At 66.4% G+C, this 56,262-nt stretch carries 54 protein-coding genes and 1 pseudogene; 19 read left to right on the top strand and 36 right to left on the bottom strand.

Going from position 1 to position 56,262, the window contains the following annotated elements:
* The first annotated feature begins 257 nt into the window (after positions 1-257).
* A complete protein-coding gene (locus NMQ14_RS00280) occupies positions 258-620 on the top strand; it encodes a putative quinol monooxygenase (RefSeq protein ID WP_257092447.1) in 363 nt (120 codons plus the stop codon).
* Between the two features lie 65 nt (positions 621-685).
* Positions 686-1,273 (top strand): lipocalin family protein, encoded by a 588-nt coding sequence (locus NMQ14_RS00275; RefSeq protein ID WP_257092445.1) that lies wholly within the window; start codon positions 686-688, stop codon positions 1,271-1,273.
* Here NMQ14_RS00275 and arsA read toward each other — a convergent pair.
* The 3 genes from arsA to NMQ14_RS00260 are packed head-to-tail and all read right to left on the bottom strand — an operon-like array spanning position 1,260 to position 4,287.
* Positions 1,260-3,041 (bottom strand): arsenical pump-driving ATPase, encoded by a 1,782-nt coding sequence (gene arsA, locus NMQ14_RS00270; RefSeq protein ID WP_373457160.1) that lies wholly within the window; start codon positions 3,039-3,041, stop codon positions 1,260-1,262. The two genes, NMQ14_RS00275 and arsA, sit on opposite strands and share 14 nt — an antisense overlap.
* A gap of 10 nt (positions 3,042-3,051) precedes the next feature.
* Complete coding sequence (locus tag NMQ14_RS00265; RefSeq protein ID WP_257092443.1) at positions 3,052-3,360, bottom strand: chaperone modulator CbpM; 309 nt, start codon at positions 3,358-3,360, stop codon at positions 3,052-3,054.
* A gap of 3 nt (positions 3,361-3,363) precedes the next feature.
* The gene (locus NMQ14_RS00260; RefSeq protein ID WP_257092441.1) at positions 3,364-4,287 is read right to left on the bottom strand and encodes a DnaJ C-terminal domain-containing protein; all 924 of its coding nucleotides are present in this window, start codon (positions 4,285-4,287) and stop codon (positions 3,364-3,366) included.
* 426 nt (positions 4,288-4,713) lie between these two features.
* Between NMQ14_RS00260 and NMQ14_RS00255 the strand changes: the two genes are divergently transcribed.
* Together NMQ14_RS00255 and NMQ14_RS00250 are read left to right on the top strand one after the other, a co-directional pair.
* Positions 4,714-5,364, top strand: coding sequence for an OmpA family protein (locus NMQ14_RS00255; protein WP_257092439.1), 651 nt, complete (start codon positions 4,714-4,716; stop codon positions 5,362-5,364).
* 165 nt (positions 5,365-5,529) lie between these two features.
* Positions 5,530-6,066, top strand: a complete 537-nt coding sequence (locus tag NMQ14_RS00250) for an LEA type 2 family protein (protein WP_257092438.1) — start codon at positions 5,530-5,532, stop codon at positions 6,064-6,066.
* Positions 6,067-6,083: 17 nt separating this feature from the next.
* Here NMQ14_RS00250 and NMQ14_RS00245 read toward each other — a convergent pair whose 3' ends face one another.
* The 15 genes from NMQ14_RS00245 to NMQ14_RS00175 form a co-directional block, all read right to left on the bottom strand.
* Positions 6,084-6,959 (bottom strand): Rossmann-like domain-containing protein, encoded by an 876-nt coding sequence (locus tag NMQ14_RS00245; RefSeq protein WP_257092436.1) that lies wholly within the window; start codon positions 6,957-6,959, stop codon positions 6,084-6,086.
* The gene (locus tag NMQ14_RS00240; RefSeq protein ID WP_257092434.1) at positions 6,956-8,566 is read right to left on the bottom strand and encodes a VWA domain-containing protein; all 1,611 of its coding nucleotides are present in this window, start codon (positions 8,564-8,566) and stop codon (positions 6,956-6,958) included. Before NMQ14_RS00240 ends, NMQ14_RS00245 begins: the two co-directional genes overlap by 4 nt.
* Positions 8,563-10,068, bottom strand: a complete 1,506-nt coding sequence (locus tag NMQ14_RS00235) for an AAA family ATPase (protein ID WP_257092432.1) — start codon at positions 10,066-10,068, stop codon at positions 8,563-8,565. The genes NMQ14_RS00240 and NMQ14_RS00235 overlap by 4 nt, the downstream gene beginning before the upstream one ends.
* A 16-nt stretch (positions 10,069-10,084) precedes the next feature.
* Positions 10,085-10,738 (bottom strand): 5-formyltetrahydrofolate cyclo-ligase, encoded by a 654-nt coding sequence (locus NMQ14_RS00230; protein ID WP_257092430.1) that lies wholly within the window; start codon positions 10,736-10,738, stop codon positions 10,085-10,087.
* A gap of 25 nt (positions 10,739-10,763) precedes the next feature.
* Positions 10,764-11,168, bottom strand: coding sequence for a SirB2 family protein (locus NMQ14_RS00225; RefSeq protein ID WP_257092428.1), 405 nt, complete (start codon positions 11,166-11,168; stop codon positions 10,764-10,766).
* 24 nt (positions 11,169-11,192) lie between these two features.
* The gene (locus NMQ14_RS00220; protein ID WP_257092426.1) at positions 11,193-11,594 is read right to left on the bottom strand and encodes a ribonucleotide reductase subunit alpha; all 402 of its coding nucleotides are present in this window, start codon (positions 11,592-11,594) and stop codon (positions 11,193-11,195) included.
* Positions 11,595-11,655: 61 nt separating this feature from the next.
* On the bottom strand, positions 11,656-12,723 hold the full coding sequence (locus NMQ14_RS00215) for a hypothetical protein (RefSeq protein ID WP_257092424.1): 1,068 nt from the start codon (positions 12,721-12,723) through the stop codon (positions 11,656-11,658).
* 2 nt (positions 12,724-12,725) lie between these two features.
* Positions 12,726-13,025: a metal-sulfur cluster assembly factor gene (locus NMQ14_RS00210; protein ID WP_257092422.1), complete on the bottom strand. Its 300-nt coding sequence runs from the start codon at positions 13,023-13,025 to the stop codon at positions 12,726-12,728.
* Positions 13,025-13,477: an Rrf2 family transcriptional regulator gene (locus NMQ14_RS00205; protein ID WP_257092420.1), complete on the bottom strand. Its 453-nt coding sequence runs from the start codon at positions 13,475-13,477 to the stop codon at positions 13,025-13,027. Before NMQ14_RS00205 ends, NMQ14_RS00210 begins: the two co-directional genes overlap by 1 nt.
* Positions 13,478-13,480: 3 nt before the next feature.
* Positions 13,481-14,728 (bottom strand): NnrS family protein, encoded by a 1,248-nt coding sequence (locus tag NMQ14_RS00200; RefSeq protein WP_257092418.1) that lies wholly within the window; start codon positions 14,726-14,728, stop codon positions 13,481-13,483.
* 93 nt (positions 14,729-14,821) lie between these two features.
* On the bottom strand, positions 14,822-15,919 hold the full coding sequence (locus tag NMQ14_RS00195) for a mechanosensitive ion channel family protein (RefSeq protein ID WP_257092416.1): 1,098 nt from the start codon (positions 15,917-15,919) through the stop codon (positions 14,822-14,824).
* Between the two features lie 71 nt (positions 15,920-15,990).
* Complete coding sequence (locus NMQ14_RS00190) at positions 15,991-16,332, bottom strand: hypothetical protein (protein ID WP_257092414.1); 342 nt, start codon at positions 16,330-16,332, stop codon at positions 15,991-15,993.
* Positions 16,333-16,445: 113 nt separating this feature from the next.
* Complete coding sequence (locus NMQ14_RS00185; protein ID WP_257092412.1) at positions 16,446-17,165, bottom strand: flagellar brake protein; 720 nt, start codon at positions 17,163-17,165, stop codon at positions 16,446-16,448.
* A 402-nt stretch (positions 17,166-17,567) separates the two neighbouring features.
* Positions 17,568-18,377, bottom strand: coding sequence for an enoyl-CoA hydratase-related protein (locus NMQ14_RS00180; RefSeq protein WP_257092410.1), 810 nt, complete (start codon positions 18,375-18,377; stop codon positions 17,568-17,570).
* 25 nt (positions 18,378-18,402) lie between these two features.
* Positions 18,403-19,698, bottom strand: coding sequence for a murein transglycosylase A (locus NMQ14_RS00175; protein WP_257092408.1), 1,296 nt, complete (start codon positions 19,696-19,698; stop codon positions 18,403-18,405).
* A gap of 112 nt (positions 19,699-19,810) precedes the next feature.
* On the opposite strand from NMQ14_RS00175, the gene NMQ14_RS00170 reads away from it, so the two are divergent.
* The 12 genes from NMQ14_RS00170 (at position 19,811) to NMQ14_RS00115 (ending at position 32,770) form a co-directional block, all read left to right on the top strand.
* The gene (locus tag NMQ14_RS00170; RefSeq protein ID WP_190295063.1) at positions 19,811-19,960 is read left to right on the top strand and encodes a hypothetical protein; all 150 of its coding nucleotides are present in this window, start codon (positions 19,811-19,813) and stop codon (positions 19,958-19,960) included.
* Complete coding sequence (locus tag NMQ14_RS00165) at positions 19,947-20,819, top strand: ATP-binding protein (protein ID WP_257092405.1); 873 nt, start codon at positions 19,947-19,949, stop codon at positions 20,817-20,819. The genes NMQ14_RS00170 and NMQ14_RS00165 overlap by 14 nt, the downstream gene beginning before the upstream one ends.
* Positions 20,820-20,838: 19 nt before the next feature.
* Positions 20,839-21,789: a Nudix family hydrolase gene (locus tag NMQ14_RS00160; RefSeq protein ID WP_257092403.1), complete on the top strand. Its 951-nt coding sequence runs from the start codon at positions 20,839-20,841 to the stop codon at positions 21,787-21,789.
* A complete protein-coding gene (locus tag NMQ14_RS00155; protein ID WP_257092401.1) occupies positions 21,786-22,679 on the top strand; it encodes a TraB/GumN family protein in 894 nt (297 codons plus the stop codon). The genes NMQ14_RS00160 and NMQ14_RS00155 overlap by 4 nt, the downstream gene beginning before the upstream one ends.
* A gap of 91 nt (positions 22,680-22,770) precedes the next feature.
* The gene (locus NMQ14_RS00150) at positions 22,771-24,807 is read left to right on the top strand and encodes a methyl-accepting chemotaxis protein (RefSeq protein ID WP_257092399.1); all 2,037 of its coding nucleotides are present in this window, start codon (positions 22,771-22,773) and stop codon (positions 24,805-24,807) included.
* A 511-nt stretch (positions 24,808-25,318) separates the two neighbouring features.
* Positions 25,319-26,164, top strand: a complete 846-nt coding sequence (locus NMQ14_RS00145; RefSeq protein WP_257092397.1) for a 23S rRNA (adenine(2030)-N(6))-methyltransferase RlmJ — start codon at positions 25,319-25,321, stop codon at positions 26,162-26,164.
* Positions 26,165-26,173: 9 nt separating this feature from the next.
* The gene (locus NMQ14_RS00140; RefSeq protein WP_069038415.1) at positions 26,174-26,614 is read left to right on the top strand and encodes a DUF2721 domain-containing protein; all 441 of its coding nucleotides are present in this window, start codon (positions 26,174-26,176) and stop codon (positions 26,612-26,614) included.
* 80 nt (positions 26,615-26,694) lie between these two features.
* Positions 26,695-27,810, top strand: a complete 1,116-nt coding sequence (locus NMQ14_RS00135; protein ID WP_257092394.1) for an FIST N-terminal domain-containing protein — start codon at positions 26,695-26,697, stop codon at positions 27,808-27,810.
* A 2-nt stretch (positions 27,811-27,812) separates the two neighbouring features.
* Positions 27,813-28,943, top strand: coding sequence for a sensor histidine kinase (locus NMQ14_RS00130; RefSeq protein WP_257092393.1), 1,131 nt, complete (start codon positions 27,813-27,815; stop codon positions 28,941-28,943).
* Complete coding sequence (locus NMQ14_RS00125) at positions 28,934-30,010, top strand: response regulator (protein WP_257092391.1); 1,077 nt, start codon at positions 28,934-28,936, stop codon at positions 30,008-30,010. The genes NMQ14_RS00130 and NMQ14_RS00125 overlap by 10 nt, the downstream gene beginning before the upstream one ends.
* Positions 30,011-30,036: 26 nt before the next feature.
* A complete protein-coding gene (locus NMQ14_RS00120) occupies positions 30,037-31,164 on the top strand; it encodes a response regulator (RefSeq protein ID WP_257092388.1) in 1,128 nt (375 codons plus the stop codon).
* A 172-nt stretch (positions 31,165-31,336) separates the two neighbouring features.
* Complete coding sequence (locus NMQ14_RS00115) at positions 31,337-32,770, top strand: alkaline phosphatase PhoX (protein ID WP_257092386.1); 1,434 nt, start codon at positions 31,337-31,339, stop codon at positions 32,768-32,770.
* 87 nt (positions 32,771-32,857) lie between these two features.
* Here NMQ14_RS00115 and NMQ14_RS00110 read toward each other — a convergent pair whose 3' ends face one another.
* The 7 genes from NMQ14_RS00110 to NMQ14_RS00075 form a co-directional block, all read right to left on the bottom strand.
* Positions 32,858-34,819: an ATP-binding protein gene (locus tag NMQ14_RS00110; RefSeq protein ID WP_257092384.1), complete on the bottom strand. Its 1,962-nt coding sequence runs from the start codon at positions 34,817-34,819 to the stop codon at positions 32,858-32,860.
* A 13-nt stretch (positions 34,820-34,832) separates the two neighbouring features.
* Positions 34,833-35,945, bottom strand: a complete 1,113-nt coding sequence (locus tag NMQ14_RS00105) for an FIST signal transduction protein (RefSeq protein ID WP_257092382.1) — start codon at positions 35,943-35,945, stop codon at positions 34,833-34,835.
* Between the two features lie 66 nt (positions 35,946-36,011).
* Entirely contained in the window at positions 36,012-38,036 is a 2,025-nt protein-coding gene (gene recG / locus NMQ14_RS00100) for an ATP-dependent DNA helicase RecG (RefSeq protein WP_257092381.1), read from the bottom strand.
* Between the two features lie 28 nt (positions 38,037-38,064).
* Positions 38,065-38,445, bottom strand: coding sequence for a RidA family protein (locus tag NMQ14_RS00095; RefSeq protein ID WP_069038424.1), 381 nt, complete (start codon positions 38,443-38,445; stop codon positions 38,065-38,067).
* Positions 38,446-38,572: 127 nt separating this feature from the next.
* Complete coding sequence (locus tag NMQ14_RS19665; protein ID WP_306441008.1) at positions 38,573-39,625, bottom strand: methyl-accepting chemotaxis protein; 1,053 nt, start codon at positions 39,623-39,625, stop codon at positions 38,573-38,575.
* A gap of 157 nt (positions 39,626-39,782) precedes the next feature.
* Positions 39,783-40,583 (bottom strand): SPOR domain-containing protein, encoded by an 801-nt coding sequence (locus NMQ14_RS00080; RefSeq protein WP_257092379.1) that lies wholly within the window; start codon positions 40,581-40,583, stop codon positions 39,783-39,785.
* Positions 40,580-41,065, bottom strand: a complete 486-nt coding sequence (locus NMQ14_RS00075; protein WP_257092377.1) for a DUF2802 domain-containing protein — start codon at positions 41,063-41,065, stop codon at positions 40,580-40,582. The genes NMQ14_RS00080 and NMQ14_RS00075 overlap by 4 nt, the downstream gene beginning before the upstream one ends.
* 109 nt (positions 41,066-41,174) lie before the next feature.
* On the opposite strand from NMQ14_RS00075, the gene NMQ14_RS00070 reads away from it, so the two are divergent.
* A complete protein-coding gene (locus tag NMQ14_RS00070; RefSeq protein WP_257092375.1) occupies positions 41,175-41,927 on the top strand; it encodes a YdcF family protein in 753 nt (250 codons plus the stop codon).
* A gap of 20 nt (positions 41,928-41,947) precedes the next feature.
* On the opposite strand, the gene NMQ14_RS00065 is transcribed toward NMQ14_RS00070, so the two are convergent.
* The 8 genes from NMQ14_RS00065 to NMQ14_RS00030 all read right to left on the bottom strand — a co-directional run bounded on the left by NMQ14_RS00065 (position 41,948) and on the right by NMQ14_RS00030 (position 49,218).
* Entirely contained in the window at positions 41,948-42,688 is a 741-nt protein-coding gene (locus tag NMQ14_RS00065) for an SDR family NAD(P)-dependent oxidoreductase (protein WP_257092373.1), read from the bottom strand.
* A gap of 43 nt (positions 42,689-42,731) precedes the next feature.
* The gene (locus NMQ14_RS00060; RefSeq protein WP_373457159.1) at positions 42,732-43,553 is read right to left on the bottom strand and encodes a thiazole synthase; all 822 of its coding nucleotides are present in this window, start codon (positions 43,551-43,553) and stop codon (positions 42,732-42,734) included.
* Between the two features lies 1 nt (position 43,554).
* Complete coding sequence (gene thiS / locus NMQ14_RS00055) at positions 43,555-43,773, bottom strand: sulfur carrier protein ThiS (RefSeq protein WP_257092371.1); 219 nt, start codon at positions 43,771-43,773, stop codon at positions 43,555-43,557.
* Entirely contained in the window at positions 43,766-44,716 is a 951-nt protein-coding gene (gene lipA, locus NMQ14_RS00050; RefSeq protein WP_257092369.1) for a lipoyl synthase, read from the bottom strand. Before lipA ends, thiS begins: the two co-directional genes overlap by 8 nt.
* A 152-nt stretch (positions 44,717-44,868) precedes the next feature.
* Positions 44,869-45,978: an acetoin dehydrogenase dihydrolipoyllysine-residue acetyltransferase subunit gene (locus tag NMQ14_RS00045; RefSeq protein ID WP_257092367.1), complete on the bottom strand. Its 1,110-nt coding sequence runs from the start codon at positions 45,976-45,978 to the stop codon at positions 44,869-44,871.
* On the bottom strand, positions 45,978-46,988 hold the full coding sequence (locus NMQ14_RS00040; RefSeq protein ID WP_257080142.1) for an alpha-ketoacid dehydrogenase subunit beta: 1,011 nt from the start codon (positions 46,986-46,988) through the stop codon (positions 45,978-45,980). Before NMQ14_RS00040 ends, NMQ14_RS00045 begins: the two co-directional genes overlap by 1 nt.
* 33 nt (positions 46,989-47,021) lie before the next feature.
* On the bottom strand, positions 47,022-47,996 hold the full coding sequence (locus NMQ14_RS00035; RefSeq protein ID WP_306441007.1) for a thiamine pyrophosphate-dependent dehydrogenase E1 component subunit alpha: 975 nt from the start codon (positions 47,994-47,996) through the stop codon (positions 47,022-47,024).
* Between the two features lie 142 nt (positions 47,997-48,138).
* A complete protein-coding gene (locus NMQ14_RS00030) occupies positions 48,139-49,218 on the bottom strand; it encodes an ATP-NAD kinase family protein (RefSeq protein ID WP_257092364.1) in 1,080 nt (359 codons plus the stop codon).
* A gap of 296 nt (positions 49,219-49,514) precedes the next feature.
* On the opposite strand from NMQ14_RS00030, the gene NMQ14_RS00025 reads away from it, so the two are divergent.
* Positions 49,515-51,566 (top strand): sigma-54-dependent Fis family transcriptional regulator, encoded by a 2,052-nt coding sequence (locus NMQ14_RS00025; protein WP_257092362.1) that lies wholly within the window; start codon positions 49,515-49,517, stop codon positions 51,564-51,566.
* 68 nt (positions 51,567-51,634) lie between these two features.
* Here NMQ14_RS00025 and NMQ14_RS00020 read toward each other — a convergent pair whose 3' ends face one another.
* The 3 genes from NMQ14_RS00020 to NMQ14_RS00010 all read right to left on the bottom strand — a co-directional run bounded on the left by NMQ14_RS00020 (position 51,635) and on the right by NMQ14_RS00010 (position 55,151).
* Positions 51,635-52,030 (bottom strand): cytochrome c, encoded by a 396-nt coding sequence (locus NMQ14_RS00020; RefSeq protein WP_257092360.1) that lies wholly within the window; start codon positions 52,028-52,030, stop codon positions 51,635-51,637.
* Between the two features lie 186 nt (positions 52,031-52,216).
* On the bottom strand, positions 52,217-53,899 hold the full coding sequence (locus NMQ14_RS00015; protein WP_257092358.1) for a PQQ-binding-like beta-propeller repeat protein: 1,683 nt from the start codon (positions 53,897-53,899) through the stop codon (positions 52,217-52,219).
* A 70-nt stretch (positions 53,900-53,969) separates the two neighbouring features.
* Positions 53,970-55,151, bottom strand: coding sequence for a porin (locus NMQ14_RS00010; RefSeq protein ID WP_257080137.1), 1,182 nt, complete (start codon positions 55,149-55,151; stop codon positions 53,970-53,972).
* Between the two features lie 468 nt (positions 55,152-55,619).
* Between NMQ14_RS00010 and NMQ14_RS00005 the strand changes: the two are divergent.
* Positions 55,620-56,262: pseudogene (locus tag NMQ14_RS00005) on the top strand (phosphomethylpyrimidine synthase ThiC); the annotation flags it as partial.

Raw genomic sequence — 56,262 nt, 5'->3', positions numbered from 1 at the left:
TCGGTGAGTGACGGGCAGCAAAATCGGGACCATCCGAACATATCGTTGTTTTTCCTTGGAAATGACACGCAGGCGCAGCGGCGGTGTCAAAAATCCCGACAGGCTTTACCGGCCTCAGCGGTCGTCGCGCACGCGCGGCTGAATGCCGCGACCGTCCGGCTGAGGCATACTCCGGCCACTCCGCAATGCAGCAGCTTGATTGCGGCAGCGAGCATGAGCCATATCGTGCAGATTTCGAACCCAAGGAGGCAACAGACATGAATCAAGACACCGTATGCACCCTCGTTCCGTACTTCGACGTGCCGGCCGACAAGGTCGATGAATTCAAGGCCCTCGGCAAACGCTTCGTCGAGCGCACGCGCAGCGAACCGGGTTGCGTGCATTACGCCTTTTCGTTCAGCGGCTGCACGGCGCATTGCCGCGAAGGCTATGACAATGCAGAGGCCATCCTGCATCACCTTGACAACGTCGGCGCGCTGCTGCAGGAAGCGCTCGCGATCGCCTACCTGATCAAGCTCGAAGTCCATGCACCGGAAGCCGAAATCGCAAAGCTGCGCGATCCGCTGACGGCCATGAAGCCGCAGTACTTCGTGCTGGAAGAAGGCGGCATCCGCCGCTGATGCAGCCGACGCGGTCGCCTCGCCGGACGATGGCGGCCGCCGTGCGGACAGCAGGAAGCCACCTCATGCATGCACGCCTGCTGTCCGTGCTCGCCGTGTCCGCCTGTCTCGCATGCGGCGGAGCCGGCGCGCAGGATCGCCCGTCCGCCACTCCGGACTCACAACACCGAACAACATCCACCGCCCCGCTGACCGCCGTCGACGCGCTGGACGTAAAGCGCTACCTCGGCACCTGGCACGAAATCGCGCGCTATCCCAACGGGTTCCAGCGCAAGTGCGTCGGCCAGGTGACGGCCGACTACGCGCTCGACAGCGACGGCAGCCTCAAGGTGCTGAACCGCTGCCGGCAGGCCAACGACGAATTCGACGAAGCGAAGGGCACGGCGCTGCAGCAGGGCGGCACGACCTCGGCCCGGCTCAAGGTGAGTTTCGCGCCGGCCTGGCTGTCCTTCATTCCCTTTCTGTGGGGCGACTACTGGGTGATCGACATCGACGCCGACTATCAGCTCGCGGCCGTCAGCGAACCCGGCCGCGACTACCTGTGGGTGCTGTCGCGCACGCAGTCCGTCGATGCACAACGCTACCAGTCGCTGCTTGAGCGACTGGCTGCAAAGGGCTTCGATGTTCCGAAGATCGAGCTCACGCCGCAGTAGGCCGGGTCGGTGCGCCGAGCAACTCGGACAACGCAGCCACCCCGACCGGCGCTTCGGTCACCCACGGCACCACGTACGTGCGCCGCGCCAGACCGTCGGCAATGCGCGTCATCTGCGCGCGTTCTCCGTCGAGGCGGGCGGACAGCAGCGGATCCCGGGTGCCCGCCGCGAGTATCGACTTGTTGACGACCCACGCATGCGGTTCGATCTGCGCGCGGCGCAGGTCGTCCTGCAACGCGGCGGCCTGCGATACCGGCGTCACCTCGGCCAGCGTGACCAGGATGATGCGGGTGTAGTTCGCATCCTGCAGGCGCATCAGCGGCGTCACGAAGTGCGCGGTTGTGCGGCCTTCGTATTCGCGCAGGGTCTGCCGGTGGTAGGCGCCGGTGGCATCCATCAGCAGCAGCGAGTGCCCGTTCGGCGCGGTGTCCAGCACCACGAAGGCGCTGCGCGCCTCGCCGACGATGCGCGAGAACGCATGAAAGACGGCCACTTCCTCGGTGCATGGCGAACGCAGGTCTTCAAGCAGCAGCGCACGTTCCTGTTCATCCAGCCCGGGTGAGCGCGCCGCCATGATCTTGTCGACATAGCGCCGCGTCTCCGCCGCAGGATCGATGCGATCCACCTTCAGCCCCGGCACCCCGGTGCCCAGCGTTTCGGTCAGGTGGGCGGCCGGATCGGTCGTGCTCAGATGCACCGACTTGCCGCGCTGCACCAGGCCCAGCGCCAGCGCCGCGGCAATCGTGGTTTTGCCGACGCCGCCCTTGCCCATCACCATGATCAGCCCGCGATCGCCGGCGGCCAGTTCATCGACGAGCGTTGCCAGACAGTCGGCGGGCGGCGCTCGATCGGCGCCCGACCGCGGCGGCTGCACCGGAAGTGCCGGCGCGTCGGACAGCAAAGCGCGCAGTGCCGGCAGACCGACCGTGTCGAATGCGCGCAGCGGCACCATGTCCTGCGCGAGCGCGCGCAGGCTGTCCGGCATATCGCGCAGCGCCTGGCGCCCCAGCGCTTCGATGGCGGCTGCCACCGGGTCACCCGGATCGGTCGCGCGGAACAGGCCGTTGACCACCAGTCGCTGGTTGCCAAGGCCGAGCGTGCGCAATTCGTCCGAAGTGCGCGCCGCCTCGCCGATGGCGCCGTGGTCGGGCCGCGTCACCAGCACCACAGTGGTCTGGCCGGCATCGCTCAGCGTGCTCAGGGCAGTGTTGAAGCGCGCTTCCTGCATCTTCAATCCGGAATGCGGGCCGAGGCACGACGCACCGCGGTCGTTGCCGTGCAGGAAGCCGCTCCACGCCTTGGGCAGGCTCAGCAGGCGCAAGGTGTGGCCGGTGGGCGCGGTGTCGAACACGACGTGATCGAAGCCGTCGGCGGTACCGGCGAGCAGGCCGGAGAACTCGTCGAACGCGGCGATTTCCGTCGTGCACGCACCCGACAACTGTTCGCGCACGGTGGCGCGTTCGGCATCGGTCGTGTCCGGCGCCATCCGGTCCTGCACCCGCTGCCGATACGATTCGGCCGCCGCGTCCGGATCGATGTTGAGCACCGACAGGCCGGGCACGCCGGGTACCGGCGTGGGCTCATTGCTCAGCGGCACGCCGAGCATTTCATCGAGATTGGACGCCGCGTCGGTGCTGACCAGCAGCACGCGCCGGCCGGCGTCGGCCAGGGCGATCGCGGTCGCGGTGGACAGCGAAGTCTTGCCCACGCCGCCCTTGCCGGTGAAGAAGAGGTAGCGCGTCGCGCCGGACAGCAGTGTCATCGTCATCGCACGGCCCTCACCGCCTTGCCCGGGAAATCTGTTGCCTGAGCAGCCTCACCTCTTCGATCAGGTCCACCACCAGCGCGGCCAGTTCCGGGTTGGCATCGAAATCGCGCTCCATCGCGCGCAACTGTCGGGCTCGCACCAGCTCCGCGCTGGCGAAGCGCCACGTCTCGGGTTGCCCGGCGTCCATGCGGCACAGGTAACCCGCTTCGACCCGCTCGATGATCCAGCCGGGTTCCGTCGCGCAGGCCCGCGCCAGTTCGTCGAGGGTGAGGCGCGCGTCATCGAGCAGCTCGCCGGTCAGGATGTCGTCGTGTGTCATCGCTCAGGCTCCCGCTGTGCGGCGCGGATCGAAGTGCAGGTCGCGCGCCATGGTTTCGTAGAGGCGGCGTGCGATGTCATTGTCGGCCGGCGGCAGCACCACTTCGAGCACGACGTACAGATCGCCGGGTGGATCACCCGGAATGCCGCGCGTCCTCAGCCGCAGTTTGCGTCCGGTCTGCGAGCCGGCCGGCACCGTCAGGGTCACAAGACCCGACGGTGTCGGTACATCGATCGGCCCGCCCAGTGCGGCTTCCCACGGCGTGACCGGTACGGTTTCATGCACGTCCCGGCCATCGATGCGATAGCGGGCGTCCGGTGTGAAGTGTATTTCGAGGTAAAGATCGCCTGCCGGCGCGCCGCCTTCGCCGGGCGCACCCTGCCCGCTCAGGCGGATGTGCTGGCCTTCCTTCACGCCCTTCGGGATGCGCACTTCAAGCGTGTGGTCATCGAGCACGACCTGACCGTGTTCATTCACACGCGGCCGGCGCAGGCTGATCGTTCTGCTCGCGCCCTGATACGCGTCCTGCAGGTCGATGTCGACCTTCGCGTGGTGATCCTCGCCGCGCATGCGGTAAGCCCCCGCCCGGCGCGCACCACCCGCGCGCCCGAACAGGCTGGCGAAGAAATCGCTGTTGTCTGCCGCATCGGCACCGGAGAACTCGAAGTTGCTGTCCCAGCCCTGCGCAGGCTGGAAGGGCTGGCCCGGCTGATGGCCGCTGCCCATCTGATCGTAGAGCGCACGCTTTTCCGGGTCGGACAGCACCGCATTGGCCTCGTTGATCTCCTTCATGCGTGCTTCCGCACCCGGTTCCTTGCTCACATCCGGGTGGTACTTGCGCGCCAGCTTGCGGAAAGCCTTCTTGATGTCCTCCGCGCTTGCCTCGCGCGCGACGCCCAGTGTCTGGTAGTAATCCTTGAAGTCCACGTATGCGCTCCCTGTTCACGACTGCGCCGGCCCACGTTTCAACTACCTTCTGCAAATCGTGGCAGACCGATGATGGTCCGTCAGTACGCCCGGATACATGACGCGGATCAATGAGGCCATGCACTGTCCGATGGCCACAGACGAAGGACAGCAGCCGGATCACCCGCGTGAACGACCTGACCGCGAAGCAGGCGCGCGGAGCGGCATCGACCGCGCCTGAGCCATTCTCCGCGCACACGCACAGCGTCCCATTTGTTACTGCGTGTGCTGGCGCACCGTCGCAGGGAGCCGTGTCTGCCACACTGGCTCGTCGCACGCGGCTGTACGCATGCAGTCGAGGCAGACCCTGAACGCATCAGGCAGGTGTTCGAATGATCGTCACCCCGACGATCCTGAGAGCACGGCGGACCACCCGGAAACAACATCATGAAGAAAACCCTTGTACTCATCTCGATCGGTGCCCTTGTGGCCACCGGTTGCGCAAACCTGTCGGAAACACAGCAGCGTACGGCCATCGGTACCGGCGTCGGCGCCGCAGCCGGCGCAGCACTGGGCAGCTCACTCGGCGGGAGCGGCGGCGCGACTCGCACCGGCGCCTTGCTCGGCGCAGCAGTCGGCGGCATCGGCACCTACATCTGGTCGAACCGGATGGAAGAACAGAAACGCACCATGGAACAGGCCACCGCCGGCACCGGCGTTGCCGTCGTGCAGACCGCCGACAACCAGCTGAAGCTGGAAATCCCGAGCGACATTTCGTTCGACGTCGGCCGTGCCGACATCAAGTCGAACTTCCGCCCGGTGCTCGAGCGTTTCGCACAGACGCTGAACGCGAACCCGAACACGGAAGTGCGCATCATCGGCCACACCGACAGCACCGGCAGCGACGCGGTGAACAATCCGCTGTCGGTCAATCGCGCGAGCAGCACCCGTCAGTACCTGACCGATCGCGGCGTCGCGCCGAACCGCATCGTCATCGATGGTCGCGGCTCGCACGAACCGGTGGCCGACAACGGCAGCGAACAGGGCCGCGCGCAGAACCGCCGGGTCGAAATTTTCGTCGCCGAACCGCGCACCTGAACGTCGCAAGCGGGTGGCTGACCTGCTCGCGCCTGTGGCGTGAATAAGCGACCGCAAGATCGCCCGGGGCCTGTGGATGCTTAATCGTGTAGACAATGATTGAGCATCTACAGGCCCTGGTCCGTTTACGCCCCACCCCCATCGATCAACACCGAGGTGACCCGCGTGCCTGCCTTCCTTTCCCCATCCATGGTGCTCGGCCTTGCACCGGCCATCACGCCGCGCCTGCTCCTCGTCACGCTCGGCCTTGCGCTGCTGTGCGCACTGACCGGCTGCGCCGGTCTGGCCGCACGCGATCCGGTCCGGGTCAATCTGGTCGGCGTCGAGCCGCTGCAGGGCGAAGGCTTCGAACTGCGCTTTGCCGTCAAGCTGCGGGTGCAGAACCCGAACGACAGCGTGATCGACTACGACGGCCTCGCACTCGAACTCGACGTGAACAACCGCTCATTCGCCACCGGCGTCAGCGATGCCAGAGGCAGCGTGCCGCGCTTCGGCGAAACGGTCATCAGCGTACCGGTCACCGTATCGGCCCTGTCGGCCCTGCGCCAGGCACTCGGCATGACCGAAGGCAGCACGCTGGAAAACCTGCCCTTCGCACTGCGCGGCAAACTCGCCGGCGGCACCTTCGGCACTGTCCGCTTCAGCGAAGAGGGCCGACTGAGTCTGCCGGGCATGTCGCAGGGTGCTGGCAGCGCGCGCTGAAACCGACGGCTGATCATTCAGCCGACTGCGCGGTCCAGCAGCATGTCGAACCCGGGATATCCCTCCGCCGTGAGCGCGAACTTGCTGGTCGCCTTGCATCCCTTCCGGTTGTCCTTGTCGCCCGACGTGAGCCCTTCGATGAAGGCCGCCCGATCCTCGACCCAGCTGCCGCCGAGCAGGGTGACGCCGCGCGCGAACAGGGCGTCGGGCAGGCAGCCGGCACTGGGGCCGACCATGGCGAACCAGCGGGCGGCGTGGCAGTGGGCGAGCATGCGGTCGAGGGTGTCGTTGAGCAGCAGCGTGCTGGTGGACAGCACCTTGCCGCAGGTTTCCAGCGCCGTGGCGTCGGTGGTGACGCGCCAGCCTTCGCGCTCGCCGACGGCGCTCTCGTCCAGCTCGATCACGGTGAGCCGGGCGCCGGCGGCGACGATGCGCTCCACCAGCGGGCCGAACAGGCCGATCATGCCGATGGCTTCACCGGGCTGCGGGTCCATCCGGCCGATGGAATCGCTGCTGCCGTCGGGCCGGTAGCCGGCGCGGTCGTACAGGCAGCGCGTGATGGCGTTGGCGCAGACGAAGCCCAGGGTGCGGTCCACGCCCTGCCCGCTCACGTAGCGACGCGCCAGCGCGAGTGCGTCGGCGCCTTTCAGGTCGGTGAGTCCGGAGCCGTTGCGCAGGCGCTCCAGCGTATCGTCGAGCAGTACATACGACAGTCCGATGCTGCCGTCGTCCAGTTCGAGCGCGCAGAACTCGCCGCGGGCATGACCACTTGCGCCATCGCGACACGGTTCGTCGGGACGCGCCGGCGGAAGGTGCAGCGCGCGCACGCGCGGCAGTCGCAGGCGTGCGGCGATGGCTTCGATCTGCGCGAGGTAGTCGGTGGCGAAGCTCATGGTGTGTCGGCCGGGTCGGGTTTCGGGAAGAAGCCGGGCTGCACCTGATCGCGGCGCAGCCCGGCGCGCACCGCGGACGATGCCGCTTCGCCGCTGACCGTGGCGTTGCGGTTTTCCGGCGTGCGCAGGGCGCCCGGGAAATACAGTGCGGTCAGGCGGTGGGTGTGCAGCGGCGAGTCGCCACTGCCGTGGGCGTGAGCATCGTCGCCGTAGCGGCGCCAGTCGCGTACCGGATGGATGTCGTCGGCCAGTTCGAGAAAGCCGATGGTTTCGCGGTCGCCGATCAGCATGCCCTGCGCGCGCAGGCCGAGCGCCGCCTTCATCGCATCGAGCCGGGCCACCAGTCCGGGCGTGGCGCCGAATTCGCCGTCGGACGCGATCAACAGGTCGGCCCGTTGCCAGGCCTGCTGTTCCAGCCGGGCGATGGCGCGCTCGAGCGGGCCACAGATGTCGGTGCCACCGCGAAAGCCCTGGCCGAGAAAATGGATCAGCCGCTCGATGCCCGACGCATCGACGGCGACGTCCAGTTCCACCACCTCGTCCGGACCGCCGAAGGCAAACACATGGCAGGCACGACCCTGGTCATGCGCGGTGCGCACGGCTTCGAGCACCACTGCCTTGGCAACCTGACCGGCGCCGCCCTGCATCGAACCGGAGGTGTCGACGCACACCAGCAGCGGGCCCATTTCCAGCCGGCGATCGGCTTGCAGGTCGGGGCGCGGCTGCAGTGCCGGCGCATCGAGCTGGCGCACCTCGTGCAGCCGGTCGTCGTCTTCGTAACAAAGCAGCGTACGCTCGGCGCGACGCGCGTGCCACACGAGGCGCAGCACCGGGTGGCCAAGCAGCACGGCTTCGGCCGGCAGCATTCGGGCGATGCGATCGGCGCGATGAATGCCGCGCGTTTCGCCCGGCATGTCGGGCACCCGCACGCTGCGTGATTCGGTGCGACGCGCGACGGCGTCCTCGAGCACCGTCACCGGGTCACGCTGCGCGGCGTCGGTCTCGTCCGCCGGGCGGGCCCGACCGAGCCGGCGGATGCAGCGCGCCAGTTCAGGCAGCCGTTCCAGCAGGCGGCGGATGCGCACCACCTCGCGCCAGCCCTCGCTGCGCAACAGACCGGGAATGAGGTCCCAGCGCGCGTTCTTGCCATCGTCCGGCAATTTGCCGAAGACATCGATCAGTTCGTCCATCTGACCGCGCCTGTCCTGCCAGTCGGATTCGAAAGCCTCGACGGCCATCCGGATGGCGCGCGTTGGCGTGGCGCCACGATCGCGATAGTCGTCGATGAAATCGAGATGGAACAGCAGGCTCAGCACGACGGTGTCGGTCAGCTCCCGGCGCGCGCTGCAGTACGCCGCAAGATCCAGCGTGCAGAACGTATCGCACAGCGCGGCGACGATGTCGGGCGACGGCCAGCCCCAGGCATCGGCCGGCGGCACACGGCCGTCGAACAGTGCGTCGCGCAGCGCGACCAGGGCGGCCAGTCGCGGTTCGAGCGTGCCCTGCGCATGTGTCAGGCCGGACAGCCACAGCGTGCGCGGCAGCGCGTCGAGTGCGGCCAGCCGTGCTTCGCGCGCTGCGAACAGGCGCTGCGGATCAGCGCTCACGTCAGCGGCTCGTGCAGCACCGGCTCCGGGACTGCGTCGCCGACAGCGTTCGCCACATCAGCCGGCAGACGCGGCAGGTTCTCAAAACCACGCCGCGCATCGCGGGCGCGGGCCGCGAGATCGGCGATGGCGGACGCGGTCACGGCGAGATGCCGCTCGACCTGCGCCAGCTGCGAGTCGTCCAGCCACAGCGTGTCGCGCCGGCAGGCGGCCAGGCTGGCGCATTCGGCGTCCAGCTCTGCCCGGTAGCCGGCGATGCGGCCGAGCAGGTCATCGATCTGCGCCGTGCGCGCGCCGATGTGCGCAGGGCCGTAACGACGCTGCCGGCTGTAGCTCATGCGCAACGCACCGGCTCCGCCCTTGGCGTCGCCGATCTTTTCCGCAAGGTCGGTGGCACGATTGGCGGCACGTTCGGTGGCAACATCGGTGGCAACATCGGTGACAAACTCGTCGGCCATGCCCGCCGACACGTCCGACGCGGAAAAGCGCAGCCGGCCGGCCTCGTCGTAGTCGAGATCATTGGCTTTCTGTTCCGCTTCCAGTTGCGCTTCGAAAGCCTGCACGACACGCGCGAGGCGGGTCGGCGCATAGGCCCCGCGCACCCCGAGGTGCGTGGTCAGCCAATCGGCCACAGCGGCCTGGCGCGCCGCGTCCGGGGCGACGCAGGCGGGCAGCAGCAGCAGATCCCACACGCAGACGGCAGTGCGGCTTTCGCTCGCAACGGCCACGCGCAGCAGCCACAGCGTCTTGACCCAGCGCCGGTCCGACACGTAGCCGCCTTCCGTCGCGAGATGGGTGCGCAGCGCAGACAGCACCGCCACGACGCCGGCCGGCAGCGCCACCTGGCGCGCCGCGGCCGCCAGCGCAGCGAGATCTGTGTCGGCCAGCGCCAGCGCGTCATCCGCCAGCGACCACGGATCGGTGCAACCGGTGTCGAGCAGGGCGGCGAACCCTTCTGCACTGACCGGCGCGACCGGCAAGCGGGTCAGGAAGCGGTCGAAGAAGGCTTCGCCCACCTCGTCTTCCGGCACGTCATTGGTGGCGCCGATGACGCTGACCAGCGGGCAGTGCTGGCGGCCGGCACCGTTGTCGAATTCGCGTTCGTTCAGCAGCGTCAGCAGTGCGTTGAGAATGGCGCTGTTCGCCTTGAACACCTCGTCGATGAAGGCAATCGACGCGTCGGGCAGAAAGCCGGCGGTATGCCGCTCGTAACGATCCTCTTCCAGCGCGCGGATCGACAGCGGGCCGAACAGCTCCTCGGGCACGGTGAAGCGGGTCAGCAGGCGCTCGAAATAGCGCGCATCGCGAAACGCCGCACGCAGACGGCGCGCCAGTTCGCTCTTGGCCGTGCCGGGCGGACCGATCAACAAGGTGTGTTCGCCCGCCAGCGCGGTCAGCAGGCAGCGACGAACGACCACACGCCGTTCGACGAGCCCGCATTCGAGTTGTCCGGCGAGCGCACGCAGACGGTCGGACAGCAGCGGGGATATCAGAGGGTTCATGACAGTCAATCGCAAATCAGGGAAAACGTTCTTCGATGAGGGTCTGCGCACGGCGCGCACTTTCGCTCGCGTCGATGCGCTGCAATGCGCCGGCACCGACGACATGAATGCCGGCTTCGGTGACGATGAGATCCATGGCCACATCGTGCGGCTGCGGATGGATGGTCGACATGCGCGACGACTCGAAGCCGACACCGATCCTCAGCGGCGGCACCGGCTGCGCGGCCAGCGTGCGGTCAAAATAACCGCCGCCATAGCCGAGCCGATAGCCGCATGCGTCGAACCCGACCAGCGGAATCAGCAGCGCCTGCGGCTGCACGACGGCGGAGTCGGTCGGCACCGGCAGGTCGAACACCCGCTTCGTCATGGTCACACCGGGCCACCATTCGCGGAACACCAGCGGCGTGGCGCGTGCCACCACGTCGGGCAGCGCAGCGCGAGCGCCGGCGTCACGCAAGGCACGGATCGCGAAGCGCGCGTCGAACTCGCCGCGGTAGGGCCAGCAGAAGCCGACGATCAGCCGGCGCAGTGCCGGGAAGCCGTGTTCAAGCAAGGCGGTGATCACCACGTTGCGCGCGGCACGCTGCACGGCCGGCACGCTTTCGCGCGCAGCGATCAGTCGCTGCCGTTCGGTGCGCCGCCAGTCCGGCAGATCGGTCAGTACGTCCACATTCAGCTCCCTGGCAGGCCCGGTTTCACAACACGCCGTGCAACAGGCCGAGCGGATGGTGAGCGCGTGCCACGCCCAGCATGAAGGCGAAGGTCAGCAGCGCCGCGATGAAACACACGAAGCGGGCCCGCGCGCTGCGCGCGCGCTTCAGCGCAAGGCTGCCCAGCACGATATAGACCACCAGCAATACGAGTTTGGTCGCCAGCCAGGGCACGACGAACGGATTCAGCTGCAGCATGGCGAGCAGCGACAGCGCGGCCATCAGCAGGCCGGCATCGATGATCTGGCTGGCGATGCGCACGCTGCGCCGCATGCTCCAGCGCGCCCCCGACAGCACGCCGATACCGCGCAGCGCGAACAGCGATCCACTCGCAATGACCAGTCCGATGTGGACCTGTCGCGCCAGCGGATACAGGTCGATCAGGTTCATGCGTCCGGCGTGTCGGCATGTCGCTCAGCCGACATCGACGGCTTCACCCGTGCGGTCGAAGGCGATCAGCTTGTCAAGCCGCCCGGTGCGGATCGCGCTGATCATGCTTTCCAGCGGAGCGTCCGCATCCGCACTGGCGGGCGCCTGGCCGTCGCGTCCTGCCAGGGCAGCCACGAACACGATGGCCCACTGCGTATCGAAGGTGGCCGTCTCTTCGAGCAGGGCCGCGAAGCCTTGCAACTCGTCGAGCGTCTTGTCCACACACACGTAGGGCACCAGCGCACCGCCCTGCCCGGCTTCGAAGCGCGCGCGCTCTTCGGCCGAGGCGTCGTCGGGCAGTTCGGCCACGGTGAATACCATCAGCAGCCGCTGCGGTTCGGTTTCTTCGCGCATGGCCGCGATCAGGCCGTCGAAAGTTGCTGTCAAGGCAGGTCTCCGCAAGATGGAATGAGAACGAGAGGAACAAGGCGGCGTTGCACAGAATGCATCATGACAGTTTGCCCCGCACGGCTGCGACCATGACAGCGCCGAACAGCACGATGGCCAGCGCATGACCGATGCCGGCCAGGGCCAGCGCAGACAGGTCGCCGGACGGGCTGGCGCCCAGGCGCAGCAACAGGCTGGCCGCCAGCAGCCACAGCGGCACCCGCGCCCAGGCCGAATACACCGGTCGCAGGCGCAGCAGTGCCGGCAGCATGATGGGCGCGTGGCCGAACACCATCGCCAGCACGAAGCCGAGCAGCACGGCGTGCAACCCGGCCGCGGGCAGCGGGCCCGGTGACAGCACGCCGTACAGCCCGAGCAGCGCACCGACCAGCAGCCACACATAGCCGACCGTCAGGCACTGCGCGACATGGCCGGGCCAGCCGGGCGCCGACCATTTGCGCGGCGCCATGTCCCAGCGCAGCAGCCACAGCGCGAGCAGCGCGCAGGCCAGCCAGAGCAGCAGTGCTGCCAGCGCCGCCCACACCGGTGACAGGACGACCGACAGCAGCACCATCGCCACCGCCAGCACGAACAGCACGCGGGCGATGCGCGGCAGGCGGATCATCTGCATCAGTTCGCGACGTTCGCCGGCGATGGTCAGCACGAGAAAGGCGACCCAGCTCATGACGGCTGCCGCCAGGTCTCCGGCCGCCCAGACGAGCACGCCGATCAGCCAGCACACCGCGCCGGCCATTTCGACCACGAGGTGCAGCGACCACGCGCGGCTGCGTCCGGCATGGAGGTAGAGCAGCACCAGCGCCGCGGCCGCGAATGCCCAGAGCATCTGCGCCGCGGCCACGGAGCCGATCGCCCACGCGGCGAGCCCGCCGAGCCCTGCCGCCAGCGGTGACAACAGGCCGGGCAGACGCTGCAGCGCCACCGCGCGCTCGAGCGAAATGACGGTGCCGAACACGGCGCAGATCATCACCGCCCCGTGCAGCGCGACCGGCACCGCCGGTATCGGCACACCGAAACGAACCAGACCGGCGGCGATGCCGGCCAGCATGGCGGACACCGCCAGCAGCGCACACACCGCGATGCCGGTGCGCCACAGCGCGGGCGTCGTCATGCTCACCATCCGAACCGCTCGCGCAGGGCCGGGCTCATGCGGCCGGGGTGCCATGCGCAATCCCAGTCGAATTCGACCTGGACGATCCAGCCCGGCGGGCAGACGGCACGCAGCGCCGACGTGGCATCCTCGATGATCAGCTCGCCCATCGGGCAGGTCGCGCTGGTCGGTATCAGCACCACGTCGACGCGCGCCTCACCAATGAGAATCGACTTGACCAGTCCCAGTTCGACGATGCTTTCGACCAGTTCCGGGTCCGCAACGGTGTGCAGCGCGGCCCGCAGTTCGTCTTCGGTGGGCATCACGACACCTTCTGCCGGGTCGGGAAAGCTATCCCGCTCGCCCCGGGAGGCGCGGCCGGCGGCAGGATGTCGGCCAGCGTATGGCGGTCCAGACGGGCGAGAAAATCCTGCAGCGCGTCTTCGAATATCCCGGCCAGACGGCAACCGCCCAGCAGCCGGCACTGACCGCCGCCATCGAGGCATTCGACCAGTCTGAAGTCGGGTTCGACGCTGCGCACCACGGCACCCAGGCCGATCGCCTCCGGCGCGTGCGCGAGCCGCATGCCGCCCCCGTTGCCGCGCACGGTTTCGATCCAGCCGGCCAGACCGAGCTGGTGGGTCACCTTCATCAGGTGCGCCACGGACACCTGATGCGCGTGCGCGACCTCGGCAATCGTGCACAGGCGGTCCGGATGCTGGCCAACGTGCATCAGCAGGCGCAGCGCGTAATCGGTCATCGTGGTCAGACGCATGGTTCAGCGCCCCGGGCGGACGATGGTCACAGGCGTGGCCACCGCCACAGCGGCCGGCGCCGGGCGATCGGCACGCGGCCGGATCATCATCGGCAGGAAGCGCCACAGATAGAGCGCGAAGGCCGTCACCCACAGCAACGCGGCAACATGCAGCAGGTGGATGGCGGCGGCGGAGGGTTGCAGCGCGAGCAGCCTGAGTACCGTGGCCACGATCACCAGCACGTAGCTGGCGACCATGCTGCGATCGGTTTCCAGCGGCCGCCCGAGGTGCCCCAGTGCGGTGCGTGTGATCATGCCGATGATGAGCAGCGAAAAGCCGCCCATCGCAATCACGTGGATGTGCAGCGCCGGCCGCGCGCCGAAGTCCGCGACGGATGCTGCGGCAAGCAGCAGGCCGATGCCGAGCGAGGCGTAGCCCAGATACAATATCCACAGCAGCGGCTTGTGCAGCACGGCCTGCGGTTTCCAGCTGAGCCAGTGCTGCAGCGAAAGGGCGCCGGCCACCGCCAGCGCCAGTGCCTGCGCGATCGGCAGATCGGCCAGCAGGCACAACACGGCGATGCCGCTGGCACCGAGCTGGATGTGGCCGCTGCGCAGCTGCATCGGAATCTGCAGGCCCGGGACGGCGCGCATGGCAAAGAACGGAATGACCCGGCGCGCCACCAGTAGCGCGATCAGCGTCATGATCAGCAGGCCGGCGTTGAACTGGCGCATCAGCAGTGCGTAGTCGCCGTCATGCGCGGCCAGCAGGAACAGGGCATCGGACACGCCCAGTGCCAGCAGCAGAAGCGGGACGGCGTAGTTGCGCACATTGCGCGACACCACGACGGCGCGCAGCAGTGCCGCGGCAGCCAGGGTGAAGAACAGCAGTTCGGCAAGGGTGCCGATCAGGAAAGGCGCCCCGTCACCGGCGAGAAAGCCCAGCCGCGCCACCAGCCACAGTGCGCACAGGATGGCCAGCGCGCGGCCCTGCACCGGATTGATGCCGGTCCAGGCGGCGCCCGCCGTCATCAGGAAGCCGACCGCGATGGTGGCCACGAAGCCCCACAGCATTTCATGCGCGTGCCAGGCCACGCCGGCAAGCGGGCCGTTCAGCCAGTGCGGCGCGAATATCCACAGCCCGACCGCGATCAGCGCCCACAGCGCGCCGGCCAGATAGACCGGGCGAAAACCGAGTTCAAGAAAGGCGGACCACGAAGGCGCATGCGGCAGGGGCGGTTCCGCTTCCTGTATGGACAGCAGGGTGGCCATGATCGGGCTCCGGAGGTTGGATGTTGAAGACCGGATTGAACATATATTTTATATGTATCTTAAACCCCGTCTTCACACATCGCTTGATCCGGATCAAGCCCGCGCAGCGTCCGGCGGCGGCTCCAGATCGACATGCAGCGTCTGCGTCGGGAAAGCGATCTGCGCGCCGTGCCGCGCAACGATGTCGGCAATCTTCAGCAGTACATCCTGCTTGACCATGTGGTACTCGACCCAAATGATGGTGCGGGTGAAGGTGTAGATCAGGATGTCGAGCGACGACGCGGCGAAGGCGTTGAAATTGACGATCAGCGTCTGTTCGGTGTCGATGTCGGGATGCGCTTGCAGCATGGCCCGGATGTCGTTCACGATGGCTGCCACTTGCGGCAGGTCGTCGTAGCGCAGGCCGACGACCTCGCGGATGCGCCGGTTGGTCATGCGCGAAGGATTTTCCACCACGATGGTGGTAAATAGCGCGTTCGGCACATAGATCGGGTTCTTGTTGAAGGCGCGTACGCGCGTGTGGCGCCAGCTGATGTACTCCACGGTGCCTTCGATCGCCTTGTCGGGCGAGCGTATCCATTCGCCGACGCTGAACGGCCGATCGAGATAGATGGTGAGCCCGCCGAAGAAATTGGCGAGCAGATCCTTTGCGGCAAAACCCACCGCGATGCCGCCGATACCGCCCAGCGTCAACACCCCCGCGATGCTCACCCCGAGCGTCTGCAGGCACAGCAGCAGCGCCGACACCACCACCACCAGCCGGCCGAGCTTGCTCAGCGCGTCGACCGTGGTGCGATCGATCTCGTCACCGCGCACGAGTCGCGCGGCGACGATGTTTTCGCTGACGCGTCCGATGAAGCGCAGCAGGAACCAGGCAAGGCAGATGACGATGCCGATGTTGCGCAACGGCACCACGTATTCGAGGAAGGGTTCGTCGACGTGGCGTCGCAGGATGTCAACGGCCAGTGACAGCCCGATGAGCCAGATGACGACCAGCATGGGCCGGCTTGCGCAGCCCACCAGCGCGTCGTCCCATACGGTGACCGTACGTACCGTGACACGGCGGACGTGACGCAGCAGGAATTCAGCCAGCAGATTGGCCGCAGCCGTGACCGCCAGGATGATGATGATGCGGGTGATCCAGGGCTCGGCAAGAAAACCCAGGCCGACGCGATGGACGAACTCTGTCATGGACATTTCCGGACGGACATTGAAGAAAAAAGAGCGCCGGGGCGGGCACTCCATGTTGACAGGGTGTGCAGTCAGCGCTCCGGCGGCGGGGGATCGTCGGCGCGGATGACCTCACCTTCGATCACGCGTCCGCTCGATTGCGGTCCTTCACCGTCGGAATACGGCGCCGACGCGCCCTCGCCGGCCGCCATGCGTGCTTCCATCTGTTCGCGCATCTGCTGGCGCAACGCACGCGTCTTCCACCACATCCAGCCCCATATGATCAGACCGAAGGCGATCGCGACAGCGATGATCACCACGGAAAACATCAGACCGAGCACCAGCAGGACCACGCCGGCCAGCGCGGCGAACAGCTTTGCAAAAGGCCCGGCCGGCGCTGCGCGCATGTGGGTGGTGTGCCTGTTACGTTCCATGACTGCGATTCCTGTTGTCTGCAACAGACAGGACAGTACATCGCAAGCGCGGTTCTCGCCTATCGGCGCCCGCTGACGCCGGCCGTCATGCGCCCGGCACCGGGCCATGCGGGTCAAAGGCGCTTGTGCGGCTGCTCCACGAGATTCTGGTAAACGAAGCTCTTCAGGAAAATGTTGGTCTGCGCATTGACGTCGGAAAACTCGACGCCGTAAGCCCCCTCGCCGGTATCGACGATGTCGTGGGTGTTGCGGATGGTTGCGCTGACCACCACACGGGTCCGCACCTTGTGGATGTCGAGAATCAATTCCAGGGAGATTGTTTCCCCGATGGCACGCGGCGGATCCCAGGCGCGCACTTCGGCACCGGTGGCACTGAGGTTGGTCACCGTGGTCGATACCGGCTCGGCGCCGTCGAGAACACGTGCGCTGATGGTCGTGGCAATCCGCTCCGCATTGCGGATCTGGCGCATCGTGATGCGGCGGGGGAATTGCAGATGCAGGTATTCAAAGGGATTGACCGAGCGCTTGCACACCGCGGTCGAGAAGCCATAAGCGTGACGGCCCGAAAACGCGCGCACCGCGAATTCATCGCCTTCGATCGGCGGGCCGGCCCAGGCGCGGGTATCTGGCATCGTGACCAGCACGCTCACATCGTTGACATAGCCGATCAGCTTGACCATACCAAGCTGTTCGCCGAGCTTGGGCGGCGGTTCAAGAATGAGCCGGTCGCCGATCTTGAGACCGATGTCCTTGAACAGCACTTCCTTGACGACACCGGGCGCATTGACGCCCTGCGCCACCGCCTCGATCATGCTCGCTTCGCTGTTGTTCATCGTCTCGCCGGAATCAGTGGTCGATGCTGCACGGCATCGTAGGTTCGGAACCCGGGCGCGCTTCGCGCTGCGCCCGCTCAGGTCAGCACAACAAATTCTTTATCGATAACGGTCAGAATCGACCATTTCTTTGGGAACTGTTTCTCGGAATGCAGGCGGACCGGGCAAAAACCCGCCCGCAGGCTCGTCGGCAAACGTCACCACGCCGTCGACAAGGCGGAGCATCGATGGCGGCACGTCATTGATATCGACTGGAGCCGAATCAGCTTGAATCCATTGCAGGGCCGGATGCCACAACGGAAGCCGCCGCGGTGGACCGGCTCCACGGCCGGACGGCGATCCGGCGAATGCCGGCCCGTGCCTCGGCATGAAGGCGCTGCAGCGTCGTGAACGACTGAACGTTCAGCGCCCGCGAAACACCGGTACGCGCTTGTCGGAGAACGCCGTCACCCCTTCGACGAAGTCCATCGTCGCCGCGCAGCGCGCGAAAGCCAGCGCCTCGGCCGCGAGCTGCGCTTCGAGTGACGGACCGGCAGCCACCAGCAGGCGCTTGATTTCCGCCAGTGCGTGACGCGGTCCGTTGGCGAAGTGCGCGATGCGCGCCTGCGCAGCGCCATCCAGCCCGGCAACCGGCACCACCTGTTCGACCAGCCCGAGCGCCAGCGCTTCCGGCGCCGCGACACGCCGCGCCGACCACATCAGTTCGCGCGCGCGCCGCTCGCCCAGCGCCTGCATCAGGAACACCGACTGACCGCCGTCGCACGGCAGTGCCAGCCCGGTATAGGCGGTACTGAACACCGCATCGTCGGCGGCGATCACGCAGTCGGACGCCAGCGCGAGCGACAGACCGTAGCCGGCGCAGGCGCCCTGCACCACCGACAGCACCGGCTGGTGCGCACGGCGCAGCGCGAGAATGACAGGATTGACCCAGTTTTCGATCAGCGCCCGGAAGGCATCAAGCCGCGCCGGCGCCTCCAGATACAGGGTGGCGCGAAAATCGTTGATGTCGCCGCCGGCGCTGAAACTGCCACCGGCGCCACGCAGCACCAGCACGCGGCAGTCCGGGTCGGCCAGGCTCGCCTCGACCGCCTTGCGCATGGCCTGCAGCATGGCCACCGAAAACGCATTGCGTCGCGCCGGGTTCGCAATGGTGATCGTCGCGACGCCGTGTTCGCACGCGCTGAGAATGTGGCCGTCCGCCTGATCGTTCATCCAACCCTCCCTGTCATCCCGCCGCTTACGGCGGCGTGACGCCGACCGGCAGCAGCACCCACATGCGGCCCTGCTGGCGCATGCGGCCCGCCAGCGCACCGGCCTCCGGACCGAAGCCCCAGAAGAAATCGGCGCGTACGCCTCCCTTGATCGCGCCACCGGTGTCCTGCGCCATCATCAGGCGACGCAGCGGGTCGGCACTGTTCGGACGTGTCGTGTCCAGCCACACCGGCGCGCCCAGCGGCACGCTGCGCGGATCGACGGCGATCACCCGTTCTCCGGCGATCGGCACGCCGAGCGCACCGAGCGGCCCTTCCGGCAGCCCCGGGGCCTGCTTGCCGATCGGCAGTTCGCGAAAGAACACATAGCTCGGATTGGCCGCCATCATAGTCGCCACCCGCGACGGGTTGGCGCGCGCCCACTGCCGGATGCCCTGCATCGACGCCTGTTCGAGCTTCAACTCGCCCTGATCGACCAGCCAGCGGCCGATCGACTGATAGCTGTGGCCGTTCTGGTCAGCGTAGCCCACACGTACCCGGCTGCCGTCCGGCAGCTCCACCTGGCCGGAACCCTGAACCTGCAGGAAGAACACATCCAGCGCGTCGGCCGCCCAGAACAGCGCCTTGCGGTCGAGCTCGGCTGCACGTGCATCCAGTTCGCTGCGCGACCAGTAAGGCACCACCTTGCGCCCCTCGACGCGGCCGCGCAGTCGCAGATGCTTCAGATCCGGATGCAGGCCGGCGACGTCGATCACCAGCAGATCGTCCGGCACGGCATGTATCGGGTGCATATATATACCGCCGCGCGAGCGGCTCGCGCGCAGCAGCGGTTCGTAATAGCCGGTCACCAGCCCCTGGTCGGTGCCGTCGCCATTGAGCAACTGCCACGGGCGAAAGGCGGATTCGAAGAACGCCCTCACCGCAACGCTGTCTTCCTGGGCGAGCGACGCGAGCGCGGCGCACGGCGCGCGCCAATCGGCGCGACTGGCCAGTGCGCTGCAGCTGGCGCGCAGTGCCGGCAAGGCCTCGCGCAGATCGTCGTCGGCCCAGCCTTCGAGCGAAGACCACTCGGCGGCCACCAGACGTGGTGGCAGCTTTGCTTCGGGCACCGGTGCAGCCGGCGGGCAGACCGGGCAGGCGACGCACGCCGGGCAGGTCGGGCAGACCTGCGGCGTCGCGGCGGCAGGCTGCACATCCGGGCAGGACTGCGCGGCAACCGGGCTCGCCGGCCCGGGCCTCGGGGCCGAGGCGCAGGCGGCGAGCAATGCGCTGGCCGAAGCGAGCAAGGCAAGCCGGACGCCGCGGCGGATTTGCTGGAACATCGTGATGTGCTTTAGATTGGCGCGCCCGCAGACGCTGAGGGTGCAATGATAACGAGCAGCGGTCCTGCCGGACCGCCGCATTCAAGACGGACGTTTCGCAGACACTTCACCCATGTGGATATTCCTCCTCGAAGCCGGCGTTGCGCTGGCCCTGCTGCTGTTCATCCTGTGGTGGACGCTGCCGCGCAAGGAAAAGGACGCCTCCGACACCGAGCCGCCGAAGGCGCTCACCGACAAGAAGGATGACCATGACAGACCGTGACGGTTTCGAAAGCCTGATCGCCCGCGCGCATGCGCTGTTCGATCGCCTCGAACACATGATCCCGGCGCCGCCGGCGCCACCCGACTGGGAGGCGACCGCCTACCGCTGGCGGCGCAGCAACGGTCGCGGCCGGCTGGAACCGGTCGCCCACCCGCACAAGCTGCGCCTGTCCGACCTGAAGGACATCGACGTGCAGAAGGCGCGCATCACCACCAACACCAAGCAGTTCGTCGAAGGCAAGCCGGCCAACAACGTGCTGCTGACCGGCGCGCGTGGCACCGGCAAGAGTTCGCTGGTGAAGGCGCTGCTGAATGATTTTTCGAAGAAAGGCCTGCGCCTGATCGAGGTCGACCGCGACGATCTGGTCGACCTGCCCGACATCACCGACCTGATCGCCAACCGGCCCGAGCGCTTCATCATCTATTGCGACGACCTGTCGTTCGAATCCGGCGAGCCTGGCTACAAGGCACTGAAGAGCATTCTCGACGGCTCGGTGTCTGCAGTGCTCGACAACGTGCTCATCTACGCGACGTCGAACCGGCGTCACCTGATGCCGGAATACTTCTCCGAGAACAACGAAGCGAAGCATGTCGACGGCGAAGTTCATCCGGGCGAAGCGACCGAGGAAAAGATTTCGCTGTCCGAGCGCTTCGGCCTGTGGCTGTCGTTCTACCCCTTCGATCAGGAGGCGTATCTGGACATCGTGCGCCACTGGCTGAAGAAACTCGGCGTGCCGCCGGAACAGATCGAAGCCTGCCGCGCCGATGCGCTGCGCTGGACGCTGGAACGCGGCTCGCGCAGCGGCCGCGTCGCCTGGCAGTTCGCGCGCGACTGGGCGGGGCAGCATGCGGCAAAGTGAGCGCTTGAAGGGCTGACGCATGACCGAACGCAAGCAGGTCGCCGTCGCGGCGGCCGTCATTATCCGGGACAGCGCACGCGGGCGGGAATTCTTGCTCGGCCAGCGCGCGCCGGGCACCTTCTACCCCGGCTACTGGGAGTTTCCCGGCGGCAAGGTGGAAGCGGGCGAAGCGCCGGTCGATGCGCTCAAGCGCGAGCTGGACGAGGAACTGGGCATCCGCGTGCTCGAATGTTCGCCCTGGCTGACGCTGTCGCACGCGTATGAACACGCGCATGTGAGGCTGCACTTCTTCCGCGTCGAATCGTGGAGCGGCGAGTTGCACGATCATGTGCACAGCGCGCTGAGCTGGCAACAGGCAGATGTGCTGACCGTCGGGCCGATGCTGCCGGCCAACGGTCCGGTGCTCAAATCGCTGCGCCTGCCCGGTTTCATGGCCGTCACCCACGCCTGGCAGATAGGTCATGCAGCGCAGCTCGACGCCATCCGCCGCGCCTGCGCGCGGCAGAGGCTGATGCTGCAGATCCGCGAACCGGTCATGGATGACGCGACGCAGGCCTTCGCCGCCGAGGCGATCCGGCTGGCGCACGCCGGCGGCTCGCCGGCCGTTCTCAACGGCGAGCTGGCGCTCGCGCGCGCATTCGGGGCCGATGGCGTGCATCTGAAGTCGGCGCAGCTTGCCGCGCTGGCGGCCCGCCCCGACTTCGAATGGGTCGGTGCGTCCTGCCACACGGCCGACGAACTCGCGCAGGCTGCGCGGCTCGGACTCGACTACGCGGTGGTCGGCCCGGTTTTGCCGACCGCCACCCATCCCGACGCAGCGGGCATGGGCTGGGCCACGCTGACATCACTGGTTGCGACATGCGGCATTCCGGTGTTTGCCATCGGCGGACTCGATACATCGCACAGGCAGGCCGCGCACGCCAGCGGTGCGCACGGCATCGCCGCGATCCGCGGCGCCTGGACGACATGACAGCGCGCCGCCTGTTCCTGCGTCAGTGCGGTGCCGTGGCTCTGGCAAGCACGCTGCCGACAGCACTGCGCGCCGCGCCGACCGGTCCGTACGATCAGGGCCTGCTGTGGAAGATCACGCTCGGTGACGCGCCGGTCAGTCATCTGTTCGGAACGCTGCACAGCGGTGAGCCACGCGTGATCGACCGTGCGGCTCCGCTGTATACATACATAGACGCGGCACGCGTATTCATGCCGGAACTGGTGGCCGACGCCGATGCCGTGAATGCCTTCATGGCCGCCAGCACTTCGGACACCGACGACCTGCCGAAAAAGGTCGGCAGGAAGCACTGGCCGCAGGTGTCGCAGAGGCTGGCGCTGCACGGCGTCGACGAACGCGTGCAGACGCGATTGCGGCCGTGGGCGGCGCTGGTGACGCTGCTGCAGCCCGTCGGCGGCGCGCAGCCCACGCTCGACGAGGTGCTGGTGCGCCGCGCCCGTGCCGCCGGCCGGAAGATCCTGCCGATCGAAAACGTGCAGGAACAGATCGATGCGATCGCGCGCCTGCCCGAGGCGACAGTCATGGCGCTGCTGATCGACAGCGCGCGCCGGCATGACGAAATCCAGGCCGGTGTGGCACCGATGACCGACGCCTGGCTGGCCGGCGACACCGGCGAACTGGCGCGCATCAACAGCCGGTTGATCGGCAATGACCCGGCGCTGCGGCGTCATGCCGACGTGTTCATGCAGTCGCTGCTCGGCCAGCGCAATCAGCGGTTCGTGGAACGCCTGCTTCCGCAGATGCGCGAGGGCGGCGTATTTGCCGCTTTCGGCGCCTCCCACCTGACCGGACCGGAAGGCGTGCTCGCACGCCTTCTCCAGGCCGGCTGCACAACCGACCGGATCGCCTGACTCCAGTTTTCCGCGCCCGTGCCGTGAATCTCTTGGCAAATCGCCTCGCGCGGCCACTCAAGGCACTGCAGGGACCTACAGGAGACCCCTCATGAACGCATTCAACCGCCTTTCGGTGGTACATCAGCTTTCGATTTCGATCGGTCTGCTCTGCGCAGTCATCTTTGCGTCGCTGATCCTCATCGTATCGATGTCCACCCAGCGTGCCACGCTGCAGCAGACAGAAGCCCATCTTGGTGAGCAGGCCGATGCCACGGTGAAGCTGCTCGACCTGAGCTATCAGAATGCAATGGCCAGTGCCGAAAAAGGCATGAGCGCACTGAAACGCGGGCTCGGCGGTGACGTGGTGATCGGCGAGGACACGATGGCAATGGGCAGCTACGGCGCGGTACGCATCGCACGCGTCAATGGCGCGGTACTCAATGGAGACACCGACCGGGTCAGCGGGCTGCGCGACCTGATCGGTGCCGATCCGGCCATCATGGTGCGCGTCGGTGACGAGTTCGTCCGTGTGGCAACGCTGCTCAAGGACAAGGACGGCAAGTCGATGGCCGGCAAGGCCATCAACAAGAGCAAGGAAACCGACACGCTACTGGCCGGCAAGCCTTATTCGGGCGTCGTGGTCCGCAACGGCCGCTTCTACATCTCCTCGCTGGAACCGATCAAGGATGCCTCGGGCAACGTGGTCGGCGCGCTGTCGGCACGGGTTGACGTTCAACAGGGCATCGACCAGCTGTTCGCGTCGCTGAAAACCCTGCGCATCGGCGACACCGGCTATCTGTACATCGTGAAGCCGGGTGAGTCGGCGGACAACAGCCAAATGATCCTGCACCCGGAACACGCCGGAAAGTCGATCGCCGACATCGGCAACCCGGCACTGACCGGCGTCATCGCACAGCAGCTCGACCTGAAGAATGGTCAGCTGGTGCACGACTGGCCGCTCGCAAACGGCAGCCTGGCACCCAAGCTCGCCACCTTCCGCACGTCGGAGACCTGGGGCTGGGTCGTGTCGTCCGGCGCGCATGTAACTGAATTCACGGCCGCCGGTGTGCAACTGCGCAACCAGTTGATCATGATCTGCATCGGTGCAGCGCTGCTTCTGGCAGCGCTTACGTGGTGGCTGGCACACAGCCGGCTGGTGCGGCTGAAGGATGTTTCGGCGGCGATGACCCGGCTGGGCAATGGCGATTTCAGCCAGCGCCTCGCCGTGAAGTCCGGCGAAAGCCGCAATGAACTTGACCAGATCACCGTGCAGATCAACGAAGCGACGCGCAAGACGGCCGCGCTGATCACCGCCACGGCAGACGCTGCCCGCGCGGTGGGCGCAGCGGCGCGTTCGCTGCGTGCCGGCTCGAGCGAAGTGGTCGAAGGTTCGACCGAACAGAGCAGCGCCGCTGCCGGCCTTGCCGCCGCAATCGAAGAACTGTCGGTCAGTATCACCCACGTGGCCGACAGCGCCGGCGTGGCCGATGCGGTCAGCCGCGAGGCGCGCAGCGCCGCGATGGACGGCGAGCGGCAGTTGCACGCCGTGGTCGATGGCATGCAGCACATCGCCCGCGACATCAATGACGCCTCGACCGCCGTGACCGATCTGGCCGGTCGCACACGCGAAATCTCGAACGTCGGCCGCATCATCCAGGAGATCGCCGAACAGACCAATCTGCTGGCGCTCAACGCGGCCATCGAAGCGGCGCGTGCCGGCGAGTCCGGCCGCGGCTTCGCCGTGGTGGCCGACGAAGTGCGCAAGCTGGCCGAACGCACGGCCGCCTCGACGAAGGAGATCGCCAGCATGGTCAGCAGCGTGCAGGCCGACGCCGACATGGTCGTGCAGCGCATCTCCGAAGTCAGCGGTCAGGTCGCCACCGGCGTCAGCCGGGCAACCGAAGCCGGTGCCGTGCTGCGCGTCATCAGCGAGCAGAGCGAACGCACCGCTGCGGCGATGAAGGAAATCGCCGCCGCCACACGCGAACAGAGCAGCGCCAGCCAGAGTGTGGCGCAGGGCGTGGAACGCATCGCCGGCATGGCGGAACAGAATGCCGATGTCACCCGGCGCGCCGACGGCGAAACACTCGGTCTGGAAAAGCTGGCGGGCCAGCTGCAGGATAACGTCGGCCGCTTCGTGGTCTGAGTATCAAGGACCGGAGGGGTCGCCGCCGGTCTTTCGTGTGACGCTGGACATCGCTGCGCTCACCCCAACCTGCGGGTGTGGCACCGGTTTGGGTGTGTCGCGCGTTTTCCGGGGGACGTTGGGCATCGCTGCGCTCACCCCAACCTACGGGCGTGGCGCCGGGCTCGGGCGTGTCGCGTCGGCCGGGTGGTGTTGGTGTGGCACCGGGTTCGGGTGTGTCGCGCGTTTTTTTCGGGGTGACGTTGGGCATCGCTGCGCTCACCCCAACCTACGGGGGTGGAACTGCGTCTCGCGCATGCTCGCCGCCTTCCCGGGGATGCCGGGCAACACTGTGCCCACCGCAACAGGGTGACGCACTTCGTAGGTTGGGGTGAGCGCAGCGATGCCCAACAACTGCGGCCGACCACCGGACCGAACACCACACAAGGCTTCGAAGCCAGCCCGTGCCGCGAAGCCCGCTGAAGGCGGTGGCGGCCGGCGTATACTCGGCGGCCACAATCCCCGCCCCGCCATGCTCAGCTACCGCCACGCCTTCCATGCAGGCAACCCGGCCGACGTGCTCAAGCACTTCGTACTCGTTGAACTGCTTCAGCACCTGAACCAGAAGGACAAACCCTACTGGTACATCGACACGCACGCCGGAGCCGGCGGCTACGCGCTCGACAGCGGTTTCGCGGCCAAGAACGCCGAGTACGCCGGCGGGATCGCAAAGCTGTGGTCGGCACCCGACCTGCCGCCGCAGCTCGCGACCTATGTCGATCTGGTGCGCGCGTTCAACAGCGGCGCGAAGCTGCGCGCCTATCCGGGTTCGCCGATGATTGCGCGCGCGCTGCTGCGCGACGACGACCGGATGCGCCTGTTCGAGCTGCACACCGCCGACAACAAGTTGCTGAACGCCGCCTTCGCCGAAGCCGGCCGCAGCGTGAAAGTCGAGAAAGCAGACGGCTTTTCCGGCCTGCGCACCTTGCTGCCACCGCCGCCGCGCCGCGCGCTGGTGCTGATCGACCCACCGTACGAAATCCGCGAAGATTACCGGCTGGCCTTCGAAACGCTGCGCGACGCCAACACGCGCTTTCCGGGCGGCACCTACTGCCTGTGGTACCCGCAGCTGCACCGCATGGAATCGCGCGACCTGCCAGCCAAGCTCAAGCGCCTGCCGGTACCTGCCTGGCTGCATGTGACGCTGACCACGCGCAAGCCGTCGCCGGACGGCTTCGGCATGCACGGCAGCGGCCTGTTCATCGTCAATCCGCCGTGGACGCTGCCGGCCACGCTGAAGACCGTCATGCCCTGGCTGACCCGCACGCTGGCGCTCGACGACGGCGCAAAGTTCGAACTCGATTTCAAGATTCCGTAAGGCACGACCATGGTTCTGCAGACCACCATCGACACCATCACGCACGCCATCGGCCTGGCCGTGGCGCCGGTTTTCCTGCTGACCGCGATCGCCACGCTGATCGGTACGCTGAACAACCGGCTCGGTCGCATCATCGACCGTCGCCGTGTGGTGCTGGCGCGTGGCGGCAAGCAGTGCGAAGACGAAACGATGAGCAATGCGACCGAACTTGCGCTGCTGTCGCAGCGTGCGCGCCTGGTCTATCTGGCGGTGCTGTTCGCCGTGCTGTCGGCGCTGATGGTCTGTCTGGTGGTGTCGTGCGCCTTCTTCGGCGTGCTGTTCACCGTCGTGCTGTCCGACCTGCTGGCCGGCTTCTTCGTGCTGGCGATGCTGTCGCTGATCCTGTCGCTGAGCCTGTTCCTGCGCGAAGTATTCGTGGCGGTGTTCACCGCCACCCACGCCAACCGCTAGCCCGCCGACGAACGGCAGCCTCCCTGCTTCAGGCGGGCCGGCGGGTGTCGTTAACCGATGCTCACAGGAGGAGAGCATCAATGACCATCAACACCCGGTTTGGCGCCAGTGAATCGACGGACCCGGCGCAGGCCGTGGCGGAACTGGCCGCGCTGATCGATGGACCTGACATCGACGCCGTCCTTTTCTTCTGCTCCCCGGATTTCGACCTGCAGGCGCTGGGGCGGGCTCTGCAGGACACCTTCACCTGCCCGACGATAGGCTGCACCTCGTGCGGCCACTTCGGTCCCGACGGTTTCCACCCTTCGGGCATCCTGGGCGTGGCCTTCGCCGGAGGCGGCATCCACCTGCGCCCGTACCTCATCACACCGCTGGTCACCTACGCCGAACAGGTGGCCGTCATCGCAAACGACATCCGCGCGACGCGCGAAAACGACCGCCAACTGCACCGCTTCGGCATGCTGCTGGTCGATGGCCTGTCGATGGTCGAAGAACGGCTGGTCGCCGAGCTGTACCGGATGGTCGGCAACCTGCCGATCATTGGCGGTTCGGCTGGCGACAACCTGAACTTCAAGCACACCCACGTCTATGCCGGAGACGGCCGCTTCCTGTCGGACGCCGCGGTATTTGCGCTGTTCGCCAGCGAACAGCCGGTGACCGCCTTCAAGACGCAGCACTTCGCCCCCGGTCCGGTCGAACTGGTGATCACTGCGGCCGACCCGGAAAACCGCATCATCCTCGAAATGGACGGCGAGCCGGCGGCGCTCGCCTATGCCGACGCGCTCGGCCTGTCGCTGGCCGACCTGACTCCCTGTGTGTTCTCGCGCCACCCGCTGGTGCTGACCATTGGCGGGAATGCCTATGTGCGGTCCATCCAGAAGGTGAACGAAGACCTGTCGCTGCCCTGTTACTGCGCGATCGACGAGGGGCTGATCGTCACCATCGGCAAGGCGCTCGACCCGCTGCAGACGATCACCGCCGCCTTCGCCGAACTGCACCGCACGATGCCGGAGCCGGCGCTGGTGATCGGTTGCGACTGCATCCTGCGCCGGCTGGAATTCGAGCAAACGCTGATCGACCAGGACATGAGCAAGTTGATGGTGCAGAACCGCGTGTTCGGATTCTTCACCTATGGTGAACAGTACAACGGCGTGCATGTGAACCAGACGCTGACCGCGATCGCTATCGGAGGCTGACCATGTCCATGTCCATTTCCATTTCCCCCGCACCCGACGCACTGGCCGCCGACGCGCTCGCTGCCGCCGATTTCGAACGCAAGCTGCGCGCGCGCGACAAGACCATCGAAGTACTGAAAAAGCGCATCCAGCAACAGGCCGACGGCAGTACCACGTCGTCCTTCGCCCTGCTCGAACAGAACCTCAGCCTGGGCAAGGTGATCGCCCTCAAGACCGAAGAAGTCGAACGCGAGCGCCAGGAACTGCAGAAGGCGCTGACCGACCTGCGGCAGGCGCAGTCGCAACTGCTGCAGGCGCAGAAAATGGAATCCATCGGCCAGCTGGCGGCCGGCATCGCCCATGAAATCAACACGCCGACCCAGTATGTCGCCGACAACATCGGCTTCATCGACCTGGCGAGCTCAAGCCTGATGACGCTGCTCGACAAGACGCTGAAGGTGGTTGAGGCGGCTCGCGCGAGCCAACCCACCGACGGCTTGGTCGCCGAGGTGGATGCTGCGGTGAAGAAGACCAAGCTCGACTACCTGCGGCGGCAGATTCCGGAAGCGCTCGCCCAGTCGAAAGAAGGGCTGGAGCATGTCGCGCGCATCGTCAGCGCGATGAAGGAATTCTCGCACCCATCCAACGGCGGCAAGGAGTTGCTCGACATCCGCGACGTGATCAACACGACCGTCACCGTGGCGCGCAGCGAATGGAAGTACGTCGCCGAACTCGAAACCCGCTATGCCGACGACCTGCCCCAGGTGTCCTGCATGCGCGACATGATCGGCCAGGTCATCCTCAATCTCGTGGTCAACGCCGCGCATGCGGTGGCCGACACGCTGCAGAGCGGCGTGCGCGAAAAGGGCAAGATCCGCATCATGGTCAAACGGGCCGGCGAGCAGCACATCGCCATCAGCGTCGCCGACGACGGCGGCGGCATTCCTGAAGGCATCCGCGGCCGCATCTTCGATCCGTTCTTCACCACCAAGCCGGTGGGCAAGGGCACCGGTCAGGGCCTGGCCATCGTCTATTCGACGGTGGTCGACAAGCACGGCGGTGAAATCCGCTGCGACTCCGAAGTCGGCCGGGGCACCTGCTTCACGATTCGCCTGCCGCTGTCCGCCGACAATGGCGAAGCGCCATGCAAGTAGTCTTCGTAGACGACGAGAGCCGGGTGCTCGCCGGCATCGAACGCACGCTGGCGATGAGCGATGCGGACTGGGAATGCCGCTTTTTCACCAGTGGTCAGGAAGCGCTCGCGGCGCTCGCCGACTGCCCGGCCGACGTGGTCGTGTCCGACATGCGCATGCCCTTCATGGACGGCGCTGCTTTGCTGGGCAAGGTGCGCGAGCAATGGCCCGGCACGCTGCGCATCATTCTGTCGGGTTACTCGGACACCGAGTGCACGCTGCGCATGCTCGACGTGGCGCACCAGTTCGTGTCCAAGCCCTGCGACAACGCGGTGCTGCTCGCCACGCTGGAAGGCGCGCTATCGCTGCGCGCCCTGTTCACGGATCCGTCGGTGCTCGACGTCATCGGCCGGGTGAACCGCCTGCCGTCAGCACCGCGCGTGTTCGCCGAACTGACCCGATTGCTGGCCGACCCGGCCAGCGACGCCCGCCAGGTGTCGCGCCTGCTCGGTAGCGATCCGGCGCTGAGTGCGCGCATCATGCAACTGGCCAATTCCGCCTATTTCACCGGCGGCGGCGGCGGCACGATCAAGAGCGTCGGCGACGCGATCAACCGGCTGGGCATCGACCAGGTACGCCTGCTCGTACTCGCCTCGCAGGTGTTCGCCGATGCGGTAGAAGACCCTTTCGTCGACCAGTTGCAGCGCAGCTCGCTGCATGCCTCGAAGCTGGCCGCACAGATCATCGACGGGCGCAACGCCCAGGCGGCGACTGCGGCGCTTCTCGCCCGCATTGGCCTGCTGGTGCCCGACCTGCGCGACGATGCCTGGCTGGAAGTGAAGACCGGCTGCGACACGCCGCTGCACGCGGCAATCGGCGCCTATCTGCTGGGCCTGTGGGGCCTGCCCATGGACATCGTCGACGCTGTGGCCCGCCACACCCACCCGGGCCGTGCCGCTGCCAGCGGTTTCGGTCTGACCGGCGCTGTGCACGTGGCTGTCGCGCTGGCCAACGGACAGACACCGGACCTGGGCTATCTCGAACGCACCGGCATGCTTGAACAGTGGCCACACTGGCAGCGCCTGTAATGGCGCACTCACCCCGGAACCCGAAAATGACTGAAGACACCCTGCCGCGCGTGCTCTGCGTGGACGACGAACCGAACCTGCTGTCGGCCATGGAACGCGCGCTGCACGGCCGCTTCGACGTGGTGATCGCCAATGGCGGTGTAGCCGCGCTGGACGCAATACAGTGGGGCGAACCCTTCGCCGTCATCGTGTCCGACATGCGCATGCCGGGCATGGACGGCGCCACCTTCCTCGCCCACGCGCGCGAACAGGCGCCCGATGCGGTACGCCTTCTGCTGACCGGTCAGGCCGACGTCGAATCGTCGATCGCCGCAATCAACCGCGGCGCCATCTTCCGCTACCTGTGCAAGCCCTGCCCCACCGAAACGCTGATCGCCACGCTCGATGAAGCGGTGCGCCAGTACGACCGGACGCGCGCCGAGAGGGCACTGCTCGAAACCACGCTCACCGCGGCGGTCAATACGCTGACCGAAGTGCTCGCCATGGTCGCACCCTGGGCCTTCCAGCGCGCCACCTTCGCCCACTCCGCGGTGCAGCATGCGCTGTCCCGACTGGAGTGGTCAGACGGCTGGATCTACAGCATCGCAGCGGCGCTGAGCCAGCTCGGGTGCGTCGGCATACCGCCCGAACTGATGCAGGCCGACGCCGCGCAGCGCCCGCTCAACACCGACGAGAAAAAGTTGCTGCGCGAACATCCGGAGGTGGCCAGCCGGCTGGTGGCCGCCATCCCCCGACTGGAACTGGCGGCCGAAATCATCCGCTATCAGTCGAGCAATCCGCCACCCGAGGCGCCGCTCGAGGTGATACGCGGCGCGCCGCTGCTGCGCGCCGCGCTCGAACTGGAACGCGAGTGGTCCCACACCAAGGCCATGCGCAGTCCGCGCGAGGTGCTGCGCACCGTGCGCCCCCCCATACCCGACTACATCGTCACGGCGCTGGCCGATTTCCGCAGCGAGGTGAACCACCACCGTGCGGCGCGCGTGCGTGATCTGGTGCCGGGCTGGGTAGTGGACGAGGACGTGCGCTGTACCAACGGGTTGATGGTGCTGTCGCGCGGCCATGAACTGACCGACACGGCGATCGCCGCGCTGAGCCGCCTGCTCGCCGCACAGGCCATCCGCGAACCAATACGGGTGCGCAGCCGCACCGACTGACGTGCGCAAGCCGGGTTTTCATACATCAGACCCCGAACATTAAGCCGGGTTAACAAACGATGCGCCGATCGGACCAGTGGCCTCATCGATCTGCATCACGGCAACATCACGCGTGCTGACTACCCTGCGACCACCTTGTCGTTCGCAAGGCATTCAATCAGGGAGTTCAATAATGCAGTTCCGCAAACTCGCCATAGCCGCCGCAATTGGCCTGATGGGCGCAACCGCCCAGCAGGCGTTTGCCGCTGACAACACATATTTCGACAATTTCACGCCGGGCGCTGCCACCACGACCGTCCTGCCGGTGGGCTCGCCCGCCGAACTGACCGGACCTTTCGTCCTGTCGTCGCCGAACTTCAGCCAGACCCTGATTGCCAACCGTGCCAACCAGCTCGCACTGGGCCAGAGCAACAGCGGCAACTGGGACATGATCGACACCAATCGTACCGGCCCGGACGCCGGCCGCTACCTGTTCATGCCGTTCGAAACCGGCACGGGCGGCGTGCAGCGCGTTGACCTGTGGGACACCAACTTCAACACGCGCACCGTCACCATCGTCGAATCGGGCACCCAGGGCTTCGTGGCGGGTGACGCATCGCGCTGGACGCCGTGGGGCACCTACCTCACCGCCGAAGAGTCGTGGAGCGAGCCCAACCAGGTTGCCAGCTCCAAGGGTCGCCTGTTCGAAGTGATCAACCCGACGACCGCCGGAACCAACGGCGCGATCTTCGAACACCGCAAGATCGGCCCGGCCGACATCCGCGTGTCGCACGAAGGCCTGGCGTTCGACAGCAACAACAATTTCTACTTCATCGACGAGCGCAACGACAGCCACATCTTCAAGTTCACGTCGGCCAACCCGAACGCCACGAACGGTGCCGATTTCTTCGGTGCCGGTCAGACCTCGGTGCTGCGCGTCGGCGACGGCATGACGCAGGAAGCCACCGGCGCCTACACCTGGGTCGCGCTCACCAACGCCACTGGCGCTGCGCTGGCGAACACCATCGTAAAGACGGACGGCAGCGGCCTGCCGATTCTCGACGGTCGCGCCACACCGAACGTGGTCGATTTCGTCGGCACCAACTTCGATCGTCCGGAAGACCTGGAAATCCAGACCCTGGCCGACGGCAGCCAGCGCCTGTATGTCGCCACCACGACCAACAGCAAGGTGTTCTCGCTCGACCTCGCGAACGATTCCATCAGCCTGTTCGCCAGCCGCGACACCTTCGACGCCGCCACCGGCGCCGCCGTGGGCAGCGCCTTCACCAGCCCGGACAATCTGGCCATCGATGCGAACGGCAACATCTACATCATCGAAGATCAGGGCTCCGGTCGCGCCAACATCTGGATGGGTACCGACGCCGACCGTGACGGCATCGCCGAGAACCTCGCCGTGTGGGCCACTCTGGGCACCACGGGAGCGGAGCCGACGGGTCTTTACTTCGACCTGTTCGATCCGAACGTCGCCTACGTAAACGTTCAGCATCCGTCCAGCGGCAACGATGCACTGTTCCGCATCGCCGCCGTGCCGGAACCTGAAACCTACGTCATGTTCCTCGCCGGACTCGGTCTGATGGGTCTGATGGCGCGTCGCCGCGTCGGCTGATCCTTAGCCAGCACCGCTGCAACGGGAGGGGGCTTCGGCCCCCTCTTTTTTTTCGTCCGGCATGTGCAGTCCCTGCGCGCGCGGCCTTCATCCGGACGTGCCTTCTGCCAGCGCCGCGATCTTCTCGCGCAGCACGCGCGGCAGCAGCGGTTTGGTCAGGAAATCGTTCATGCCCGCTTCGATGCAGGCTACGCGGTCCTCTTCCAGCGCGTTTGCGGTCATCGCGAAAATGGGAACCGCCGGGCGCCGGAGTTCGCGCTCCATTTCACGAATGAGCCGCGTCGCCTCGACGCCGCCCATCACCGGCATCTGCATGTCCATCAGCACCAGGTCGAATCCACCATCGACCATCATCTCCAGCGCCTGCATGCCGTTTTCCGCCAGCGTGACCCGGTGACCGCTGCGCGTCAGCACCGCTTCGGCAACTTTCTGATTCACCGGATGGTCCTCCACCAGCAGGATGCTGAGTGCAGGAACCGGCAGTTCCGACCCGGCGGCCATCGCTTCGACCCGCACCGAATTGCCGCGCACGAGCGGAAGATCGAGGCAGAACACGCTGCCCTCTCCGGGTGTACTGCTGAGGGCGATGTGACCGCTCATCAGCGAGGCGAGGCGGCTGGAAATCGACAGCCCCAGACCGGTGCCGCCGTAACTTCGCGTGGTCGAACTGTCCTGCTGTGCAAACGCTTCGAATACGTGACCCTGCTTGTCCGGTGCAATACCGATGCCGGTATCGATCACCGAGATGGACAGCCGCTCCTGCGCAGCGGATTCGACGCGCACGCCAGCCCGGATCGTGACGCTGCCCCGGGAGGTGAACTTGATGGCGTTGCTGACCAGATTGATCAGCACCTGACGCACGCGTACCGGGTCGCCGCAGATCAGCCGGGGCAGACCGGGATCGCACTCGAGCTTGAGCGGCAGGGATTTCTGCCCTGCCTGCGCGGCCATCATGCGCACCACTTCACCCAGCAGGTCGCCCAGGTCGTACGGTACGGATTCGATCTCGACCTTCCCCGCTTCGATCTTGGAAAAATCCAGGATGTCGTTGATGATGGTCAGCAGCGACTCAGCGGAACTGCGCGCCACCGCGACGTACTCGCGCAACTCCGTCTCGCTTGCCGCGTCCTGCGCAAGGTCGAGCATGCCGAGCACGCCATTCATCGGCGTCCGGATTTCATGGCTCATGTTGGCCAGAAATTCACTCTTGGCGCGGCTGGCCGCCTCGGCTGCGTCGCGCGCCCGGCGCAGGGCATCATTCGTTTCCCGCCGGGTGGTGACGTCGAGTGCCACCCCTGCGATCTGGTGCGCGGTTGCACGTCCGAGCACGCGTACGACCCTCACACTGCCGTCTGGCTGTCGCAACTCCAGATCCTCGTCCAGGGCACGACTGCCCGCCAGCGCATCATCCAGCCCGGCGCGAAGCCGTTTGATGCCAGCGGGGCAAAGATATTCGAACCAGATGTCGATTCGGCGCGAGAACGTATCCGGTTCGATACGGTGCATCCAGCACATGCGCTCATCCCATTCGAGCACACCGTTCGACGGGTTCCAGCTCCACACCCCCAATGATGCAGCCGACGTAGCCAGTTCGAGTCGTTGTCTCTGGTGCGAGAGCTCCTGTTCGTTGATGCAGGCGCGACAGGCGTTGGCCAGCTTGCGAGCCAGGGCAAGAAAGCTGTCGAGGAAGCTGCTTTCCAGTACCGGGCCGCTGCGCTCGATCACCAGCAATCCGAACTCGGGCAGCTCGACCAGGTGGTGGACGACGCCATCCAGAGCCACGTTCATCCACCCCTGAGCGGCCACATCGGCCGGCGAGGGCCAGCAGGCCCGCAGCGGTGGAAAGCGCGCACTGCGCTCAAGCGTACGCGGCAGCATGCAGACCGGTTCGAGCACATCGCCGCTGCGCGCATACACGGCAGCACCACTGGCGTTGAGCAGACGCAGCGTCTCCGACAGCACGCGTCGCGTCATCGGCTCAAGCTGCGTGCTGTCGCCGATCGACAGCGAAATGCGAAACAGGATTTCGGTCTCGAGGGCGAGATTCATGTCATTGCGCGCATCAGCCCTCGATCAGGGCCATGACGGAGGTCTTGTTGTAGAACTCGAGAAACTCGCGTCCACTGTTCGCGATCTCGCCCAGCGTCAGGGCGCCGAACAGCGGCTCGCCGCGATCCACCGCATCCAGCTCGCGTCCGAAGTCGTCGCCGAGGTAGAGCACGCGCGAAATGCAGTCGATGAACATGCGCGTCGCGCACGCCGGCGGCTCGCCGTCAAAAGCATCGGCCGCCTTGCGCACGGTCTGGGCGGCGGCGGCGAGCAGGTTTTCCGGCGCACCACGCAGCACATGTACGAAGGCGCCTTCCGGCACCTCGCCGACACACACCAGCGCACCCTTCTCACCCACCATCAGCGGGTCGCGGACGACCACCTCGCTGTCCAGCCGGCGTATGCCGAAGGGGAAGCCCTTCGCAATGTCGAAGAAGCCGGCGGCATCCAGCGTGGCGCCCGCCAGCGGCTCGACATGTTCCCGATAGACGTCGAAGGCCGGACGACCATTCAGCGTGAGGATGGTGTTGCGGTCGGAGGCGGTCACCTTGAGCGCGTCGGACACCACCTGCCAGCCGTGCGCCACACCGATGCCGCTGCGCAGATCGGTGCCGGCCAGAACGACGGCGTCCTGCAGCAGCCCGCGCGGCGTGATCAGGCAGGGCTTCTGTACGAGGCTCAGCGAGCCTGCACCGCCACCGATGTAGTTGGGCAGCAGGCCGAAGTTTTCGAACAAGGCGGTGATGGTGGCGCCGATCCGCCTGCTGAAACCATCGACGAACACGAACAAGGTGCTCCCGGGCGAGTCCAGTCCGGCGAGCGCGGCATCGATGTCGGTGTCCCGGTCACTCAGGTTTTCGATGATGCACAGGCGCGGTGCGACCGGAAGTCCAACAACGAGGGTGCCGCATTCCAGGTGCTCGCGACTGTGGATGATCTGCGGAAAAGTACCGCCGAACACCGGCCGCGCGGCCGCACGCAGCAACGGATCGAGCTGTTCCGACGTAAAGCCGTTGCCGTCGCAGGCCAGCACCAGCAGGCCTTCGACGCCGGGGCGGGCCGCCACGTCTTCCAGCAGGGTCGCCAGCACAGCGACGCTGCCGCTTCGATCCAATTCAATATCCATGTCTGCTCCACAGGAAGGGGCTCTCGCACACGAAGCACCTCGACCTATCCTTAACGGACAGGCACCTCAGGCCTTGAGCAGATCCTCGCGCCCTGCCAGCCAGCGCGCCTGATGGCGTTCGGCCGCCGGCACGTCGTCGCGCAGCAGCGTGGCCGCGGCTTCGCGCGCCAGTTCGACCAGTACCTCGTCGAGCAGCAGGTCGGCGAAGCGCAGCAGCGGCTGGCCGGACTGACGACTGCCGATGAATTCGCCCGGGCCGCGCAGCTTCAGGTCTTCGGCAGCGATCATGAAGCCGTCGGTGTAGGCATGGATGACGCGCAGCCGCTCGCGCGCGGTCTGCGACAGCGGGCCTTCGTACAGCAGCACGCAGGCCGATTCACGGCTGCCGCGCCCGACCCGGCCGCGCAACTGGTGCAGTTGCGACAGGCCGAAGCGCTCGGCGTGTTCGATCACCATCAGGCTGGCGTTGGGCACGTCGACGCCGACTTCGATCACCGTCGTCGCCACCAGCAGGTCGATGTCACCGGCGACGAAGGCGGCCATCACCGCCGCCTTCTCGTCCGGCTTCATGCGGCCATGCACCAGCCCCACCTTCAGATCGGCGCAGGCGGCGACCAACTGTTCATGGGTGTCGATCGCGGTCTGCAACTGCAGCGTGTCCGACTCTTCGATCAGCGGGCACACCCAGTAGGCCTGGGCGCCGACCGCACAGGCGTCGCGCACGCGGGCGATCACCTGTTCGCGCCGCGCGGCCGATATGAGTTTGGTCAGCACCGGTGTGCGGCCCGGCGGCAACTCGTCGATGACCGACACGTCGAGATCGGCGTAGTAGCTCATGGCCAGTGTGCGCGGAATGGGCGTGGCGCTCATCATCAACTGGTGCGGGCTGATGCCGCCGGCCTTGGCACGCAGCGCGAGCCGCTGGCGCACGCCGAAGCGGTGCTGTTCGTCGACCACCGCCGCACCGAGACGCGCGAAATCGACTGCGTCCTCGATCAGCGCATGCGTGCCGACCGCCACCGGCGCCTCGCCGCTGGCGATCAGCGCCTTCATCGCGCGCTTGTCGCGCACCTTCAGGCTGCCCGACAGCCACGCGACCCGGATGCCCAGCGGTTCCAGCCAGCCGGCCAGCTTGCGGTAGTGCTGTTCGGCAAGGATTTCGGTCGGCGCCATGAAGGCCGCCTGATAGCCGGCTTCGACCGCGCGCAGGCAGGCCAGCGCGGCGACCACCGTCTTGCCCGAGCCGACGTCGCCCTGCAGCAGCCGCTGCATCGGAAAGGGCTGCGCCAGATCGCTGGAAATTTCCTTCCAGGCACGTGCCTGCGCACCGGTCAGGCGGAACGGCAGCGCGGCGAGAAAGCGCTTGATGAGCGCACCCTTGCCGGCCAGTGAAGGCGCGTCGCGGCTGCGCCGTGCGTCGTGCGCGCGCTTCAGGCTGATCTGCTGCGCCAGCAGTTCATCGAACTTGATGCGCCGCCACGCGGGGGCGAGCCGTTCGTCCATGTCGCGCAGCGATTCGCCCGGCCGCGGCCGGTGCAGCGCGTCCACCGCCTCGGCGAACGGCATCAATCCGTAGTGCCGGCGCAGGGCCTCGGGCAGGCTGTCGTCAAGGCTGACGCGCGCCAGCGCCTCGTCGATGGCGCGGCGCAGGCTGGCCTGCGACAGGCCGGCCGTGGTCGGATAGACCGGCGTCAGGCGATCCGGCAGCGGGGTGTCCTCACCCACGCTGCGCACGCGGGGATGCAGCATTTCGGCGCCGAAGAAACCGGGCGTGATGTCGCCGAACAGGCGCACCCTGCGCCCCACGGCGAGCTGCTTCTGCTGCGACGGATAGAAATTGAAGAAGCGCAGCGTGACCGTTCCGCTGTCATCGAACGCGCTGACGATGAGCTGGCGGCGCGGCTTGAACTTCACCTCGCTGGCGCTCACCTCGACCTCGACCTGCACCGGCGCGCCGACACGCGCCTGCGCCAGCGGCGTCAGGCGGGTTTCGTCTTCGTAACGCAACGGAAAGTGCAGCACCAGCGCGGCGTCCGCGCCGAGGCCGAGCTTGTCCAGCGCCGCGGCGAGCGCTTCGCTCCGGGTGCTCACCGCGCAGCCAACAACAACCGTCGCCGCTTCAGTCGATCACCAGCACGCCGTCGATCTCGACCATTGCACCGCGCGGCAGCGCCGACACGCCGACCGCGGCACGCGCCGGATAGGGCTGCTTCAGGTAGCGCGCCATGGCTTCGTTAACCTTGACGAAATTGCCGAGGTCGGTGAGGTAGACATTCAGCTTGACCGCGTCGTCGAGCGATCCGCCTGCGGCTTCGGCGACCGCCTTCAGATTGTCGAACACGCGGGCGATCTGGGCGTCGATGCCGTCGACCATGTCCATCTTGACGGGATCGAGACCGATCTGGCCCGACAGATAGACGGTGTTGCCGACCTTCACGGCCTGCGAATAGGTGCCGATGGCAGCGGGTGCATCAGGGGTGGAAACGATGGTGCGCGACATGCGTATCTCCGGAAGTCTGAAAGGGGAATGCGGCGCAACGACCTGATGGTCGTGCGCCGGACGACGCCGGATTATCGCGGATTCGCGGACACACGGCGCAGCACCGTGTACCCGTCATGCAAAACGCTCAGTGCGGATGCCGGTGATCGATCGATTCGCTCATGCGGTCGAGCTGGCTGATGACGTCGATGCTCAGGCTTTCCATGCGTGCGATGCTGCTCAGCGCGGCATCGAAACGCCCGGCCCGGGCATGTTCGAGCGCCTCGATGCCGACGCGGTGGAATGCCTCGTGCGGCCCTTCGAGCTCGCGGAACCCGTCCAGGTGGCTGTGACAACGACGACCTTCGCCCTCGTAGTACCACTTGCCCAGCCGGCACTGCACATGGCTGGAGAAACTGTCGGGTGTGAGGCCCGACTCGCCGGACGCCGCCTGATAGACATCCATCTTGTAGGCAAGATGATCGACCTTTGCCAGTTCGGCAAAGGTCCGCAGCGAGGTCGCCGCCATCTGCGCGCCATTGGCGCCGGCCTGTCTGCTGAGTGCGTCCAGCTGCGAACTCGCAGCCAGCCCCTGGGCCGAATAGGCGTCGGCATCGGCTGAATTTGCCTGCATGCGTTCGGTCGCCTGCGCGGTGTCGTGCTGAATGCCATTGACCAGCCCGACGATTTCGGATGTCGCGGCACCGGTGCGTTCGGCCAGCTTGCGCACCTCGTCGGCCACGACCGCGAAGCCGCGGCCCTGTTCGCCGGCGCGCGCCGCTTCGATGGCGGCGTTCAGCGCCAGCAGATTGGTCTGGTCGGCGATTTCGCGGATCAGCCCGACGATGCCGCCGATCCGCTCTGCGCGCTCGCGCAGCGTGTCGACGCTGAGCGCGGTGTCCTTCAACCGCGCCGAATAGCCCTCCAGGCCGGCTGCGATGACCCGGCTGCCTTCGGCCGTCTGTGATATGCGGGTTGCCGTGTCGGTCGCGCGCTCGGCTTCGCCGGTGACGATTCCGGCCAGAGAGGCCAGGGTTGTCCGGAAACGCTGAAACGAGTCGGCGTAAGCCGTCAGATTCGACAGCAGCCCGGCGTTGAAGCCGCACTGGGCTCGAATGTCCTCGTTGGTTCGCTGCAGTCCGGCCCGTTCGCCTTCAAGGCGCTCGATCTCCGCCCGCAATGCGCCGACCTCCTGGCGCAAACGCTTTCCCTCATCCGCCAGAGCATCCAGCTCCGTCCTTTTCACCCAGCCCAGAAGCGCCATCGCAGCCTCGCGTTTTTTTATTGATCGGGATCTGTATTACGTCCCGATCGAACACGGGCTTTAGAGTCTGTCGGAATTCAGGGCGAGGCAGTTTTCACGGGCGGCCTGCCGCGGCACGCACCGGCGCCGGCACACCACTGTCCATGCCCAGTGCGCGCAGCCTTGCGCGCGCCTGATCGGCTTCCGCGCGCGTCTTGAACGGTCCGACATGAACGCGCGCCTCGATCTGCGATGGAATGCCCTTGAGCGCCAGTTTCGCGCGCACGTCTTCCGCGTTGGCCACGCTGCTGAACACGCCGACCTGCACCCGGTAACCGGTGATTTCGCCCTGGCCGGCTGCCGCCGGTGGTGGCGTACGGGTGATCGGCTGGGCGGCCGGGGCGCGCGCCGCTGCCTGCGCCGGCACCCGCTGCGTCGCCGCCGGCGGGCGCGGTTCGCCATCACTGATCACCAGGCGACCGGGCGTGGCCGGTGCGGCCGCGGGAGCGGGCTCCGCTTCGGCGGTCCCGGCGGGCGCTTCGGGACGCGCCGTGCCTTCGGGAAGCGGTGGCGGGGTATCGGGCAGATTGACTGTCCTTGCCGCTGCCGCAGTAACGTCGGACGCACCCGGGTCGCCGGTGCCTTCGTCGGCCGGCGGCAACGGCGGCAACGCGGTTTCCTCGGCCGGCGGTTCGGCTTCGGCGACGGCCGGCTCGGGTTGCACGCCGGCCATCGGGGGCGGCAAGGGCTCGGCCGGCTTGCGACTCACATCGAACAGCGCCAGACCACCGATCAGCAGCGCGATCAGACCGCCTGCCACCACCACCCGGCGCAGCAGCGCACTGCGCTGTTCCGCCGCCTGTTCCTCGGCGTCGCTTCTCACGCCCAGACGCGCCCGCGCCACTGCCGCACTCATGTTTCCTCTCCCCCGCCCATGCCGCGGCTCTTGGCCAGCGTACGCACCAGTTCAGCTTCTCCGACCGACATTTCGCATTGGTCGGCGATGTCTTCCGCACTCAACCCGCGTGCCGCGAGCGACAGCGCCTCGCTGTATTGCGGCGCCACAGGCGGCAGTTGATTGACCGTTTCCACCCGGCGACCAAGTTCATCGATGCGCAACTCGGCCTGATCGAGACGGATTTCCATCTGCTGCATCAGCGGCGCCAGCCGGCGGTCCAGCAGGGTGTCGAGCAGGGCTTCAATGTCGTCGGAGCCCAGGGCAGGCGCAGCCGGCACGATGGTCGGCGGATCGGGGTCGGCAACCGGTTCCGGCTCGGGTTGCACGCGACGGGCGTTCAGGGTGGACAGGCGCATCAGTGCATAACCCATGTATGTGGCGAGGATGACCAGCGCAACGAGCGCCGCTTCCTTCCAGCCGATAGCCGATACATCGATCAAGAGCACGCTCCGTTGAGGCGCCGTTCCGGGCAGCGGGGCGCCGAGGTCTTTCTGTCGCCATGAGGCGCATTGGCTCGGATAATAAGTCTTTTTGCCCGGATAGGCGCCCATGCTGGTTTCGCTGCTGTTCGCCCTGAAGAAGCTGCTGTCCACCGTGCTGCTGCCGCCGGTCAGTCCGCTGTTCGCCAGCACCCTCGGGCTGCTGCTGCGCCGGCGCCATCCGCGCACTGGCGCGGTGCTGGCGTGGAGCGGCCTGATTGCCCTGTGGCTGCTCGCCACGCCGGTGGTGTCGGGATGGCTGGAGCGTTCGACCTATGCCACCGATGCCGTGGCCGACCTGTCGGACGCCCAGGCCATCGTCATTCTCGGCGCCGGCAGCACCGACAATCTGGTGGATTACGACGGACAGACGGTAAATGGCTTCGCCCTTGAACGTTTGCGCGCCGGCGCCCGGCTGGCGCGGCAGACCGGGCTGCCAGTGCTGGTCAGCGGTGGCGTGGTGTGGCAGGGCAAACCTGAGGCAGACCTGATGGCAGCCGTCCTGCAGGAACAGGATGTTTCGGTGCGCTGGATTGAATCGGCATCGCGCGATACCGGCGACAACGCCGTACTGTCCGCTGCCACACTCGGCAACGAAGGCATCACCCGCGTGGCGCTGGTGACGCACGCCTTCCACATGCGGCGCGCGATGGAACACTTCCGCCGCGCCGGACTGACGCCACTCGCCGCCCCCACCCTGATCCGCCGCGCAGGCGGCGCATCGCCGGGCGATCTGGTACCGAGCATGCGCGCGCTGTCGCAATCATGGGTCGCGCTGCATGAATGGCTGGGCTGGATCGCGATGAACCTGCGCGTGGCATGAAGCCGGCGCAGCCGCCCCGCTCAGAGCTTGGTGCCGCCGCTGACGTCGATCACCTGACCCGTCGTCCACACACCGTCCGGTCCGGCGAGGAAGCCGACGATGCCGGCCACGCGATCCGGACCGGCGATGCCCGACAGCGCCTGGATGGACTGCACGGCATCGGCGCCGCCGCCTTCGAGCAGACCGGTGGTGAGGCGCGTTTCGATGACACCCGGTGCCACGGCATTGACGGTGATACCACGCGGGCCCAGTTCGGCCGCGAGGTGCAGCGTCAGCACATCGACGAAGCCCTTGGTGGCCGAATAGGCGGGCATGCCGGGGAATGCCGTGCGCGCCACCACGGACGACAGGTTGATGATGCGACCGCCGCTGCCCATGCGCGTCAATATCTTCTGCGTGACGAAGAACACCGACCGCATGTTGACCGCCGACAGCTCGTCGAAGCTGTCGACATCCATGTCGCTGATCGATGCGAAGGGCGCGATGCCGGCGTTATTCACCAGCACATCGACCTGCTGTTCAGCCAGGCCGGCGAGCAGTTGGTCGGCGCCGTCGCGCGCTGACAGGTCCGCCTGCACGACCGACGCACTGCCGCCCGCCTGCCGTATGCCTTCGCACACCGCGCGCGCCTCGTCCGCACCGCGGCCGTAGTGGACGACGACATGAAAGCCGTCGCGTGCGAGCCGGCCGGCGACTGCCGCCCCGATACCGCGGGATGCGCCGGTGACCAGTGCAACCTTGCGTGTTCCTGCTGAAGACATCTGGGTTCCTCCCTGTTCTTGTAGTGGGTGCTTCCTGCTGTACTTACATCTCTTGCATCTGGGTGATCAGTCCGACCTGCGGCGACGACGCCACGGCGCGATACGGCACCGCGTCCATCCGCCCGGCCAGAAACGCCTGGCGACCGGCCGCGACGGCGTGGCGCATGGCACTGGCCATCAGCACAGGATCACGCGCATGCGCGATCGCGGTATTCATCAGCACGCCGTCACACCCGAGTTCCATCGCAACGGCCGCGTCCGAAGCGGTGCCGATGCCGGCATCGACGATGACCGGCACGCCGGCCTCGGCAATGATGATTTTCAGGTTCCACGGATTCAGGATTCCCATGCCCGAGCCGATCAGGCTGGCCAGCGGCATCACCGCCACGCAGCCCATGCTTTCGAGCACGCGCGCCTGTATCGGGTCGTCCGAGCAATAGACCATCACGCGAAAACCGTCGCGGATCAGCACTTCGGCCGCGCGCAGCGTTTCCGGCATGTCGGGAAACAGCGTCTTCGAGTCGCCCAGCACTTCGAGCTTCACCAGATCGTGGCCGTCGAGCAGTTCGCGCGCGAGCCGCAGCGTGCGCACCGCGTCATCGGCGGTGTAGCAGCCGGCGGAATTGGGCAGCAGCGTATAGCGACCGACCGGCAGCGCGTCGAGTAGCCCGGGCGCGCCGTCACGCGCCGTCAGCGGCACGCGGCGAATCGCCACGGTGACGATTTCGGCCGCGCTGGCATCCAGCGCGCGTGCGGTTTCGGCGAGGTCGCGATACTTGCCGGTGCCCACCAGCAGGCGCGATTCGAAAGTCTGGCCGCCGATGACCAGGGAGTCGCTCAGACAGGGGCTCAACGGTGGATTCACTTCAACCTCCTCCGACTGCGACGACGATTTCCACGCGATCGCCGTGATTGAGCCAGGTGCAGTCAAACGCGCTGCGCGGCACGATTTCGCCGTTGCGCTCGACCGCGATGCGGCGTGTGCGCAAGGCCTTGCCGTCGAGCAGACAGCCGACGGACATCACGGCGTCCAGCCGTTCGATCTGTCCATTGACGGTGACCAGTGAAGGACGCGGATCAGTCATGATCGGCATGCGCCTGGTGCAGCACGTCGGCGCGGTAGGACGAGCGCACCAGCGGGCCGGCCGCCACTTCGCTGAAACCCAGTTCGAGCGCCTTCTCGCGCAGCGCATCGAAGCGTGCCGGCGTGATGTACTCGATCACCGGCAGGTGCGCCGGCGACGGGCGCAGATACTGACCCAGCGTCAGCAGGTCACAGCCGTGCGCGCGCAGGTCGCGCATCACCTCGACCACTTCGCCTTCGGTTTCACCGAGCCCGAGCATCAGGCCGGTCTTGGTCGGCACGCCCGGGAAGCGCGCGCCGAAATCGCGGATCAGCTTCAACGAGCCTTCGTAGCTCGCGCCGGGCCTGACTTCGCGGTACAGGCGCGGCACGGTTTCCATGTTGTGGTTGAACACGTCCGGCGGCGACACCGCCAGCGCGTCGAGTGCGGCCGCCTCGCGGCCACGGAAATCCGGTGTCAGCACCTCGATCGTGATGTCGGGCGACGCCGCGCGGATGTCGGCCATGCATTGCGCAAAATGCGCAGCGCCGCCGTCGCGCAGGTCGTCGCGGTCGACCGAGGTGATGACGACATAGCGCAGCTTCATCGCCGCAACCGTGTCGGCAAGCCGCTGCGGCTCGCCGGCATCCGGCGCCAGCGGCCGGCCGTGCGACACATCGCAGAACGGGCAGCGGCGCGTGCAGATGGCACCGAGGATCATGAAGGTCGCGGTGCCGCGACCGAAGCACTCGCCGATGTTCGGGCAGGCCGCTTCCTCGCACACTGTATGCAGTGCGTGGTCACGCAGCACGCCCTGCAGCGCGCGCACCGCCGGCGTGTCCTGATCGCGACCGCGCAGCCAGGCAGGTTTCGCCGGCGACGCCACATCTTCGCGGACCTTGACCGGAATGCGGGCCAGCTTGTCGCGTCCGCGCAGGCCTTCCCCCACGACTGCTGAATTCATTTCTTGTCCTTCATCGGGTTGCTGCGGCGCATGCCGCAACGAGGCGGAACACCCGCAACGGATGCCCCGCCCTGTCCATCCCCTGTTCGGGGCGGACGGTGTGACTGCTCAACCTGAGCCCGGGTCGGGCTCCGTTGGTGCTCCGTTCGTACTCAGCTTGTGAACTCGCCGATCAGCTTGTTCACTTCACTGGCCGATTCCATCTGCACCATGTGACCCTGTGCCGGCAGCACGACCACCCTGGCCGACGGGATGGCCGAAGCATGCGCGACCGGAATGATCCGGTCGTTCTCGCCCCAGATCACCAGCACCGGCTTGCCGCTTGCCGCCGCGACATCGGCCAGCAGCGCCGATTGCCGGCCGCCGGGGAACAGCCCGCCGGCCAGTGTGGCCAGCGCCTCGTCCACACCTTCCAGCCGCTTGTACTTGAGCATGTCGTCGATCAGCTGACGGGTAACCAGGCCGGCGTCCGAAAAGAGCTGGGCCAGCAGCGGCTTGAGTGCATTGCGCGTGTTGCCGGCAACGAAGCCGTCGATGTAGGCACCGTTGATGTCGCTGCCCAGTCCGGCACTCGCGATCAGCGTCAGTGACTTGACCTTCTGCGGCGCACGGCGCGTCAGCGCAAGACACACGCCGCCACCCATCGAGTGGCCGACGACGTCGGCGGATGCAATGCCGACCGCATCCATGAACCCGCTCACCGCATCGGCCAGATCGTCGAGTGACGCCGCACCGGTGACCTTGGTCGATGCGCCGTGACCCGGCAGGTCGATCGCATAGACAGCGCGCGACGCAGCCAGCGCCTCGTGGTTGAACAGCCAGTTGTTCAGGTCGCCACCGAAGCCGTGGATCAGCAGCAGCGGCGTGCCGCCTTCGCCGCGCTTCAGATAGCGCAACTGCCGGCCATTGACCTGCACCGTCTGCGTCTGCGGACCGGCATCTGCCTCGTCGTCGGTCGGCGGCACGAATTCCGCCTGGAAGCGGGCGATCAGATCATCGATCAGATCATCCGCCACGTCGGCATCGGCAATCACGCCGAGCAACGCGCCGACAGGCAGCACCTCATCCGGCTGGGCGACCTGCCGGCGCAGCACGCCGGTGACGGCCGCCTCGACGGCGCCGGAAATCTTCTCGCTCTCGACTTCGACGATTTCCTCGCCCGGAGCGATCGTGTCACCGACTTCCTTCAGCCACAGGTTGACCTTGCCCTCCTGCATGGACAAGCCCCACTTGGGCATGGTGACAGTAAGAATCGAGGACATCAGCGATACTCCTTGACGCGCATCACGGCTTCTTCGATGCGCGCCGGACTGGGAATGTAAAGATCTTCGAGCGATGCTGCGAAGGGCACGGGTACGTGCGGTGCGGTCACCATCTGGATCGGTGCCTTCAGCGCGCCGAACGCTTCCTGCGCGATGAAGCCCGACACGTCGGACGCCATGCTGCAGCGCGGGTGCGATTCATCGACGATGACCAGACGACCGGTGCGCTCGACGCTTTCGAGAATGGTGTCGAAGTCCATCGGCGAGGTCGTGCGCGGATCGATGATTTCGCACTGGACGCCCTTCTTGCGAAGGCTGGCACCCGCATCCTTGGCGTAATTCACCATGCGGCCGAAGGCCACGATGGTCACGTCGTCACCTTCCTGCACCACGGCGGCTTCGCCGAACGGCACGATGTAGCTTTCTTCCGGCACATCGCCTTCCATCGTATAGAGGGCCTTGTGCTCGAGGAAGATCACCGGATCGTTGTCGCGGATGGACTGGATCAGCAGGCCCTTCGCGTCATACGGATTCGACGGCAGCACCACCTTCAGGCCGGGGATGTGGGTGAAGATGTTGTACAGGCACTGCGAGTGCTGCGCGGCGGCGCGAAAGCCCGCACCGTACATCGCGCGGATGACCACCGGCGTCTTCGCCTTGCCGCCGAACATGTAGCGGAACTTGGCCGCCTGGTTGAAGATCTGGTCGAAGCACACGCCCATGAAATCGATGAACATCAGTTCTGCCACCGGACGCATGCCGTTGCAGGCTGCGCCGACCGCGGCACCGATGTAGCCGGATTCCGAGATCGGCGTGTCGAGCACGCGCCCAGGGTGCTTCGCATACAAGCCCTTGGTGACGCCGAGCACGCCGCCCCACGAGTCTTCCTCGCCCGGTGCGCCGGCGCCGCCGGCCACGTCTTCGCCCATGACGATGACGCTCGGGTCGCGTGCCATTTCCTGATCCAGCGCCTCGTTGATGGCTTGCTGGTAAGTGATCTTTCGTGCCATCTGATATTTCTCCTGTCAGCGTGTGGCGTGGGTTCAGTAAGAGACGTAGACGTCTGCCATCAGGTCTTCGGGCAAGGGCAGCGGATCTGCCTTGGCCTTCACCACCGATGCGTCGATCAGGGTCTTCACCTCGACATCGATGGCTTCGAGCTCGGCCATCGACAGTTCGCCGCGGGACGTCACGCGACGTGCGAACTGCATCAGGCAGTCCTTGGTTTCGCGCAGCTTCTGCACTTCGCCCGGTGCGCGGTAGGTCTGCTGGTCGCCTTCGAAGTGGCCGTAGTAGCGCGACAGCTTCACTTCCAGCAGGGTCGGTCCGCCGCCTTCACGGGCGCGCTTGATCGCTTCGCCGGCCGCTTCATGCACGGCGAAGAAATCGAAGCCGTCGGTGATCACGCCCGGCATGCCGAAGGCTGAGGCACGGTCGGCGATGTTTTCGCAGGCCACCGAGAACTTGCTGGCGGTCGCTTCGGCATAGCCGTTGTTCTCGCCGACGAAGATGACCGGCAGCTTCCACACGGCTGCCAGATTCATGGCCTCGAAAATCGTGCCCTGGTTGGACGCGCCATCACCGAAGAAGCACACGCCGACGTTGTTGCTGCCGCGCAGCTTGGACGCCAGCGCGGTACCGCAGATCAGCGGGCCGCCACCGCCGACGATGCCATTGGCACCCAGCATGCCGACGTCAAGATCAGCGATGTGCATCGAGCCGCCCTTGCCCTTGCAGGTGCCGGTGCGCTTGCCCCAGATCTCGGCCATCATGCCGACCGGATCGACGCCCTTGGCGATGCAGTGGCCGTGGCCACGGTGGGTACTGGCGATGTAGTCGTCGCGGTTCAGGTGCATGCAGATGCCGGTTGCCGACGCTTCCTCACCGGCATACAGGTGGACGAAGCCGGGGATTTCGCCAGTGGCGAAATCGACGTGCAGACGTTCCTCGAATTCCCGGATCGTGCGCATGGTCCGGTAGGCCTGCAGCAGGCCTTCCCTGGTCAATGAACTGCTCATGGGTGCTCCTCGTTGTGGATGGAATGACAAGCCCGCTGATCTCCGGCAGCTGCGGGCGGTTGGCCGGACGAACCGGGCACGAAGACGCTGGCGGCAGGCGCCGGCACCTCCGGGGAGAGACGGGACAGGGCGCGCACGCGGCTCATGCCGGGCACCCTGCGTAGTGGCGCAGCACGCGCCGGCGCGCCGCGTTTTCGAGTACGGCGGCGACATCGATGGTCAGCGGGCCGTGCAGGTCGAGTTCGACGCTGATGCGGTTCGACGGATCGAATTCGATCTCGCGCTCGCCATCGAGCGCGATGGTGCCGCTCTGCGGCGCGAGCTCGACCGGCTGCCCGGGCAACAGGCGACCGTACTCGCGGATACCGACCGCGCTGATCAGTCCCGGGGCAATCGGCACGATCACCTGTTGCGGTGTATGCGCCGTGTCGGCGCAGCGCACATGCAGGCCGTGCGGCGCGCTGCGGGTGACCGGTTCGAGCTGGCCGGCGATCGCCGACAGGCCGATCGCATCGGCCCCGGCAAAGGCGACGAACAGTTCCTCGAGCAGCGCGCTGTCCCACACGGCGCGCGAACCGACGTAGTTGTGGCGCGTGACGCACAGATCGACCAGGGCGATATCCGAGCGGTCATCGCATCGCACGCGCAGCAGCTTGTTGCGCCGCAAGCCGACATCGGCCGGCACGGCACCGGTTGCCAGCAGGCCGGCCGCCAGTCCGGCAACCGTGGCTTCGCGCATTTCGGGGAAGGCGTTGTTGGTACCAGTGGACAGCGCAAGCAGCGGCACCTGGCCGCAGCGCGCCGCCACGGCGCGATGCGTGCCGTCGCCGCCGAGCACGATGATCGCGCCGGCACCGGCCTGACACATCAGCTCGGTCGCCCGCAGCGTGTCGTCGGCCGAGCTGGTCACCGGCATGTCGATGAAGCGCGGCTGCACCGTGACCGCGGAACCGGTGGTCACCGACAGCGCGCGGAACAGCGGGCCGCAGATGCCGCCCGAGTCCGGCATGATCATGACATCACGGACGCCGGCCGCTTCCAGCCCGGCGATCGCCCGCACCATCATGCTGGCCTTCTCTGCGTTCGGAAACACCGACGCACGCGAAGTCAGGCGGCGGATGTCCCGACCCGATGCGGGGTTCGCGATGATGCCGACGAGGGCAGGACGGGGCGGGGCGGACAGCACGGCGATGCGACTCCAGGCGTTGATTACCTGTGTCATTGCATCGGCCGTGCCAGCGCCATCCCGCCAGCCTCGCCCGTGCCGACAAGCGGATGATTCTTAAGCGCTCTTGGGCACCTGGCCCGCGTCGACGCAACACGCGGCCGACCACCTGTCGCATCGCCGCCGGCTGCGACAACGGGTCGTTGAGACACCTGTCTCACTTTTCGGAGACATTCGTCGCGTTGATTTCAGGCGGTCCAGGGCTTACCCTCAAGTCACAAAAGTGAAACCCCGCGGCAGACTTCGTCGCACGCGGAGTTTCGATAGATGCATATATTCGTGAGGAGAAAGACATGGACCGCGGACACACGATCTCGGAACACGTCGGCCGGGTACTGAAGGCCATCGAAGCGCCCAGCCGATCCGCCCCGCTTCACGCGGAACATGACCGGCTCACGCGCTCGTGGCACCGGTCGCTGAACAAGCACTCGATCGACCCCGGGCGGGCGACGACACCGAAGGTCGTCACCGCCTACGAACTGCGCGAGCATCGCGACCGCCTCGAAACCTTCATGCGCATCGCGCGCGAAGGCGTCGAGCGCCTGCACCATCAGGTGCTGCTCGCCGACTACTGCGTGCTGCTGACCGACGCCCAGGGCGTGACGGTCGACTTCCGCACCGTGCCGCACCTGGAGAGAGAACTGAAGGATGAGGGCTTTCGCAACGGCACCTGCTGGGCGGAAGAACACGAAGGCACCTGTGGCGTCGGCACCAGCCTGATCGACTGCCAGCCCACGCTGGTCCATCGCGGCGAACACTTCCGCGCCCACAACATCAGCTTTACCTGCAGCTCGGTGCCCATCGTCGGGCTTGAAGACGAACCGATCGCCGTGCTCGATGCATCGGCCCTGTACTCGCCGGAACAGCGCGAGAGCCAACTGCTGATCTACCGCATGGTGCTCGACAAGGCGCGCCTCATCGAGGACGCCTACGCTCACTACAGCCTGCGCAACCACTGGATACTGCAGCTCGGCCCGATCGCCGAATTCCTGCCGGTCGAAACCGACTACCTGATCGCGTTCGACGACAGTGGTCGCATCGTCGGCGGCAACCGGCGCGCCCGTCACGAACTGATCAACCACAACGGGCGCCGCGCCGAATACCTGCACGACCTGTTCGAGTGCACCGCCAACGGCATCATGGCCGCCGCGCATGCCAGCCCGGGCGCGCCGTTTCCGCTGCGCATGTTCGCCACCGGTCAGCGCTTGTTTGCCGTGCTGCGCGCACCGCACGCCCGCACGCTGCCGCAGATTGCCGCCAAGCCGGTCGCCGAGGCGGAAGACCTGACGGCGCCGCGCGGATTCCGCCACCTCGCGCTGGGCGACCCGCGCGTGAAGGCCAATGTGGGCTGCGCGGTGCGCGTGGCCAACCGCGACATTCCGGTCATGCTGCTGGGCGAGACCGGCACCGGCAAGGAGGCGTTCGCGCGCGGCATCCACGATTTCAGCGACCGGGCCAAACAGCCGTTCGTCGCGCTCAACTGCGCTGCGATTCCGGAAAGCCTGATCGAGAGCGAACTGTTCGGCTACCGCGACGGCGCCTTCACCGGTGCCCGCAACAAGGGCTCGAAGGGCAAGATCCTGCAGTCGGACGGCGGCACCCTCTTTCTCGACGAAATCGGCGACATGCCGCTGTCGCTGCAGAGCAGACTGCTGCGCGTGCTGGCCGAAGGCGAGGTGGTGCCGCTCGGCGCCGAACAGCCGACGCCGGTGCGCCTGCATGTGATCTGCGCGACCCACCAGGACCTGCCGGAGCTGGTGCGCGAGGGGCGCTTCCGCGAAGACCTGTTCTACCGCCTCAACGGCGCTTCGTTCACGCTGCCGCCGCTGCGCGAGCGCGAGGACAAGCGGGCGCTGATCGAGCAGGTGATGCTGGAAGAAAGCACCGCGATGGAGCGCATCGGCATTTCGATCGAGGCACAGACCATGGACGTGCTGCTGGCCTACAGCTGGCCGGGCAACATCCGCCAGTTGCGGCACGCTGTTCGCTACGCCTGCGCCATTGCGGAAGGCCCGCAGGTGAGGCTCGAACATTTCCCGCATGAACTGCGCGCCGGCAACAAGCCGACACGCGTCGCCCTGACGCCACCGCCGGAGCAGCAGCCGGTGGTCGCTGCCATTGCGTACGACGGCTGCGAAGACGACAGCGGCGAGCCCTTGAGTGAAGTGTGCCTGCAACTGCGCCAGAAGATGCTCGAGGCGCTGCGGCGCAATCACTGGAAGGTGACCGAAACGGCACGCCAGCTCGGCATGTCGCGCGCCACCTTCTACCGCAAGATGGCGCGTCTGCGCATCGTGGCGCCCAACTACCTGGACAGTGCCGAGCGAACCGCACAGCAGGGCTGAACCGGAGCCGTCCGACCCGCAGCAGCCTCATGCTGCGGGCGGATGACGCCAGCCTTTCCGGTCACGTCTTACTGCGTGCCGAGAAACTTGATGTAGGCCACCAGTTCCCAGATCTGATCGGTCGAAAACGCCGCGCCCCAGGGCGGCATGATGTCCGACGTGCGACGTCCGTGGAAGATCGTGCGGAAAGCCTCTTCGTCCGGCAGATCGGTGCGTCCCTTGAAATCGGGGGCGCGGCCGCCGACACCATCCGAACCATGGCAGTAGCCCGCGCAGGTCTTGTTGAAACGCTTCTTGCCGAGAGCGATCCGCTCCGGATCGGTCAGATCGAAGGACGGTGCAACAATCGGGTCTTCGGTCGCCATGGCGGGTGACGGCGCGGCCCAGATCATGCCGAGGGCAATCACCAGTGCGGATACGGTCAGCCGGCCTGCGGCATTGCTGCGTGGAGTTTCATGAGTCATTGCTTGAAGTCCTCGTCGGGTTTCCCAATCAGGGTCTCGTGACATTCCATCACGTCCCGATTGAATGTCAGCAGACCCCAGCAACAGTGTGAACGAAAAAAAACAGGCAGCAACATGAGTAACCGCCTGTGAATGAGGAGACATGCCACCCCGGCGCGGAGCCACGCGCCGGGGGTTCCAACGTTGCTACTCCAACGTGAAAGCGATGAGTGCAGCGCCGCCCGGCAGGTCCTTGATCTGCGGGAATGCACCTGCGAGGAAGCCCGGAGCATGCGAGCCCAGACCGGTCGGGAACACGATGTACTGCTTGCCCTTCACCGAGTAGCTGACCGGTCCGCCACGCAGGCCGGAGCCCGAATTGAAGGACCACACTTCCTTGCCGGTTTCCGCGTCGTAACCGAAGATCTTGCCTTCCAGGTCGCCGGTGAACACCAGGCCGCCAGCCGTGGTCAGCACAGACGACAGCGGGGGCATGTCGTACTTGATCGACCACTTGACCTTGCCGGTCAGCGGATCGCGCGCGTCCAGACGGCCATGCGGCTTGCTGTTGGGCGGCGCCACCAGCTTGATCGACTCGATGCCCAGCGACAGCGCCGAGACCGCCTTCAGGTTGTCCGGATCATCCTTGCCGGCGACCACTTCGTTGCAGACTTCCATCGCGTGCGAGTACCACAGGCCGGTGCCCGGGTTGTAGGCGCCGTGATTCCAGCTGCGCGCGCCGAGCAGGTTCGGACAGAAGGTCTTGACCTTGTCGACTTCCGGATAGATCGGATCGATCAGCGCACCGGTCTTCGGGTCGATGCCCTTGACCCAGTTCACGTTCTCGGAGAACTGCCACACGTTTTCGAGTGCGCCGTCCTTCTTGTCCATCACGAACACGAAGCCGCCCTTGTTCAGGTGGACGATGACATCCTTGCCGTCCTTCTGCACGACCAGGGCTTCATACGCCGAATCGTAGTCCCACGAGTCGTTCGGGACTTCCTGACGGTGCCACTTCAGCTTGCCGGTCTTGCCTTCGATCGCGAGCAGCGAAGCCGTATAGAGGTTGTCGCCCTTGCGGTCGTAGTTGTAGTAGTCGGGGGCTGCGTTCGAGGTACCGATGTAGATGGTGTCGGTCTTCGCGTCGTAGGTACCCGGCATCCAGGCGCTGCCGCCACCCACCTTGCCGCTGTCGCCCGGCCAGCTCTTCGGATCGTTCTTGATGACGTCGAATGTCCACGCCGGCTTGCCGGTGTCGGCATTGACTGCGTAGATCTTGCCCGAGATCGGCTGATCGCCACCGGTGGTGCCGCCGAACAGCACGTTGCCGGCCAGTTGCGGCGGCGCCGAGAAGAGCGCGCCGTACTGCGTCTTCGGGTTGGTCAGCTGGGTTGACCACAGTTCCTTGCCGGTCTTCTGGTCGAGCGCGATGAAGCGGCCGTCCAGCGTACCCACAAACACCTTGCCGCGACCCACGGTCACGCCGCGGCTGGCTGCACCGTAGAACACCTGTTCGACGATCTTGTCGAGCTTCGGCGCGTAGTTCCACAGTGTCTTGCCGGTGGCGGCATCGATCGCCCACACGTTGTTGTTGGCCGAAATCGAGTACATCACGCCGTCAATCACGATCGGCGTCGCCTGCAGGCCGTGCGTGATGTTGCCCGGCTGATGGATCCAGGCGACCTTCAGCTTCTTCACGTTTTCACGCGTGATCTGGTTCAGCGGGCTGAAGCGCCAGGCATTGCTGGTGCGGTGATACTCGGGCCAGTTGTTCGGGTCTTCAAAGCCGGCCTTGCCCTGCGCCATGGCAGGCACTGCGGTCATGATGGACAGCGCCGATCCGGCCAGCAGAGTGGCAGACAGGCGGAACATGTTGCGTGAGGCAGTCATCTATCAATCTCCATTCACTTGGGTTCATACACCCGGGTGCAGCCCCGGGTGGTCAAGCAGTCGCTTTGCTTCAGAACATGAAATTCAGACCGACGTTCAGCAGCGTGCTCTTCTCGCCCGCGGTCACGCCTGCAGCGACGATGCTGGTGCGCAGCGTGGCGCCCGCATCGGCATCGGCGTACGCGAACTGCACGTACAGCGTGGTGTCCGGCCGCCACTGGTAGTCATTGCTGATGACCAGAAACTTCGTTTCGTCAGTCTTGTTCCTGTCGTCCTTGTTGATGTAGTACGCCACCGTGGCAGAGTTCTTGGCGTGCCACTTCCAGTCCAGGCCCGTGCCGAAGCCATTGATGTCGGCCAGTTCGGCGCCGGTGCGCGCGTCGTTCTTGGCATTCATCCAGTTGTTCTTCCAGATGAAGTCGCCGAACGGAATCGCGAAGCCGAGCGAGGTGTGCTCGATGTTGCTCTTGCCGGTCTGCTCGTCATTCATCGCCTGGTAGGACGCGGACAGCGTGATCGGGCCGTTGTAGGTTGCGCCCACGGCATACGAGCTGTTGTCCTTGGCCGAACCGGGCTGACCGCCGAACGCGTACAGCACACCGAAATTCACCGGGCCGACAGTATGTCTGTACTGCACGGCGTTGCTGAAGAAAATACCCACATCGTTGTTGGTGTTGCGGTCGCCGCCTGCGGCATTGGCGGTGGTGAACAGCTGACCATAGGCCCATGCATACAGGTTCGAGAACTGCTCCTTGAAGGCACGCGGTTCGGTACCGATGTGGGCCAGCAGTGCCGGGCCGTACTGACGGCCGACCGTCACGCTACCCCAGTCGCCGCGCACACCCAGGTTCGCCTGACGCCGGAAGAGCGGCGTGTTGTTCGTACCGCCGCGCGGCGCATCACCGGTGCCGTGCAGGAAACCGTCGTTGGTGTCGAAGTGCGATTCGAGATTGAAGAACGCAGTGAGATTCGGCTGCAGTTCGCGCTCGCCCTTGAAGCCGATCACGGTCTGACGCAGACCGCTGGTTTCCATCGAAGTCTTGCTGTCGCCGCTGGCGTTGGCCTTGCTGTTGTACAGCAGGCCAACGTCGATGATGCCGAACATCGACAGCTTGGTACCGGCCACTTCACCGATCACGATGTCGGCTTGCGCCGCACCGGGAACCATCATCATTGCCGCAGCGACTGCCGCTGCCAGCGTGCATGCGTTGCGTGCGCCCTGCGCCGACGCGCCAGAGATCTTCTTTTTCATACTCCCCTCCGATTGTTGATGTCGAAACTTCGAGCTTCGACGCGGCGCCGCTTTCGGCGACACCTTCGTCGGAGAACACAAGGGCAGAATCCATGCCAACGCCCACAGCTTTGAATTGACAGGGTATTTTTCCCGGCCTCTGAGATTCACCCGGAGAGACATGCGACAGATGTCTTGGCGAAGCCCGAGAAACTGCGACATCTGTATCGACTGCACGAAGGGCGTCGCAGGTGTCTCGCGAGACGCCTTGGCATGCGTCCGATGACCATTGCGCATGCGGATGGCAACTCACCCGGTGCGCCCGGCAGGCGCCGTTCCGACTCCGGAATTGATGACGGCCGCGCCGCCTGTCCGCGCGCGGCCGACGCGTCATGCGTCCGCTTCGTGGACTGGAAATTGCTGAACCGTACGGACGCACACCGTGCGCCTGTGGTGACATCACCGCAGCCGCGCCCCACAGGAGCTTTCATGAACGCCAAAGACCCGCTTTCCCGCGATTCCCGCGACACCTTCCTCGCCGCGCAGGCGCATGTCGACTCGGCGGCCATCGCGCCGCTGCCCAATTCGCGCAAGGTCTACATCGAAGGGTCGCGCCCGGACATCCGCGTGCCCATGCGCGAGATTTCCCAGTCCGACACCCCCGCCTCCTTCGGTGCCGAGAAGAATCCGCCGGTCTATGTCTATGACTGCTCCGGCCCCTACTCCGACCCTGCCGCCGCCATCGACATCCGCTCCGGCCTGCCCGGCGTGCGCTCGGGCTGGATTGCCGAGCGCGGCGACACCGAGCAACTGTCCGGTCTTTCGTCCGCCTTCGGCACCGAACGCGCCCGCGACACCGCCACCGCCCACCTGCGCTTCCCCGGACTGCACCGTGCGCCGCGCCGTGCCATCGCTGGCGCCAACGTCAGCCAGATGCACTACGCCCGGCGTGGAATCATCACGCCCGAGATGGAATACATCGCCATCCGCGAGAACCTGCAGCGGCGCGAGTACATCGAGTCACTGAAAGCCTCCGGCCCGACCGGTGCCAAGATGGCCGCCCTGCTCGGTCGCCAGCACCCGGGTCAGAGCTTCGGCGCGTCCATCCCCGCCGAAATCACCCCCGAGTTCG

Source organism: Methyloversatilis sp. XJ19-13, from assembly GCF_024580155.1.
GTDB lineage: Bacteria > Pseudomonadota > Gammaproteobacteria > Burkholderiales > Rhodocyclaceae > Methyloversatilis.
This window is presented reverse-complemented; position numbering and strand designations above follow the sequence as displayed.

Excerpts from the sequence above, each read along its gene's own strand:
- NMQ14_RS00150 (WP_257092399.1), top strand. The coding sequence starts at position 22,771 with ATGAACGCATTCAACCGCCTTTCGGTGGTACATCAGCTTTCGATTTCG.
- NMQ14_RS00155 (WP_257092401.1), top strand. The coding sequence starts at position 21,786 with ATGACAGCGCGCCGCCTGTTCCTGCGTCAGTGCGGTGCCGTGGCTCTG.
- NMQ14_RS00045 (WP_257092367.1), bottom strand. The coding sequence starts at position 45,978 with ATGTCCTCGATTCTTACTGTCACCATGCCCAAGTGGGGCTTGTCCATG.
- NMQ14_RS00175 (WP_257092408.1), bottom strand. The coding sequence starts at position 19,698 with ATGTTCCAGCAAATCCGCCGCGGCGTCCGGCTTGCCTTGCTCGCTTCG.
- NMQ14_RS00130 (WP_257092393.1), top strand. The coding sequence starts at position 27,813 with ATGTCCATGTCCATTTCCATTTCCCCCGCACCCGACGCACTGGCCGCC.
- NMQ14_RS00025 (WP_257092362.1), top strand. The coding sequence starts at position 49,515 with ATGGACCGCGGACACACGATCTCGGAACACGTCGGCCGGGTACTGAAG.
- arsA (WP_373457160.1), bottom strand. The coding sequence starts at position 3,041 with ATGACGATGACACTGCTGTCCGGCGCGACGCGCTACCTCTTCTTCACC.
- NMQ14_RS00245 (WP_257092436.1), bottom strand. The coding sequence starts at position 6,959 with ATGAGCTTCGCCACCGACTACCTCGCGCAGATCGAAGCCATCGCCGCA.
- NMQ14_RS00205 (WP_257092420.1), bottom strand. The coding sequence starts at position 13,477 with ATGCGTCTGACCACGATGACCGATTACGCGCTGCGCCTGCTGATGCAC.
- NMQ14_RS00010 (WP_257080137.1), bottom strand. The coding sequence starts at position 55,151 with ATGAAAAAGAAGATCTCTGGCGCGTCGGCGCAGGGCGCACGCAACGCA.
- NMQ14_RS00095 (WP_069038424.1), bottom strand. The coding sequence starts at position 38,445 with ATGTCGCGCACCATCGTTTCCACCCCTGATGCACCCGCTGCCATCGGC.
- NMQ14_RS00170 (WP_190295063.1), top strand. The coding sequence starts at position 19,811 with ATGTGGATATTCCTCCTCGAAGCCGGCGTTGCGCTGGCCCTGCTGCTG.
- NMQ14_RS00165 (WP_257092405.1), top strand. The coding sequence starts at position 19,947 with ATGACAGACCGTGACGGTTTCGAAAGCCTGATCGCCCGCGCGCATGCG.
- lipA (WP_257092369.1), bottom strand. The coding sequence starts at position 44,716 with ATGAATTCAGCAGTCGTGGGGGAAGGCCTGCGCGGACGCGACAAGCTG.
- NMQ14_RS00140 (WP_069038415.1), top strand. The coding sequence starts at position 26,174 with ATGGTTCTGCAGACCACCATCGACACCATCACGCACGCCATCGGCCTG.
- NMQ14_RS00135 (WP_257092394.1), top strand. The coding sequence starts at position 26,695 with ATGACCATCAACACCCGGTTTGGCGCCAGTGAATCGACGGACCCGGCG.
- NMQ14_RS00275 (WP_257092445.1), top strand. The coding sequence starts at position 686 with ATGCATGCACGCCTGCTGTCCGTGCTCGCCGTGTCCGCCTGTCTCGCA.
- NMQ14_RS00255 (WP_257092439.1), top strand. The coding sequence starts at position 4,714 with ATGAAGAAAACCCTTGTACTCATCTCGATCGGTGCCCTTGTGGCCACC.
- NMQ14_RS00035 (WP_306441007.1), bottom strand. The coding sequence starts at position 47,996 with ATGAGCAGTTCATTGACCAGGGAAGGCCTGCTGCAGGCCTACCGGACC.
- NMQ14_RS00115 (WP_257092386.1), top strand. The coding sequence starts at position 31,337 with ATGCAGTTCCGCAAACTCGCCATAGCCGCCGCAATTGGCCTGATGGGC.
- NMQ14_RS00210 (WP_257092422.1), bottom strand. The coding sequence starts at position 13,025 with ATGCCCACCGAAGACGAACTGCGGGCCGCGCTGCACACCGTTGCGGAC.
- NMQ14_RS00065 (WP_257092373.1), bottom strand. The coding sequence starts at position 42,688 with ATGTCTTCAGCAGGAACACGCAAGGTTGCACTGGTCACCGGCGCATCC.
- NMQ14_RS00105 (WP_257092382.1), bottom strand. The coding sequence starts at position 35,945 with ATGGATATTGAATTGGATCGAAGCGGCAGCGTCGCTGTGCTGGCGACC.
- NMQ14_RS00160 (WP_257092403.1), top strand. The coding sequence starts at position 20,839 with ATGACCGAACGCAAGCAGGTCGCCGTCGCGGCGGCCGTCATTATCCGG.
- NMQ14_RS00040 (WP_257080142.1), bottom strand. The coding sequence starts at position 46,988 with ATGGCACGAAAGATCACTTACCAGCAAGCCATCAACGAGGCGCTGGAT.
- NMQ14_RS00280 (WP_257092447.1), top strand. The coding sequence starts at position 258 with ATGAATCAAGACACCGTATGCACCCTCGTTCCGTACTTCGACGTGCCG.
- NMQ14_RS00080 (WP_257092379.1), bottom strand. The coding sequence starts at position 40,583 with ATGAGTGCGGCAGTGGCGCGGGCGCGTCTGGGCGTGAGAAGCGACGCC.
- NMQ14_RS00190 (WP_257092414.1), bottom strand. The coding sequence starts at position 16,332 with ATGGAACGTAACAGGCACACCACCCACATGCGCGCAGCGCCGGCCGGG.
- NMQ14_RS00030 (WP_257092364.1), bottom strand. The coding sequence starts at position 49,218 with ATGACACAGGTAATCAACGCCTGGAGTCGCATCGCCGTGCTGTCCGCC.
- NMQ14_RS00265 (WP_257092443.1), bottom strand. The coding sequence starts at position 3,360 with ATGACACACGACGACATCCTGACCGGCGAGCTGCTCGATGACGCGCGC.
- thiS (WP_257092371.1), bottom strand. The coding sequence starts at position 43,773 with ATGACTGATCCGCGTCCTTCACTGGTCACCGTCAATGGACAGATCGAA.
- NMQ14_RS00235 (WP_257092432.1), bottom strand. The coding sequence starts at position 10,068 with ATGAACCCTCTGATATCCCCGCTGCTGTCCGACCGTCTGCGTGCGCTC.
- NMQ14_RS00225 (WP_257092428.1), bottom strand. The coding sequence starts at position 11,168 with ATGAACCTGATCGACCTGTATCCGCTGGCGCGACAGGTCCACATCGGA.
- NMQ14_RS00195 (WP_257092416.1), bottom strand. The coding sequence starts at position 15,919 with ATGACAGAGTTCGTCCATCGCGTCGGCCTGGGTTTTCTTGCCGAGCCC.
- NMQ14_RS00110 (WP_257092384.1), bottom strand. The coding sequence starts at position 34,819 with ATGAATCTCGCCCTCGAGACCGAAATCCTGTTTCGCATTTCGCTGTCG.
- NMQ14_RS00180 (WP_257092410.1), bottom strand. The coding sequence starts at position 18,377 with ATGAACGATCAGGCGGACGGCCACATTCTCAGCGCGTGCGAACACGGC.
- NMQ14_RS00125 (WP_257092391.1), top strand. The coding sequence starts at position 28,934 with ATGCAAGTAGTCTTCGTAGACGACGAGAGCCGGGTGCTCGCCGGCATC.
- NMQ14_RS00185 (WP_257092412.1), bottom strand. The coding sequence starts at position 17,165 with ATGAACAACAGCGAAGCGAGCATGATCGAGGCGGTGGCGCAGGGCGTC.
- NMQ14_RS00070 (WP_257092375.1), top strand. The coding sequence starts at position 41,175 with ATGCTGGTTTCGCTGCTGTTCGCCCTGAAGAAGCTGCTGTCCACCGTG.
- NMQ14_RS00215 (WP_257092424.1), bottom strand. The coding sequence starts at position 12,723 with ATGACGACGCCCGCGCTGTGGCGCACCGGCATCGCGGTGTGTGCGCTG.
- NMQ14_RS00200 (WP_257092418.1), bottom strand. The coding sequence starts at position 14,728 with ATGGCCACCCTGCTGTCCATACAGGAAGCGGAACCGCCCCTGCCGCAT.
- NMQ14_RS00020 (WP_257092360.1), bottom strand. The coding sequence starts at position 52,030 with ATGACTCATGAAACTCCACGCAGCAATGCCGCAGGCCGGCTGACCGTA.
- NMQ14_RS00015 (WP_257092358.1), bottom strand. The coding sequence starts at position 53,899 with ATGACTGCCTCACGCAACATGTTCCGCCTGTCTGCCACTCTGCTGGCC.
- NMQ14_RS00120 (WP_257092388.1), top strand. The coding sequence starts at position 30,037 with ATGACTGAAGACACCCTGCCGCGCGTGCTCTGCGTGGACGACGAACCG.
- NMQ14_RS00145 (WP_257092397.1), top strand. The coding sequence starts at position 25,319 with ATGCTCAGCTACCGCCACGCCTTCCATGCAGGCAACCCGGCCGACGTG.